The following is a 55,437-nucleotide window of genomic DNA, read 5'->3' on the forward strand; positions in this document are numbered from 1 at the left end:
GAACACCATTAGCTCAAACTTAGCAAGAGAGATCTTAAAGCATAACAAGCAGGGTCAACGCTTGTGTGGGTGGAAACATGGTTAGAAAAAAATCCAAAAAATACACAGAGCTTACAGAAGCAGAAAAAGAAATGCTTCAAGAAATGATCATCACCTATCAAAGCGTGAAAATGATGTCTCGCTTGATGAAGTGGATAGCATTTTTTCTTTTTTTGCTTATCCTTGATTTTGCATGCCTCATGGATGCGATAGACAACATCTTCGCTCATTTGAAGCAGTGGTTCTCAAAGAATTAGAAAAACTGTTATACAAGCAAAAACTTCGAAAAATTCTTTTTACTATGAATTGGAGATCCAATCATAAGCGTAGTTCAGAATGCAAACCAAGTCGTAAGAGCTCGAGTGTTTTGGTATTCGGCTTTCGATAGATCAAAACTAAATCTGGCTTGATATGACAATCACGACAATTGCGCCATTGACCTGTTAGCGCATGATCTCTCCAATGCGCTTTTAGCGGTTCATTCTCCGCTAACGCTTTGACCACAAGCAGCAAATCCTTCTCTAGTGTATTAGCATACCTACCTTTGCTTTCACGTTTAAGGTCAGACCGGAATGAACGCGTATAGACAATATAGCAAGCTTAGGTTTTCTTTTCAAATTTACGCATTTCAGTTCTATCTTCGCGTATCATGGTCCTTAAGCTGTCTAATGATGTACGTTCGACGCATCCCATTTCGACATCCTCGATAGCTCGTAATATTTCCGGATTTGGTTGAAAGGTTTAAGCGGTAATGTACGATCTCTAGCAATGCGGGTCATAAACATGCGTACTGCATCCGATACAGTTAAACCCGTAGACTTAATAACTGCACTTGCAATTTCTTGAACTTGATCAGGTATACGGGCTTGAATTTTTCCCATTGCTAAATCCCCTATTCAATTGTAGCACAATGTACTGTACGTTAAGTCTATGTCAAGAGTTTCAACAATAGCTTTTCACAAGAGAACTTAGCAAAATTCAAAAAATTATTAGAGAAAGTTAGCAGAATAAGATATGTTTTGTAGAAGAATATTGGAAAATCCTATTCCCTAACCTTTATTTATGAACCCCATACTTAAAAAAACATATAAATCAATGTGATATATGAATAAAAAAGAGCATAATATCACTAAAGAGTGTTATAGAAATGATGTGTCATGACGATTCTACCACTCGATAGTGCTTCGATAAGAGAGGCAATAGCGCTTCTTGAACAAGGGAAGTTAGTAGCATTACCAACGGAAACTGTTTATGGATTAGCGGGCGATGCAACCAATGGGAGAGCAATTTCTTCTATTTATTCTACAAAGGGTCGTCCGCAAATTAATCCTCTTATTGCGCATGTCAGCGGCATCGAAATGGCGGAACGTTATGTTAAAATTGACTTTCTTTCACGCCAATTAATGGAGGAATTTTGGCCAGGGCCTTTGACATTGGTTTTGCCTTTAAAGGAACAGCATAATATCCATCCTTTAACAACCTCTGGTTTGAATACCTTGGCTGTTCGTTTTCCAGACAGTCGTTTTGCGGAAGTGGTACAACATTTTGGCCGCCCACTTGCTGCTCCTAGTGCGAATCAATCGGGGCGTCTTAGCCCTACTTCAGCTGAGGCTGTTTTTGCATCTTTGGGGGAATCTGTTCCTTTGATATTGGACGGAGGACCTGCTAAAATAGGGTTGGAATCAACGATTATTAAAATTTGTGGTGAAAATATTTATCTTTTGCGTCCAGGGGGGCTTGCGGCTGATGAAATTGAAGAAGTTGTGGGGAAGCCTTTGAAACGGATAGATCAAAGGTCGGCGATTGAAGCTCCTGGGATGTTAAAGTCGCATTATGCTCCCAATGCCACGGTTCGTTTGAATGTAGAAAAGGTGGAAAATGGTGAAGCGCTTTTAGCATTTGGTTCAAAGCGTGTTATGGGGGCTGAAAATGCCGTTTCTATTTTAAACCTTAGCGAAGATGGAAAGTTAGAAGAGGCAGCCTCTCATTTATTTCAATATATGAAGGAATTAGATTCATTTAAAGTGAGATGTATCGCAGTAGAACCTATTCCATTATACGGGTTAGGGGAGGCTATCAATGATCGTCTTATACGGGCTGCGGCTCCAAAGGAGAAATGAACATGGAGCAGGAATTAATTGAAGGGTTTAGGGAAATTGTTGGTGCTAAGCATGCTATAACAGATCAAGCGTTGATTGCACCGTATTTGCTTGAAGAGCGAGGGCTTTTTCATGGAAAAACACCTTTACTTTTACGTCCATCTTCTTGCGCAGAAGTCTCATCGATTATGCAGTTAGCGAGCAAAACGCGCACACCGATTGTGCCACAGGGTGGAAATACAGGGCTTGTGGGGGGACAACAACCAGATGAAAGAGGAGGGAGCGTTCTTTTATCTATGGAGCGATTAAATAAGATTAGAGCTATAAATCTTGAGGGAAATTTTGTTGTTGTAGAGGCTGGTGTTATTTTACAGGATTTACAGAAAAAAGTGGATGAATCAGGTCGTTTTTTCCCTCTTTCTTTGGCATCTGAAGGTTCTTGCCAAGTAGGAGGAAATCTTTCGTCGAATGCTGGAGGGACAGCTGTTTTAGCCTATGGCAATATGCGTGATCTTTGTCTTGGTTTAGAAGTTGTTTTACCGGATGGGCGTATTTTAGATGATTTGCGTTTTGTTAAAAAAGACAATAGCGGTTACGATTTAAAAGATCTTTTTATTGGTGCAGAAGGTACATTGGGTGTTATAACCGCAGCCGTTTTGAAGATGTTTCCAAAAATAAAAGGAAAAGCTGTTGCTTTGGTGGGATTATATAGTCCGGCGAAGGCTTTAGAGTTTTTATCTCTGGCTCAAGAATATGGAGGAGGGATGTTGACAGGTTTTGAGCTCATGGGAAATCTCAGTTTGCAAATGGCTTTAGATTATAAGATGTGTGAGAAGCCTCCTCTTCAGCGGAAACATGAATGGTATGTATTAATGAACATTTCATCGTTGCAAGGCAATGATGAGGCGTTATCGGTATTGAGTATTATTTTAGAAGAAGCTTTAAAGAATGCGGTGATAGAAGATGCAGTTGTTGCGCAATCTTTAAAACAGCAAGATTTTTTTTGGCAATTACGAGAAAGTATATCATTAGCACAAAAGTTAGCAGGAGGGTCCATTAAGCATGATATTGCAATCCCACTTGCTTTTATTCCTGATTTTATTGCTGAGGCAGCGCTTATTGTTGAGGATATTGCTCCAGGAGCACGGGTGATTTGTTTTGGACACATGGGCGATGGAAATTTACATTATAATATTACACAACCTGTAGGAGCTGATACGACAGTGTTCTTGCAGTTATGGTCAACAATGAATCATCGCATTCATAGTTTAGTGGTGGACTATAGAGGTGCATTTTCTGCTGAGCATGGAATTGGTCAGCTTAAGCGCGAAGAACTTCGTTCTTTTAAATCGCCTGTCGCATTGGATATTATGCAAGGGATTAAAAAAACGTTCGATCCTTTAGGGATAATGAATCCTGGAAAAGTATTATAATTCAAGAATGGTGATCATGCATTTTTGTTTAGATTTTAATAACCAAAAAAGAAACCAGTTGTTTTTTATTCAAACTTTTAATAATCCAATGAGAAAAAGCTGCTAAAGGGTGTATGTTATTTAAGATAAATTGGGATAATGTATATGGCTAATCAATGCTTTAATCAGGCAAAAGCGGTGCTTGAATTTCGGTTAGATCCGTGCCATTTGCCACAAACGACGACATATTTTTCATCCAAAACGGGTAATCAGGTTATTTGTTCGTTAAATGAGCGTGGTGTTTCTTTTAAAACAGATATGCCTTCAAGCTTATCGCATTTAATACCCCCTTATCATTTTCGAGGAATTGCAGCACGTACTGTAAAAACGCGTTCAGGAGAAAGAGCTGTTGCATTAGAATTACTTCATGCTGATGAGGAAGCTTGTATACCGCTTTTGGTTTCCAGAGATTTGAATAATGTTCTTCTGGATTGGCGGTTATGGGCGGATACTTATGACCTTCCCATGCTTATGATCAATGAAGATAATCGCATTCTGGTTGTAAAAGATCGTTCTGATTTACATCGATTTTTTGGTACAACAGCACATTCTAAACAAAAGCATTTTTTACTTCGTTATAGCAATCCGTTAGGCTTGCGTTTGGTGATTGCGAATCGAATTGCACTCCAGTAAATTAATATGCATTTATTTTTGTACGACCGTCAGCATTTATCTTGTTGTGCTGTAAAACATTGTTGTTTGGGGAGGTAACATAAGGCATGTAAACTTCACACATGAAGTGTTTTTAGAAGATATGGCGAATATTCTTAAGTTTGCTTGTAGGTCTTTGTGTAAGTGCAGCATATGAGTGGGAAGCAAGAGAAACCCGCTTAATGAGAATTCAGACCTTTACAGACGGGATTTGGTGCGACTTTTGGTTCTTGAAAACAAAGAGAAAGTCAATGATTGTAAATGAGAGTTTTTTGACACATACATTGGCAGCAGGAATCGATGATGTAAAACGCTTTTTTCAGAGAGGTAAAAACGGTTTTCATAACAATAGAAACTGTTTTTTTGCGGTATAATTTTGGGTTTTTGCCACATTATTAAAAACACCAGAAGATTACTGGAAGTGTTTTTGAATTTTTTTATAAATCATTTCTCCATGTTGAATGAAAGCTTTGAATATTGCAGAATATTCTTATTTCATCTCTCTTTTATAATCAAAATCATTTAGATAGAAAGGGTTATCGTAATATTGAGAATTGGAAAATACAATGATGGTATAGGTTTTTATTTTTATTCCAGAAAGCTGGCGGAATGGATTTATACTATTTGCAGGTAGTGTCGTAAAATGGGAATGATAAGCATGAGAGATATTGTTTAAGAATTTGTATGTGAATAACATAACTATCTTTTTTGGGCATTTCATTTTTCGTAAAAGCGGAATTTCACTAAAAACGCGATAAATAAAAGAAATGATAGTATATACGTTTTTCCTCAGGATTTTATAAGAAAGAAAGTGTTTATAAAAATGATGAGAAAATGCGTTTAAAGTAAAGACAACAGTAAAATGATTATTTTATATTACATCTTCAGATTCAGAAAATTTTCCTATTTTATCATGAGTAGATATCCTATTTACAATATTTGATTGTTCAAAGGAAAGCACACTCATTTTTTCAAAATTATGGTCAACGTAAAACAGTGAGAAAATTTTTGTATCATGCTCTTATATAAAATAAGAAAATCGTAAAAAAAGAATATTCAAAGGATTTAATTTTCTCGCGCAACGGCTCTCCATCCGATATCTCGACGAACAAAACCTTCTGGCCAATCAATACAATCAACAGCTTCATAAGCACGTTTTTGTGCATGGGTAATCGTTTTTCCTGTTGCTGTTATATTGAGTACACGTCCACCATTTGCAATGAGTTCTCCATCACGCAACACTGTACCAGCTTGAAAAACTTTCACATCGGGAAGAGTGTTTACTTGATCAACGTTACGGATAACAGTACCTTTTTGGGGAGAGTCTGGATAACCATTAGCAGCCATAACAACGGTGAGAGCTGTTTTTTCAGACCACCGAAGAGGCTTATTTTCAAGTTTTCCTTGAGCTGCAGCAAGAAAAATTGGCAAAATATCATCTTTGAGGCGCATCATTAAAACTTGACATTCAGGATCACCGAATCGTATGTTAAATTCAATTAATTCGGGTCCTTTTTGCGTTATCATTAATCCGACGAAGAGAATACCTTTAAAGGGGGAACCCATTTCTTTCATGCTTTTTAAAGCTGGTTCAACAATTTCTTTGAGAGTACGATTCACTATTTCTTGGGTCATGATGGGCGCTGGTGAATAAGCACCCATACCACCGGTGTTTGCTCCAGTATCCCCATCACCTACACGTTTATGATCTTGAGCAGATCCAAAAGGAAGAACAACTTTACCATCACAAAGGCAGAAGAAGCTTGCTTCTTCACCTTCAAGAAAAGATTCTACAACAATTTTGTTTCCTGCATCTCCAAATGTACTTTTGAAGCAGGCATCAACTGCGTTAAACGCTTCTTCCATAGTTGTTGCAACCACGACACCTTTGCCAGCTGCTAAGCCATCAGCTTTAATAACAATGGGAACACCTTGTTGCTGAATGTAAGCTTTAGCTTTAGAGGCATCATTAAAGCATTGGTAACTTCCTGTAGGAATGTTATTCTTCCGACATAAATCTTTTGTAAAGGCTTTTGAACCTTCTAGTTGAGCAGCTTTTTGAGTAGGACCAAATACACAGATGTTAGCGCTATTAAGAGAGTCTGTTATACCCGCCACCAAGGGTGCTTCTGGTCCTACAATTACAAGATCAATAGAATGTGCCTTACAAAAATCAATAACAAGGGGATGGTCATCAATGTTCAAATTAATATTTTCACCAAATTCTGTTGTTGCAGGATTTCCAGGAGCACAATATAACTTTGTTAGCAGTGGTGATGCTGCTATTTTCCATGCTAAAGCATGTTCTCGTCCACCTGAGCCAATAAGAAGAATATTCATTGCTTGCTCCTCTCATAAAAGATAATTAATCTCATCCCCTTCTCATAAGAATGAAATGTCTCTATCGCAAGACCAAAGGTAAATCATTTGATGAAAAAAAATAAAAATATCGCGCATGTTCAGTCCTATGATAGCCAAGGACGGGTTATGGATGCATCTTCCAAACAATGGGTCTACAGCTTCCTTCCCCGTTCTTTATGGTTTTATGCGCAATTGGCGCGTTGGGATCGGCCTATCGGTTGGCAATTGTTGATGTGGCCTTGTTTTTGGTCAACAACAATGGCTTTTTTCTCTTATAACATGCATTACGATACTCTTTTATCAATGTTTCTTCATTGGGTTTGGTATCTTTTTCTTTTTTTTCTGGGATCTATTGCTATGCGAGGGGCAGGATGTACTTGGAATGATCTTATTGACCATAAAATTGATGCTCAGGTAGAAAGGACACGTTCTCGCCCATTGCCAACAGGTCATGTGAGTCGGTTTCAAGCGAGAGTTTTTATCCTTGTGCAATGTTTTGTTGGTTTAGTCGTTTTATCACAATTTAATAGGTTTAGTTTTTTTCTAGGTATTTCGTCATTGATAGCTGTTGCATTTTATCCTTTTATGAAACGCGTAACATATTGGCCGCAGTTTTTTTTAGGCGTTGCATTTAATTGGGGGGCATTAATGGGGTGGGCTGTTGTCTTTGGAAGTTTAAGCTGGGCACCAATCTTGCTTTATGTGGGATCAATTTTGTGGACCATAGGATACGACACAATCTACGCACATCAAGATAAAGAAGATGACGTTACTGTTGGTGTCCGTTCTACGGCTCTTCTTTTTGGTAAAGCAACCAAGCGTGCTTTAGTATTTTTGTATGGTGGTTTTGTGATGTTCGTTAGTCTAGCATTTTATTTAGCTGGAGTTCCTGTTCTTAGTTTTTTGGGGATTTTTGTGGCAAGCATCCATATGTTTATTCAAATTAAAGTCATTGATATAGATGATAGTTCACAATGCCTCAGGCTTTTCAAATCTAATTCGCTTATTGGTTTTGTGATTTTTGCTGGTTTAGTATGTGGGGGTATATGGATGATATTTTATCCTGCGGTCTAAAAATAAGTTAGCTAAAATCATAGTTTCTACTGAATACAGTATGTTTTTTTAATAAGCTTGTTGCTAATCTATTTTTAAGCAATACAGTAGAAAATATCACCAATTAACCTTTACAGTGAAAATAAAATTCTTCTATTTAAATAAAATAAATCATCTTCTTTTAGAATTTTTCGAATAAAAAATATTTGTTTAATTGTTGCGAAGAAAAAATCTTCATAACGATGAAGTTTGAAGGATTAGGGATAAAGTTTTTGTCTTTTCCAATCGCTGTGTTCAACACAATCCCGTGTAAAAAGCAAACGATCATGTAAACGAAATGGGCGATCGCACCAGAACTCTATAGAAAGGGGTTTAACACGAAACCCAGACCAATAAGGTGGTCGTGGAATATTGCCTAGAGCATAACGCGCAGTATATTGAGCAATTGCTTTTTCGAGCACAAAACGATTGTCTAAAGGTTGAGATTGTTTAGAGGCCCATGCACCAATTCGACTACCACGTGGTCGCGATTGGAAATAGGCATCGGCTTCCTGTTGACTTACTTTTTCAACGATTCCTCTAATTCTGACTTGACGACGGAGTGATTTCCAATGAAAACCTAAGGATGCTTTCATTGATTTTAAAATTTCTTGTCCTTTACAGCTTTCATAATTGGTATAGAAGACGAATCCTTGGGGACTGTAGTCTTTGAGGAGAACCATACGAACATTAGGGAGTCCTGTTTCGTCAACTGTTGCTAATGCCATAGCATTCGGATCATTTATTTCACTTATCGTTGCCTCTTCAAGCCACTTTGCGAAAAGTTCAAAAGGTTTTTGCATTTTCATAAAATGATCATCTGTTGGTATTTTTGTGCTCATAGTTTCTCCAAATATCAGTGAGCATGGGTGAGGCATTTTCTCATTTACTTTATCATCAAGAAGTTACAGTACTATTTTTTCTTATTTTCAAAAAGCCAATGATATCATGTATTTTTATGGTAGTTTAATTATTTTTACTTTAGCATAGACTACAAGGAGCTATATTAAATAAATGTCTCATTTTATCTGGTATTTTAGTTTATTGATAGACATATAAAGAGAAAAGAAGAAATTATTCTTTAGAATAGACTGATGAAGCTATAAGGGATATTGAACAACGTATCAGTTGATATTTTGAAAACGAAGAAATTGAAAAGAGGGCAATATGCGTGATCCCTACACGATTCTGGGTGTGGCACGTACCGCAAAATCGCAAGAGATTAAATCGGCATTTAGAAGATTAGCGAAGAAATATCATCCAGACCATAATAAAGATGATACAAAGGCTAAAGAGAAATTTGCTGAAATTAATCAAGCCTATGAAATTATAGGTGATAAAGATAAAAAAGCACAATTTGACCGCGGTGAAATTGATATGGAAGGAAAACCGCTTTATCAAGCCTATGGTGCTGGTGAAAATTTTAGCAATAAACAAAATCCCTTTTCAGGAAGAGCAAAGGGATTTGATTTTTCCTCTTCAGGTGGTGCAAGTTTTGATGCGGGTGATATTTTTCGGGATCTGTTTGGAGGAGGTGGTAGCTTTTCGAATTCCACACACTATAACCGTCCCCAACAAGGAGCACATGTTCGTGCTAATCTTGCCATAACATTAGAGCAGATGGTTGGCGCAGAAAAGGTGGAAGCTGTTTTTCCAAATGGAAAAAAGTTAAAAATTAAACTGCCAGATTATATTGAAGACGGACAGACTATTCGTTTAAAAGGTCAGGGAGAAGAGGTACCTCACGGGCAAGCAGGAGATGCGTTAATAACCATTCAGATTCAAAAACATCCTCGTTTTCGGGTTGAAGGAAGAGCACTCCATCTTGATTTACCAGTTTCTCTTAAACATGCTGTTTTGGGAGCAAAAGAAGAAGTTGAGACGTTGGAGGGGCGTGTGGTTTTAACGATTCCTGCGTGGTCAAGTTCTGATCGCGTTTTACGGTTGAAAGGGAAAGGGCTTCGTTTAAAAAATGGTACAAGAGATGATCTTTATGTGCATGTTCGCATTATGTTGCCGGGAGATGAAAATGCCGCCGCACTAGAACAGTTTTTGCAAATGCAACAAGATTAATTTTAAAAATTTTATATATAAAAGCGTAGTTTTTGTTTGATTTTAAACCAATTGCTTGAAGAAAAAGTTGACCTGTGTCATAGGCAGGTGAATAATACTAATTTTAAGTAACAATGGGGCAGTGCTGATGGCTAAGGGTAATGGTTTATTGTACGGTAAGCGTGGTTTAATTTTGGGGTTGGCCAATAATCGCTCCATCGCTTGGGGAATCGCTAAAGCGGCAAGTAGCGCAGGGGCAGAGCTTGCTTTTACCTATCAGGGTGAAGCAATGAAAAAGCGTGTCGAGCCTTTGGCTGAAGAATTAAAGGGATTTGTTTGTGGACATTGTGATGTTTCTGACAGTGTCTCTATTGATACGGTCTTTAGAGAAATAGAGAAGAAATGGGGAAAACTTGATTTTTTAGTTCATGCTATTGGTTTTTCTGATAAAGATGAATTAAGTGGTCGTTATATTGATATCAGCGAATCAAATTTTATGATGACCATGAATATTTCCGTTTATTCCCTAACAGCTCTAACAAAGCGTGCAGAAAAATTGATGCCAGATGGTGGTTCAATCTTGACACTAACCTATTATGGTGCAGAAAAGGTTGTTCCCAATTATAATGTAATGGGGGTTGCCAAAGCCGCTCTTGAAGCGAGCGTGAAATATTTAGCGGTAGATTTAGGTCCCCAAAATATTCGTGTTAATGCTATATCTGCTGGACCAATTAAAACGTTAGCGGCTTCTGGTATTGGTGATTTTCGTTATATTTTAAAATGGAATGAATATAATGCTCCATTACGTCGTACGGTAACAATTGAAGAGGTTGGTGATTCTGCACTTTATTTTCTTTCAGATTTGTCTCGTTCTGTTACCGGTGAAGTCCATCATGTCGATTCGGGTTATAATATCATAGGTATGAAAGCAGTTGATGCCCCAGACATTTCTGTCGTTAAAGAATAAAGTTTGGTTTATAAGATTTTATTAGACAGCAGTAATTTGACCAAATTTAAGGTGTCCAAGAGTATTTGGGAGAAAAGAGTTGTCTTGTGTATAGCACACAACATACGTTATCGTTGTATATATTTGACAGAGAAATGGATCTTTTTTCATGTCGCATAATACATTTGGCCATTTGTTTCGTGTAACAACATGGGGTGAAAGTCATGGTGCTGCTCTTGGTTGTGTCATTGATGGTTGTCCACCTGGAATTATTTTTACTCTTGCAGAAGTTCAAGCTTATCTTGATAAACGCAAGCCAGGACAATCAAAATATACAACGCAGCGCCGAGAACCAGATGAAGTAGAGGTCCTTTCAGGAGTTGTTGTTCAAGACGATGGAACGACATTGGTGACAACAGGTACACCAATTTCTCTGTTGATTCGAAACACAGATCAACGCTCTCAAGATTATGGAGCAATTGCTCATCAGTATCGTCCAGGACATGCGGATTATACTTATGATATTAAATATGGCATTCGTGATTTTCGAGGCGGGGGACGTGCTTCGGCACGGGAGACGGCAGCACGTGTTGCAGCAGGTGCATTTGCTCGTAAAATCGTTCCTGGTTTGATTGTACGAGGAGCAGTGATAGCAATTGGTCCTCATAATATTAATCGTGATCGTTGGGATTGGTCAGAGGTTGATAATAATCCTTTTTTTACAGCTGATGCAGAGATGGTTCACATTTTTAGTGACTATATCAGTAAACTCCGTAAAGAGGGGACATCTGTTGGTGCGGTTGTTGAGATCGTTGCAGAAAATGTTCCGGCAGGTTTAGGAGCCCCTATTTACGCAAAGCTTGATCAAGATATTGCCTCGTTACTTATGTCGATTAATGCGGTAAAAGGTGTGGAAATTGGTGATGGTTTTGCGGCAGCCCGCTTGAGGGGAGAAGAAAATGCCGATGAAATGCGAATGGGAAATGATGGAAAAACGCTTTTTTTATCCAATCATGCTGGTGGTATTTTAGGGGGAATATCGAGTGGACAGCCAATTGTTGCACGTTTTGCTGTAAAGCCTACTTCATCAATTTTAACACCTCGTCGTTCCATTGATGTTGATGGTCATGATATAGACGTTATAACAAAGGGACGTCATGATCCATGTGTTGGGATTCGTGCGGTTCCTGTTGGTGAAGCGATGGTTGCTTGTGCTATTGCTGACCATTATCTAAGACATCGCGGTCAAGTTGGGTGATTGAAAAGGTGAACAATGGCGTATGATGAAAAAAAAATTGTTTCTGCACTTAAAGCTTTTGAACGCGGTGAAATTGTTGTGGTGACAGATGATGATGACCGTGAAAATGAGGGTGATTTAACTGTTGCTGCAGCGCATTGTACAGAAGAAAAGATGGCGTTTATTCTTCGTCACACAACAGGTATTGTGTGCACACCTATGCCAAAAAAAGAAGCAAAACGGTTTAATCTTTCTCCTATGGTACCAGATAATAACTCTGCACATGGGACGCAATTTACGGTTACTGTTGATTTTAAACACGGCATAACAACAGGAATTTCAGCGCATGACCGTACATTAGCTGTACGTAATCTTGCGAATTCAAATGCAAGTGCGGATGATTTTGTTCGTCCAGGGCATGTTTTTCCTTTAATTGCGCATGAAGGGGGAGTGCTCATGCGTTCAGGTCACACGGAGGCCGCTGTTGATTTATGTAAATTAGCTAATTTGCCGCCGGTTGGTGTTATCGGTGAGTTAGTTAATGATGATGGAAGCGTTAAACATGGCGATCAGATTATGAAATTTGCGCAAGAACATCGGTTGCATATTATAACGGTTGCAGATTTAATTGCTTACCGCCAACGTAAGGAAATATTGATCAAGCATGTTGGAGAAATGCCTATTGAAACATCTGTAGGTCCCGCTATTGTTCAAAGTTATCAACTCCCTTGGGAAGTCGTTCAGCATATTGCAATTGTTTTTGGTGATGTCCGTGAGGGTGAGAATATTCCTGTGCATTTACATCATGAAAACATTATAAGTGACGTTTTTTGTCAAACTTCAGATATTATGGTGATGATGCGGCGTATGATGGAAAAAGAAAAACGTGGCGTATTTATTTATTTGCGTGAAGGATCTGTTATACAATCAACTGTTGGTATTCAAAACATGACAAGAAACAGTTCAGAAAACCATGTGCAGGCGATTGAACGCGAAGAAGAATGGCGCAAAATTGGTTTAGGATCACAAATTTTAAAATATTTAGGAATAGGCTCTGTTATTGTTTATGCTTCTAAAGAGCATCATTATGTAGGTTTGGAAGGTTTTGGAGTTCGTATATCCAGAACAGATATTTTTTGAGGTTCATATGAAAAAAGAGATACAAGAGGGGGATATTACGACCTTAAGCTTTGAGCAAGCGCTTAAGCAACTTGAAGTTATTGTCGAAAATTTGGAACGTGGCGATGTGCCTTTGGAACAATCCATTGATATTTATGAACGCGGTGAAGCGCTTAAAAAGCATTGTGAAAAACTCTTAAGAGTTGCTGAAGCTAAAGTTGAAAAAATCCAGCTTTCAGAAGAAGGTTCTCCAGAAGGAGTGGAACCACTTGATGCTAAATAATTTAAATCTTTTTGGATATTTATTGTGGGACTTAAGAGAAGCAATAACCTTAGTTTATAAATAGAAAGTTTTATTGATTTCTTTTTTATAAAATAAGTTAAAAATGAGGAAATTATAGCTCATCTCAAATAGAAAAGAGCATTTTTCAGTAAAAAAGATGCAAAACTGTAAATAAAAGAGTAGAGAAGATATATTTTTATCATTGTGTTTTCTTGAGTTAAGATAATAGAAAGGATTTTTTTTGTCTCAGGTCTTAACACCATTGCTTGACCGTGTTTGTTTTCCGCAAGATTTGCGGGCATTGCCTGAGTCTGATTTGGTACAGTTGGCTGATGAGTTGCGGACCGCAACAATTGATGCGGTTTCTGTAACAGGTGGTCATCTTGGGGCAGGACTTGGTGTTGTTGAGCTCACTGTTGCATTACATTATATTTTTAATACACCAGAGGATAGGATTATTTGGGATGTTGGTCATCAAACCTATCCACACAAGATTTTAACGGGGCGTAGAGAAAAAATTCGCACATTACGTCAAGAGGGCGGATTATCGGGTTTTACAAAACGTTCAGAAAGTGTGTATGATCCATTTGGAGCGGGGCATTCGTCTACTTCTATTTCAGCGGGGCTTGGTATGGCGGTGGCAAGTGCTTTGAAAGCAGAGACAAGACGCAATATCATAACTGTCATTGGTGATGGTGCAATGTCTGCGGGCATGGCTTATGAAGCAATGAACAACGCTGGTGCTTTGAATGCACGCTTGATTGTTGTTCTTAATGATAACGATATGTCTATAGCACCACCTACAGGTGCTATGAGTGCACATCTTGCACGATTAGTGTCTCGTCCTTCTTATCGTCATTTGCGTGAACGCGTAAAGATGTTGAGCGAAAAATTGCCAAAGTTTTTTTTGGATAAAGCCCGTCGTTCAGAGGAATTTGCGCGTGGACTTTTGGTTGGGGGAACTTTATTTGATGAGCTTGGCTTTTATTATGTTGGACCCATAGATGGGCACAATTTGGGGCATTTATTGCCTGTTTTTAAAAATGTTCGTGAATATCCTAATGGTCCTGTTTTGGTGCATGTTGTAACCCATAAGGGAAAGGGATATCCACCTGCAGAGGCCTCGTCTGATAAATATCATGGTGTTAATCGTTTTGATGTCACGACAGGAAAACAGGTAAAAGCATCAAGTAATATTCTACCCTATACCAAGGTATTTTCTAAAGCTTTAATAGAAGAAGCTCGCCATGATGATAAGATTGTTGGCATAACAGCAGCGATGCCAACAGGAACAGGCCTTGATTCTTTTGCGAAAAAATTTCCTGAAAAAATGTTTGATGTTGGTATCGCTGAGCAACATGCCGTAACTTTTGCGGCAGGACTTGCTTGTGAAGGGTATAAGCCTTTTGTTGCAATTTATTCTACTTTTTTACAGCGTGCTTATGATCAAATTATTCATGATGTATCAATTCAAAAATTACCGGTACGTTTTGCTATTGACCGAGCAGGTTTTGTGGGGGCAGATGGTGCAACACATGCTGGAAGTTTTGATATTGTTTTTTTGGCCACTCTTCCTGACTTTGTTGTTATGGCACCTTCTGATGAGCTTGAACTGATGCATATGGTGCGTACAGCTGCAGCTTATGATCAGGGACCAATTTCTTTTCGTTATCCGCGTGGTGAGGGGATTGGTATAGATTTACCGCAACGTGGTGAGTTATTAGAAATTGGAAAAGGGCGCGTTCTGCGTGAAGGAAATAGAATCGCTTTGGTTTGTTTTGGAACGCGGATGTCAGAAGTGTTGCAAGCTGCTGATGCGTTGGAGGCTGAAGGATTGTCTACAACGGTTGCAGATGCACGGTTTGCAAAACCTTTAGATAAGGATTTGATGCGTCGTTTGGCACGTGAGCATGAGGTATTGGTGATAATTGAAGAAGGGGCAATCGGTGGATTTGGAGCGCACATATTACAATTTTTAGCGCAAGAAGGGCTCTTAGAGCATGGTTTGAAAGTTCGTACACTAAAATTTCCTGATGAATATTTGAATCATGGTTCACCAGAAAAAGTTCTTTCACGTGTCGGACTTGACGCTATGGGTATTTTAAGCACGGTTTTTGCTGTTTTGGGACGCGAGATTCGAGCAGGATAGAAAATTCGAGTATGAGATGGCTTCCAGAAAAAGACTCGATATTTTTTTAGTTGAAAAAAACTTTTTTACGACACGTTCACGCGCACGTGATGCAATTATGCGCCAAACTGTTAAAGTTAACGGAGAAATCGTTTTTAAAGCTGGGCAAATCGTTTTTGATGATGCAGAGATTACCGTTTGTGATCCAGCGCAGAATTATGTTTCTCGGGCAGCGTTAAAATTGATTGCTGCACTTGATGCATTTCCAATTGTAACGGACAAAGTGACAGCCATTGATGTTGGTGCATCAACAGGTGGTTTTACGCAAGTTCTCTTAGAGCGTGGAGCAGATCATGTCATTGCCGTTGATGTTGGGCATCATCAATTTGATAAACGTTTATTGGGCAACAGTGCTATAACGTTATTAGAAGGCTTGAATGTCAGAGCTTTTAAACAGGAACATTTAGGTGGGCGAGAAATTGATCTTATCGTTTCAGATGTTAGCTTTATTTCTCTCAAACTTGCATTGCCTCCTGTTTTGTCTTTAGCCAAGAAGGGTGCTCAAGCTGTTTTACTGGTAAAGCCTCAGTTTGAGGTTGGTCATAAACACTTTAGTAAGGGAGGAATATTAAGTCCATCAAGTGCTAAAGAAACTGCTGAGGCGCTTTTTGTTTGGTTAAATACACAAACAGGGTGGAGTGCAAAAGATTTAATTTCTTCCCCTATTACAGGTGGTGATGGCAACATGGAATATTTACTATTTGGAGAAAAACAAGAGTGAATGACAATGTCATAATCGATCATATCGGAGCAAATGGTTATGGTGCTGCTAAGACGTCTCACGGCTTCGTTTATGTTCCTTTTACTTTACCAGGAGAGTGTGCTGAAATTACTGTTCATGGAAAATATGCAACATATATAACATTAAAAGAAAAATCATCAGAACGCATTGATACTCTTTGTCAGCATTTTGGAGAATGTGGAGGGTGTACTCTTCAGCATTGGCATATGGATGCTTATCGCGTATGGAAACAACAATTGGTTGTTGAGGCGCTTAAAAAGTATGGACTTAATAATGTTGTTGCGCCTTTAATAGAATGTAAACCTTATAGCCGACGGCGGATTACTCTAACAGCTTCCATGACCCCACAGGGGCAAAAAGTTGGTTTTAACCGTTATCTCTCTCATGAGATTGTAGCTCTTGAGGAATGTCCAGTAAGCCGTCCAGAGCTTATTTCTCAGTTGCATAATATCAGAGAGCTCTGTGCTTTTCTAAAGAGCTCTGCCAAACGGTTTCATGTTACGATAACATGTGTTGAAAATGGTTTAGATGTTGCTTTAAGCGGTTGCATTATACAGCATGAATCACTTCGTCAGAAAATGATCAGTGCTGCTCTTTCATATGGGATTATACGTTTATCTGTTGACGGTGAAGTTTTGGTTGAACGAGAAAAACCAGAGATTTACTTTGGAGATATCCGTGTTGAATTTCCTTCTGGTGGTTTTCTGCAAGCAACTTGTGAAGCTGAAAATATAATGGGCAATATTATTTTGACTCATTTAAAAAAAGCAAAGAATGCTGTTGATTTGTTTTCAGGGGTAGGAACATTTACCTTGCGTATGGCAAAAAAGATGAATGTTCATGCAGTAGAAAATAATGAAGATGCATTAAGAAATCTAAATACAGCAGCACGTTTTGCGACTGGTTTAAAAACGGTCACTTGTGAAAAACGTGATCTTTTCCGACATCCCCTTTCTGTAAAGGAACTTGAATGTTTTGAGAGTGTTGTTTTTGATCCTCCCCGTGCTGGTGCAGAGCAACAAGTACGTGAATTAGCGAAGACAACAGTATCACGTATTGTGGCAATTTCTTGTAATCCTACTACATTTGCTCGTGATTTATCTCTTCTTGTTTCAGGGGGGTATACAGTAGAAAAAATCATACCGATTGATCAATTTTTATGGTCACCACATGTCGAAATTGTTGCTGTTTTGAGCAAAAAGAAAAAAAAGAAAGGTTGGAAACTTTAGCCTAAAATTTTTTTAATGCTATGAAGATTTTTTAAAAGTTGACCTGTGTATTATTATAAAATCTCTCCAAAATTTATCTATAATAATAACCTTTTTCTCGTTGAATTAAGAGCACTGAATGTAGAAAGTGTTTTTTCTTTTAAGCTTTTTTATTATGAAATATAAAAGACAAGTGACCCCACACAAAAGACTAATGTATTACGAAGAAGATGTGTCTGAATAAGCCTGTGCCGTCGTTATATTTGCCATCCCCTAATGTTTCTTAAAACTCTTGGTACTTGAGACGGACCATAAGAGAAATCTTTAGTCCTTTCTTGTACAGTTTTTATCCATATAACTCTCCCCGCCTGTAACGTATAAACGAATGATTTTGATTGATCTAACAGACACAGATTAAAATGAGAAAATCTTACGGGAATCAAGGTTCTAATACAATATGAATAACGCTAGATTATCTTTATAAATCAATTCATTGTATCCTCTCCCTCACAAAGTGGTCGTAATAGACGAGAAGGAGGCAATACTGGGACGGAATGAGCAAGCTTATTCCTCTATAAGCGCAGTTCCACCGATTGTCATATTATTGATTCGAAGATGAGGTTGACCAACACCAACAGGGACATTTTGCCCTGCTTTTCCGCACATACCAATACCATTATCTAGTTTACTATCATTACCAATCATTGTGATACGTTTCATAGCATCCGGTCCATTTCCAATAAGAGTTGCACCTTTGATTGGTGCACAAATTTTACCATTTTCTACTCGGTATGCTTCAGTACATTCAAAGACGAATTTTCCGGAAGTAATATCAACTTGTCCTCCACCAAATGAAACAGCATAGATACCACTTTTAAGTGAAGAAAGGATTTCTTCAGGTGTTTTATCTCCTCCTAGCATGATTGTATTGGTCATTCGTGGCATTGGTGCATAAGCATAAGATTCACGCCGTCCATTTCCAGTTGATTTACCTCCCATAAGCCGTGCATTAAGCCTGTCTTGCATAAAACCAACGAGTTTTCCATCTTCAATGAGAACGTTATATCCTGAAGGGGTCCCCTCATCATCGACAGTGAGAGAGCCACGGCATTGTGGAATTGTTCCATCATCAACAACTGTAACACCTTTTGCTGCAACTTGTTGTCCTAAAAGTCCAGCAAAAGCGGATGTTTTTTTACGGTTAAAGTCACCTTCTAAACCATGACCTACGGCTTCATGGAGCATAACACCAGGCCATCCGTTCGCTAAGACAACATCAAAAGATCCAGCAGGTGCTGCTTCTGCTTCTAAATTTGTTAAAGCCATACGTAAGGCTTCATCCGCGGCTTTTTTCCAATTGTCTTCATGAATAAATTGGTTAAATGCTTGTCTCCCTCCACATCCATAAAAACCATTTTCACGACGATTGCCTTCAGCTGCGACCACAGATATAGAAAGTCGCACAAGGGGACGAATATCACGAACAAAATAACCATCTGCACGTAAAATTTCAACATGTTGTAGCGAGCCGGAAAGAGAAACAGTCACCTGATGCAATTTATCATTTTTAGCACGTAAATAGGCATCAATTTTTTGCAAAAGAGCACTTTTTTCTTCAAATGATGGAGCATCAAGGGGATTATGCGGTTGATAAAGCCTTTTGTTTGTTTGTTGAGGTGCTATGCTATAAGTCCCTGCATGATTATTATAGGTAACAGCTTTAGCAGCTTCACTGGCACGTTTGAGTGCAGCAGCTGATAACTCACTAGAGTGAGCATATCCAGTAGCCTCTCCAGCAACAACGCGTAGTCCAAATCCCATATCTTGATGAAATGAGCCGTTTTTAAGCTGTCCATTATCAAATAAAAGAGCTTCGCTTTCTATATACTCAAGGTAAAGCTCACCATCATCAGCATGATGAAGTGTTTCCTGTATAAGTGATTGCACTTTAGAGGAAGCAATATCAAAATGATCAATCAGCGATTTCATAAGAATTATCCTATTTTTATGGGTGCTTCGAAGATTTTTATCAATCTAATTTTAAGAATCTTTCAAAATATACGATGAGATTTTGATTGTTTAAAATGTATTGATTTCATTCATGTCGGTAAGGTTGCATAGGCGTCACCAAGACCATGAAGGTCAACAAAACCTCCAATCCCTTGTTCAGGAGTTGTAAAGATAAAATAGGTTGCCATTTTTCCTTTTAAAAAGAGCTGCAATATGTCTTCTTTAAGAAAGGCTTCAGCAACACAATTATCACCAAGACAACGACGATATTCCATTCTGCCCATATTTTTATCGTCAATTTTAATTCCAACGCCAGGACGTAATTCAACGCGAATCGGAACAAAAACACGCATCAAAGCACCTTGCTTTTGAGGAAGTTTATAAAATGTAACGCGCAAGGTAATATCTTGACGCCCTTGTGTGTGAACGTTTTGTACAACTTCACACTGCATGTTAGGTGTACCTGGTGGTAGAGAACACACTTTTGTCCATGCACCATAGGTTTGCGGAGCAGGGACATCTTGTGCATAGGGTGTTTGTGCAAATGCATGACTGATAAAACTACTATAAAGTGTGTAAAGAACAGCACCAATAAAAAAAGTTTTTTTGAGTAATTTATAAAGTATCACAGAAAATCCTATCCGACTCAATACCCACAACCATGCATAGATTTACATAAGAAAATGAATTCCCCATAAAAAACTATAACACAAAATCAGTATTTACCCAAATATATTAATTCATATGATATGTTTTTATGATACATTTGTAATGTGGATAGAACGTTGATTGAAAAAATGTATTTTTATTGCCAATATTTCCATTTACTTTTAGGGGAGACGTGCGAAAGAGATATTTCATATTTTCTCAAAAATACGATTGGTCTTAATTGGTCATTTCCATACGCTAGATAATATTTGTCAGGTAATATTGGGTTTGTGAATGACAAAAATGGAAAAGGGCTTTGAGTGGAATGTCAGTTTCAGAAGAGTTATTGGTTGTGAATGGTAAATCAACGCCACCAAAATCCGGTATTGGTGATTATATTACATTATTAAAGCCACGTGTTATGTCTCTTGTGGTCTTTACGGCTCTGGTTGGTTTGCTTGTATCGCCTGTTCCTATCAATCCGTGGTATGGTTTTTTAGCAATTTTATGTATTGCTGCTGGTGGCGGTGGTGCGGGAGCACTGAACATGTGGTATGATGCTGACATTGATGCTGTGATGGAACGGACTAAAAAGCGTCCTATTCCCATGGGTAAAATCAGCTCCCAAAAGGCTTTTATTTTTGGCATGGTTCTTTCTATGCTCTCGGTATTGGTTATGGGGAGCTTCATTAATTGGTTTGCGGCATTTTTTCTTGCGTTTACGATTTTCTTTTATGTCGTTATCTATACAATTTGGTTAAAGCGTATCACACCACAAAATATTGTTATTGGTGGTGCTTCTGGGGCTTTTCCACCAATGATTGGATGGGCCGTGACAACAGGGACAGTGAGTATTGATAGCTTTTTATTATTTTTAATCATTTTTATGTGGACCCCCCCTCACTTTTGGGCTCTTTCTTTATTTTCATCTCTTGATTATGAGGCAGCAGGTATCCCTATGATGCCTAATGTACGAGGTGAACATTCAACAAAAAAACAGATTTTATTTTATACTATTTTGATGACATTGTGTGCTGCTGCTCCTTGCTTTACTGGTCTTGGCGGAATTTTTTATGGTATTTTTTCAACAATTTTAAGCATTATCTTTATTTATTTTGCCTATCGTTTATGGAAAGCTGATACACATAATGAAACTATTTTGATGGCCAAAAAAACGTTTTTCTTTTCGTTACTTTATTTGGCAGCTATCTTTGGAATTCTTTTGATTGAATCTCTTGTTTGGTATTTTATTGCTCTTTAGTTGCGTAAAATGAAAGAACAAATTTTAAAAGAGCTTTTCTTCAAGAAAATGCTGTAAGAGAACACGATAGAGTGTGTTCTTATGCAAAAGATGATATTGCACGTTTTTTTACATTGTTTATTCATGTATAATAATAGGTTGTTTGAATATATAGCTAAAACTATAGAGATTAAGGATGATTTATGTCTGGACTTCCCCCTTTAACGATACGTCTTTGTGGTCCACGTGGATTTTGTGCAGGGGTTGATCGTGCTATCCAGATTGTTCTGCTTGCATTAAAAAAGTATGGTGTTCCAGTATATGTTCGTCATGAAATTGTACACAACCGCTACGTGGTTGAGGGATTACAGCAACGGGGTGCTGTTTTTGTCGAAGAACTTAATGAGATTCCAGAAGAACATCGCAATCAACCAGTTGTTTTTTCTGCTCATGGTGTACCAAAATCTGTTTCAGAAGAAGCACGATGCTATAATTTGTTTTATCTCGACGCAACATGTCCGTTGGTCTCGAAAGTTCATAAACAAGCGATACGACATCAACGTCATGGTCGTCATGTTATATTGATTGGTCATGCTGGTCATCCTGAGGTGATAGGGACAATGGGACAGCTTGAAGAAGGGGTTGTGACGCTTATTGAAACGATAGAAGATGCTTTGCATTATCAACCCAATGATCCAGATAAATTAGGATTTGTTACACAAACAACGCTTTCTGTTGAAGATACTGCAGGAATTATCGATATATTACAACAACGTTTTCCTACATTAGAAGCCCCAGCGGCTGAATCAATTTGCTATGCTACAACGAATCGACAAGATGCGGTTAAAGCTGCGGCAAAGGGGAGTGATTTGTTTTTGATTGTTGGAGCACCAAACTCTTCTAATTCACGACGTTTAGTAGAGGTTGCCGAAAAGTCTGGTGCGCGACAAGCTATTTTAGTTCAGCGCGCTGATGAAATTAATTTTGAAAACCTAAAATCTCTTTCTATTGTCAGTCTTTCAGCAGGGGCTTCGGCTCCTGAAATTATTATTGATGAAATTATTTCAGCATTTCGTGAGCGTTATGATGTCACAATAGAATTAGCTGAAACAGCGGTAGAAACGGAAAAATTTTTAGTGAGTCGCGAATTACGTGACGTCATTTTAACGTCTCAAGATATGGCTTTCGTCAATGGTCAAGCAAATAATGCAAAAAATGAAAATCAGAATACAGACGTGTCTACAACGAAAGCAGAATAATGGCCGTTTATACAGATATTCACCCAAATGATTTAAAAGTGTTTTTAACACGTTATGCAATAGGATCACTTTTGTCTTATCAAGGTATAGAAGAGGGGATTGAAAATTCTAATTTTATGTTAGAGACAACACAAGGGCGATTTATTTTAACACTTTATGAAAAGCGCATTTCAAAAGATGATTTACCTTTTTTTTGTCGCTTGATGCAGCATTTAGGACAACGTGGAATTCCTTGTCCTCAACCTGTTATTCAAAATGATGGAATGATGATCCGTGAATTAGCAGGACGTCCTGCTGCTATTATTACTTTTCTGGAAGGAGAGTGGATCCGCCAGCCCAACATAGATCATTGTGGCGAAGTGGGGACGGGGTTAGCACAATTGCATTTAGCAGGACAGGATTTTACACTCAGTCGTAAAAATACTCTTTCTGTTATGGATTGGCAGGTATTGTGGCAACGTTGTCAAACCAAAGAAGAGGCATTGTTAAAAGAATTTGGACAAAAAATTGAGTTGGAATTGGCTTTTTTACAGGAAAATTGGCCGTTCAATTTACCAATAGGCATTATTCATGCAGATTTATTTAATGATAACGTTTTTTTTGTGAATCATCGTCTTTCTGGGATGATAGATTTCTATTTTGCTTGTAATGACTTTTTTGCTTATGATTTAGCGATCTGTTTAAATGCTTGGTGCTTTGAGCCTGATCATTCCTATAATCTTACCAAAGCACGTAAGTTATTGGAAAATTATCAAAAAATAAGACCATTGATCCCTTTAGAATTGGACAAGATGGTTTTATTAGCTCGTGGTGCGTCTCTACGTTTCTTACTCACACGTCTATATGATTGGTTTAATACACCGCCTAATAGCTTTGTTATTAAGAAAGATCCATGGGAGTATTGGCACAAGCTTTGTTTTTTCAGTAATGTAAATTCGCTAAGTGAATTAGGTTTTTAAATTTTATGGCAACTCAACAAAAAGTCGTTGAAATTTATACAGATGGTGCTTGCTCAGGGAATCCTGGAATTGGAGGGTGGGGGGCAATTTTACGTTGGAATGGTCATGAACGGGAGCTTTATGGCGGTAAGGTCCATACGACAAACAATCAAATGGAACTCATGGCGGCAATTTGTGCATTAAAGGTGCTTAAAGAGCCCTGTTTGGTCGATCTTTATACAGACTCAATTTATGTACGTAACGGTATATCTAAGTGGATTGAAGATTGGAAAAAGAATAATTGGCGCACCGCATCAAAAAATCCTGTTAAAAATATGGAGCTATGGCAAGCTCTTGAGGATGCTAGTTCTTGTCATACAGTTAGATGGCACTGGGTAAAAGGGCATGCGGGACATCCAGAAAATGAACGCGCAGATGCCCTTGCTCGCAAAGCAATTACTCAATATCGTGAAAATGGACGTTTTCCAGCATAATTGCTGTTTGAGAGCTTTTTCTTTTATCACGGAGACGCAAGAGGGGTTGGCTGCGTATGGAATATGAATGTTCCACTTAAGGCGTGATCTTTAAAAGAAACTGTATAAAAAATTTTTTGGTTTATTTCTTCTGGTGCGAAATAGAGTGGAGCACTAAAGAGTGTATATTCTGCGTTATCACTGACTTTTCTTGCTGCTCCAATTTGCATTTCTCCTCCATCTAAAAAGAGAGAGGAAGGAGTGGTTTTGTTATTACTTTGTATTTTTATAAGAAGGGTACTGTTATTTTTTTCGGCACTTATTTTTAGTGCATTCTGCGCCATGCGTGGCAAAGAATCTTGCGCCTTTTTTAAGAAGGAAGCAGGAAGCTGTTTATTTTTAAGAGCAGATGGCGAAAAATCAAAGTTAACAGTAAATGGAAGACAGATTTTGTGACATAATCCAAGAGTGAAAGCACCACTTAAATTTTTGCTTGAACTAGAAAGATTGAAGGGCAATATTACTTTATCTTTATAACCTAATGACCAATCATTTTCTGTTTCAAAAAGCTGTGGAGTAGGATAAAAGATTTCATAAGAAATCTGTTGGTTGAAATTAAAAAATGGTGCCATGCCAGAATTACCTGGATTACGCCAGTAAGTTTTCCATCCTGGTTTAAGCTCAATTTCAATAATGCCTTCTCTTATTCCAGAAAAAGAAGGTTCAGTGATCGCTAATCGGATACGACCACCATCTGATTCATACCAAGATGTTGCGAAAAGCTGGAGTTTTTGTTCTGTTTGAGCATTTACAGGAATGTTAAGTAATTCTAAAACTATGAATGTTAAGCTTAAAGTAACTAAAAGCTTTTTATAAAAGAAAGTTGCGATATTTTGTAAATTTGTAAATATATAACTTTTTTTCATTGGAGTTTTATTTTCCTAGTGTGCTAAATGAACAAACTTTTATCATGTAAATTATGGAGAATAACAGATTAATGAAGCGGTGTAATGGCTTTTTAGGTGGACAATTACTCATAGCAATGCCTGGGATGAATGACAAACGCTTTATTCGTTCTGTTATTTATATTTGTGCGCATTCTGATGCCGGTGCGATGGGCATCATTCTCAATCAATTGCATCATATTGATTTTCCAGAGCTTTTGCTTCACTTAGGAATCATAGACAGTGGCCAAAAAAAAAGTCTTTCTGAACCAATAAAACAGTTTCCAGTTCGCTATGGTGGTCCTGTTGATACTTCGCGTGGTTTTGTTCTTCATTCAGATGATTATGCTTGTGAAGAAACTGTTTTTATTGCAGATAAGGTCTGTTTTACTGCGACAATTGATATATTAAAAGCGATCAGTTGCGAACAAGGTCCGCAACATGCACTGGTCGCATTAGGCTATGCTGGATGGAAAGCGGGGCAACTTGAGGCAGAAATTTCTACAAATGGGTGGCTAATCAGTTCTACATCACCTAGTTTTCTTTTTGAAAGCGATTTAAGCTGCAAATATGATAAAAGTTTAACACGCATGGGTATCGATCCAACTTATCTTGCTTCTGAAATGGGACACGCGTAGAGTTTTTTTTAAGCTTTTTAACTTTACACGTTATTTTATCCCTTATGTTTTTATTTTATAAGGGAAATGGCTCTGAACGAGCGTAATTAATTCTTCTATGGCAATCGGTTTTGTCACAAGTGTACTTTGAACATATTTACAGCCTTCTTGACGGAGGAAGATTGCTTCTTTTTCATTTTCAACACCTTCTGCGATAATTTGCAAATTAAGATCTGTTGCCATATTAATGATAGACTTTAGAACAATTTTTTTCTTAAGAGAGTCGATTGAGATAAGTGAACGATCAAGTTTAACCATATCAAATGGATAACGTACGAGATAGGTCAGAGACGAATAACCTGTTCCAAAATTATCGAGTGCGAGATTCATTCCAAGTGTTTTAATTTGTTCAAGAAAGTGCGCTGATTGTTCAGGATTATTTCTTAAGACAAATTCAGATATTTCAATCATCAGACGCCCTTTGTGGAGCGGATGGCGAAGCAAAGCGGCACGCAATTGACTGATAAAACGAGGATGAATCATTTCTGCGCTTGGTAAATTAATTGAAATAAAGAAAGATTGTTGGGAAAACTTTTCTTGTACATTTATAAGATCAATAATGGCATTATCGATGATAAATTGTGACAAATCCATAACAATTTGTTCATTTTCTACGATTTTTATGAAATCAGAGACATTTAAATTTCCATAAGTGGGATGATGCCATTCTACAATTGTTTCAAAACCAATAATATGTCCGTCTGATAAATTAAGAATAGGATGGTAGAGGATTTTCATCTCATTACGTTTTATGGCATAATGAACATCTTTCTCCAGAGTATTATGTTCGAGACCCAAAGTGCGAAAATTAGGACGAAAAGGTTCAATATGGTTCCCACCCATTTGCTTTGCGCGAATCATCGCTAACTCACTATCATTAAAAATATCTTTAGCCGTCGATCGGCTTTCACTCCATGTAACCAATCCGATAGAGGTTGAAAGGATTATTTTATTTTCTGAAAGTGAAATAGGTGCTGAAATTGTTTTGTGCAAATGATCTGCAAATGCTGCAATTTTTTGTGGTTCGGTTTCACTGAGTAAAATAATTGCAAAGCGGTCTGCTGAAAGACGCGATAAGGTGTCTTGAAAGTTAATGAGACGATTTAAACGACGTGCGATTATAAGCAGTACAGTATCCCCAACTGCTATGCCTAATTTGCGATTAATTTGGCGAAAATTGTCAAAATCAATCATAAAGACAGTCGGTCTAATTTTGATATTTGCTTTCGCTAAAGAGGTATAATTTTGTAGTCTATCAAAGAAAATTTGTTGGTTAGGAAGTCCAGTTAAGCTATCGTGGATTGCATCATGCAATAAGCGTTCTTCGGATTTTTTATGGTTAGTAATATTGACAATGGTTCCAATAACACGTGTGATTTTTCCATCTTTTTGCATAGCCGGACGTGCACGAAGAGAAAACCAATGATAATAACCACCACCGGAAGAAAGCCGAAAAATTTGATCAATGCGCCCTTTTTTATTTTTAAGAATGATATCCAATACGGCTTGAAAGCGTTCACGATCATCATGGTGCAAGGCTGAAATCCAGTTGCGCATAGGTCCATTGAGGTTATGAATTTCAGTACCAAAAAGGGTTGCCATGTTTGGATGTACAACAATACGGTCACGCTCAATATTCCAATCCCAAATAATATTTCCAGCTCCCTTTGCTGCGAGTACTTGTTGTTCAAGGTCGGAAAATATTCCTTCATGGAAAGCATCATTAGAAAAAGTTTGTTGCAGGACAGTAAAGCTTATGAGAAGAACAATGAGCACTAATCCCCCCGCTAATGCTGGCTGGATAATATCATTGTTTAAATGTCCAGCTATGCAGGCATAGGCTCCAACGCACCAAAAGCTAACGAGCAACCATGTTGGAATAAGCATAATGGCGCGGTCATAGCTTCTGATTGAGAAATAGATGATTAATATTATACCAAGCACAGCGGTAAGGCCAAAAGACAAACGCGCAATTCCAGCTGCTCTGATGGGATCATAAATAGCAAAGGCTCCTAGACTGCAAAACGCAATGGTCCAAGCGATAGCACCGTAACTAAAATGATAATGCCAGCGGTTAAGGCTGAGATAGGTAAAAAGAAAAATGAAGAGTGTAGCAGTAAGTGCTACTTCTGTACCAGCACGCCAGATTGGTTGGGTTGTGAGTGTAACTGCAAAGAATTTATTTAAAAAGTTGAAGTCAATACCAATATAAAAAAGCACTGCCCAAGCAACTGCCGCTGTTGCAGGAAACAGCCCTGTTCCACGGACGACGAAGAGAACAGTTAACAAAAGCGCTAAGAGACCTGATATCCCAAGAAGAATACCATGATAAAGCGTATAAGAATTAATTGCATCTTTATAAGCTTCAGGTTGCCATAAATAGATTTGTGGTAGATTTGCAGAGTTAAGTTCGGCCACAAATGTAATAACAGCACCAGGGTTAAGGGTAATACGAAAGATATCAGAGTTTGCACTAAGTTGACGATCGAGGGAAAAACCTTCGCTTGGCGTTATGGATTGAATCCTTGATGATCCAAGGTCTGGCCAAAAAAATCCAGAACGTGCCATGCGGTAATGGGGGGCAACGATGAGACGATCAACTTGTTCATCTGTTGGATTTGCAAGAGAAAAAACTGCCCAATTTCCGGAAAATTTTTCATTTTTTGCCTGCACTTCAATACGCCATACAATACCATCTGGTCCTGGTGCTGTACTTGTTTGAAAAATAGAGTTGTTTGTATGGTGAATTTCAATTGCTTTTGAGAGATCAAGAGCAGCATCTTGAGAAGAAATTTTAACTGGTTCAATTGCTTGTGCTGATGTAAGATGGACAAGAGAACTAACGACTACAATGAAAATGATGTCAATTATTTTACGCAAACTCTTCACAATGTCCCACTCTCAATATTTTAGGATGTTTAATTTTCATTTCGACTTTTGAGAAAAAACGTCCACCTTTTATAATTTATTTACATAATAAATTGTTATCACTTTTTCTTAAGTTATATGATTTTATATACAAATAGACCACACACCCATTTGCTTCAATGGAACCTGAAGCGAATGAAGTTTTATATTTTAAAAGGGCAAAGTTAAACCATGAATTTTCAGATTTCACGGATATACCTTCACTTATTAGAATCTTTATCACATGAAGTATGAATTGGGTAGTTTTGTACACCTCTTTGCCCAATATTTCCAAAACTTATTTAATGAGGAGAGCTTTTGTGGTAAATTTTATGATAAAATATGTGACGTTATTGTGATGCTGCTTTAAAAAGAAGTTTTTACTTTAGCTTGTATGAAAGAGTTGACGTTAAATCATCAAAATTTATGAGGGGGCCTACAGGTCCGACAGCAGTTAGTGTTGGAGTGGAGTTTGTAAAAAGACGATGTGCTAAATCAGTTAATCTTTTAGGAGTGATGAGATTGAGGCGTTCAATTGTTTCCGATATTGGAATTGGTCGACCATAAAGGAGTATTTGGCGAGCAATGAGATGTGCTTGACTAGAGGGATTTTCTTGTGACATTGTTAGATTTGCACGATATTGCGTTTGTGCTCGTTGCAGTTCGTTGGCGTGAATATTTTTGCTGACCTTGGAAAGTTCATCAAGAATCACAGGAATAAGTTCTTTGAGCCCTTCTTGTCCGGTAGCTGCGTGAACACCAAAAAGCCCAGTATCTGAAAATCCCCAATGAAAAGCATAAATAGAATAGCATAATCCACGTTTCTCTCTTACCTCTTGAAAAAGACGTGAAGACATACCACCACCAAGAATGATTGAAAGAATTTGGGCCGCATAAAAATCACGCGCGTGATAAGCACGCCCTTCAAACCCTAGAACAACTTGTGTATCCATTAAATCGCGATATTCACGAAAGTCGCCACCGACATAATTTGCAAGATTAGTAAGAGGTGCGGTTGAATGGGAGCGAAAAGTACCAAGACGACTTTCAACTTCTCGCAAGAAACTTTCGTGCTTTACAGCTCCTGCAGCAACGACAATCATACGATCTGCACTATATTGTTTATTGATGAAATCATGGAGATCAGTAGATGTAAATGATTGAATAGTTTTAGCTGTTCCTAAAATAGAGCGTCCAAGGGATTGATGACGAAAGGCTGTTTCTGTAAAGTGATCAAAAACAATATCATCAGGAGTGTCATGGGCAGCACCAATTTCCTGAAAGATTACTTGTTTTTCTCGTTCTAGTTCATCGTCGTCAAATTTTGAATGCATTAAAATATCGGCTAAAATGTCTATAGCAAGTGGGATATCGCTTTTAAGTACACGTGCAAAGTAAGCTGTTGTTTCAATATTGGTTGTAGCATTGATTTCACCGCCAACATCTTCAATATCGGTTGCAATTTGAAAAGCAGTACGGTTTTCGGTTCCTTTAAAAGCCATATGCTCAAGAAGATGAGCAATACCATGCTGTGTGGAGGTTTCATTGCGTGAGCCCACTTTAACCCATATTCCGAGGGCAACACTATCAATTTGTTGCATTGTATGTGTGGCGATAGTCAAACCATTATTTAGGCGACAGATATCTACATCCATGTATTTACAACTCCATTAAATAAGCTAAATACCTCATTGTAAGGGTATCAGAATCTTCTTGATTTAAATTAATGCAGCTAACTTTAATAAGATGCACGCGATTTTAAAGAAATATAATCTTTTACTATTTTTTCATCATTAGCAAGATTTATAAAATGTTCTTCGTGTTTCATTACATCATTGAGATGAGATGGCCATGGAGCATGAAGGCCACAAGCGCTTTTAATAGTATCAGGAAATTTAGCTGGATGAGCCGTGGCAAGAACGATCATTGGAATATGCGGTTTTTTGTTTTCACGCGCTACTTGAAGAGCGACCGCTGTATGTGGATCAACAAGATAGCCACTTTCCTTATAGACACTATCAATTTTTTGAGCTGTTGCAGCCATGTTGCTTTTCCCAGCGGAAAATAGGGAACGAATATTTTTGAGTTGCTTTTCATCAAGAGTAAAGAGACCCGTTTTTTTCAAGTTTTCCATTGCATTGCGAATCCACATTGGATCACGATTGCCACTTTCAAAGAGCAAACGTTCAAAATTAGAAGAGACCTGAATATCCATAGAAGGTGATGTTGTATGGACTATTGGTTTTGTTTTGTAAGTACCACTGGTCAATGTACGTACAAGGATGTCGTTATCATTCGTTGCGATGACCAGTTGAGCAATGGGTAATCCCATACGGGCTGCGACATAACCTGCAAAAATATCACCAAAATTTCCAGTAGGAACAGTAAATGAAACAGCTCTATCAGGTGCTCCTAAGGAAAGAGCTGATGAAAAATAGTAAACAATTTGCGCCATGATACGCGCCCAATTTATAGAATTAACACCTGAAAGCGCTGTTTTTTTACGAAAATTATGATCATTAAACATTGCTTTGACAAGAGCTTGGCAATCATCAAAATTTCCTTCAATGGCAATGGCATGAACATTGGAACATTGATTGGTTGTCATTTGCCGTTGTTGAACAGGCGATACACGTCCTTTAGGAAATAAAATAAAAATATCTGAGTGTTCTTTTCCAGCAAAAGCTTGTATCGCAGCTCCTCCTGTATCACCTGATGTTGCAGCAATAATCGTTGCACATCTATTTTTTTCAGTCAAAACATAATCCATCAGTCGAGAAAGAAACTGCATTGCTACATCTTTAAAAGCTAAAGTAGGACCATGAAAGAGTTCAAGGATAAATTCATCTGCTCCAGTTTGTCGTAACGGACAGATTGCTGGATGGTGAAAGGTTGCATAAGATTCAGCGATCATATTTTCAAAAGCTGTATATTCGATTTCGTTATTCACAAAGGGCCACAGAATAGTTTTAGCAATTGTTGTATAGGACTGACCACGAAGTGCTCGTAACGCATCAAATGATAATTGCGGAAATTTATCTGGAAGATAAAGCCCACCATCACTCGCCAACCCTGTCATGATTGTTTCCGTAAAGCTTAAAGCAGGAGCTTCACCTCTCGTGCTGATATATTCCATAAGTCTTATCCTTTTTTTATTTCTGGCAAATTGGTGAAGTTATTTATTTCACGTTTTTCATAATATTTAAATTATTAAATGGATAGAGCTTCTTTTCTTCTTTTTAACTCAATAATGAAAGGAAATAGCCTTAAGCATTTTTATTTTGAGATATAAACGCCAAATGTTCACAGAAAATCTTTTACAGTCGAAAATTTTCTCTCTATTATTCATTCACTTAAATTTTACAACGTATCTTCATTTGTACACCTTCTTAAATAATACAATTAAATAGATAGAATGGCATTTACTGAAGAACTTTTGTATAAAACTCAATCATTTATAGTTATTTTATGCTCTTAATACTCTGTAACAATTAAATCTGCTGAACTGAATGTTAAAATGATACATCTCAAAACTCACATTGGAAGATTTATAAGGTAATTTTATGGCATTTCGTGCGCAAATCTATACTTTGAATAATCTTTTTTAGTTTAATTTATCACTTTGTATAATAATAGATATTATATTTGTGCTATACAGTATGGTAACCTAAAGTTTATCCATAGAAAACATACAACAGCCTGCTAAATGATGTGAAGCAGGCTGTAAAGTATTTTCATTTTAAATAGAAAAAAATAACTAAGTATCTTTGAATTATTTGCCTTTAATTTTTCCTATTGCCCATCCGATTATCGCACTAAATATGGACATAACAGATCCGGTCAAAAATCCAAACCCCAAAGCTCCCATTGTAGAAAAAACTCCTAGCGTAATGGGTTCAAATACTTTCTCAAATTTTCCTTCAAAGGCAGATTCACTTTTTGCTCTATGAGTGAAACTTGGGACATAAAGAGCAGCTATATCGATAGTTTTTTTCTTTCCTTGTTCTATTAGAGAGACAGTTTCCCATTGAGTATCATTTTTCAAATGATTGGCATGAACATTTATAACTTGTGAAAGCAAAAAAGCAACTGCTATAAAAATATTTAATACGTAAGTTTTCAATACTTTAATCATCATTTACCTCCAATACTTTTACTGTTGTTTTAGGATAAATTGATACATTGACAGAATTAGTGCCCATTGAGAGAAACAGAAGCATTTAAAGATTTCTTCATTCTTAATATGATAATTCATTAGTTTTTTTATCATTAAAAATAGATAAAAACAGAATGTATCTACAGTTTATCTTTTATATGAGAAGATCTTATGCTTATGAAATTTCAATTTTAACGAGATTTAAAATAGGATATTATTTTGCTGATTATCCATCCTAAAAACATACCTACCGTACTTGATGCATAACCAAGAGCCATCCCAATACCGAAAGTCCCGAGTGTAAGAGGTTCAACGATTTTTTCAAATTTTCCTTCGATGGTAATTTCATTTTTCATACCACGATTTAGATTTTGTGTATAGAGAGAAACCGTACTGATTGCATCCTTTCTGTTCTGTTCTGTTAAAGAAATAAAACTATTCTCACGATGAATATTGTTTTGCAAGTAGTTGGCATGTACACTTACAGTCTGTGAAATGTAAAAAACAGATATCATAGAAATAATTAACATATGATTGTTAAAAAATTTAATCATCATTTACCTCAAATACTTTATAGTATTCAGTATATATATATATATATATATATATATGTGTGTGTGTGTTTAAAATTATATTTTAGATTTTTGTATGTAATTTACAGAACTTATAGTTATAATAAGAGAAATATAAGCTTCATTATGTAATAAATTTATAATAATTAATAATAAAATAATGAATCTATATATTCTATATTTCTACAATATATTGAATTACTTGAACATCAATACTATGTCCTTTATCCAACTTATTATCGATCCTATAAAACTTATTGCATATCCAGCGTACAATAGTCCCATTCCTATAGTCATAGGCCCAACGACCTTTTCAAATTTTCCTTTACCTATTGTTCCATGTTCTGTTTGATAATTTACAGACGGAGCATAGAAAGCAGTCGTAGAAACTACATCGGATTTCGCATATTTTACTTGTTCCATTGGGAAAACAGAAAGTTCCTCTTTTGGAGTATCGTTTTTCAAATAGTTTGCATTAACATTTACAGTTTGTGAAATAAAAAAAGTGCTCGCTATAAAAATGCTTAAGATATAATTTTTAAATACTTTTACCATAACTTTACCTCAAATATTTTTAAGTTATATATGTAAGAAATATACATAATGTTTATGTATATCACACTATATACAAGTCATATAGTTCAATATGTATTTTTAGTCAATAATAAAAATACATATAAAAATATACCTATAATTTTTTTATAAACATTATTGTAAAAAAGTAACAGTAATAATTACAAATTATATTTTTAAAAACTTTATACAATATTTTATTATGTGTTATATATAAAACAACATATGGTTATCGTATAATTTTTATAAAACGATATTAATATATTTTTTAAATACATTTATAGATAATAAAATTGATCAAAATTTTTACATATTAAATATATAAAAATTTATTTATTATCGATAGTATAATAGAAAACATGAAAATTATGATGTAGTTATAAAAATATTATTAACAATTAAAATATGAAAGGACACGATAAAATTTTATTATTTATAGTATTTATTATAGATAGTCATTATTGTATAATGTGTGTTATATAGATATTATTTAAGTTATTATTCAATGGTTATTTAATTGCATCGTGATAGCAGAATAATAATTCTTAATTTACTATTAAATATATACATTTATCTTATAGATAATAATATGTTATAGATACTAAAAAATGTACAATTTTCTCATAGTATAAAGTAGAGCTCGAATTGGATAGAGATAAATGATATTATCTTTTTCTCGCCAATGTGAGCAGCATATTACTATGATGGAAGGCGGTGTATAGAAGAATATAATTTAGACATATTTATGAGTGCCGAAAGATCAGCATTAGATAATATTTTCAACACTTTCTTTTTTCCAAACTGAAAAGCCGCTTTTATTTTTAGAAAGTGGATTACTTTTGAAAAGATCTGATTTCATTGCTTATTTAAAAAGGCTATTAAGTGCTTTCGGAAAATTTTAAGCAACTATTGGTATCTCTGTAGCTTGTTTAACATGATTATATGTTTCATATTTATGTGCTTTTTTAAAGAAACCGTTCTCAAGGTACTCAAGCCTATTTTGCAATGATAGATATGATGATAAAGCCCCCATAATATAAAATTCTTAGGGCATCAGAATTTTTGACGTTTATAAAGAAGAAAGATGGCATTGCCATACACTTTTCTCGCTCCTAATGTTGCTATAATTTTTGCCTTTTGAGATGATTCATTAAAAGGCATTTTTATTTCTCTATTTATTTAATTCAACATATCCAGATTTGAAATGAGAGAATCTTACAATACTCGGTTTTTTTGCTTAATTTGAATAATGATAAATTATGATTATAAATCAATATATTGTCTGTAAATTACTTGGTATGAAATGTTTTTTATAAAAGGCACATCTTCATAAGAGTGTATTCTTTTTGTTTTTTGTAATCTTAGGGAGGTTGTACCAATTGATGCTGTTAAAATACTATTTAAGCAGCAAAGTAAATAAGCCTTCAACAAGTTTATGAGATTTGGATTGAGTAAATATAAGCCTTTGTAACTCAACAAGGACGCATTTGTCATTTTCAATAAAGTCTTGTATTCTATAGAATCCGCGAATTTTAATATTGTTTTCCATGATCAATATGCGCATCCCCTACAATTTTACCATAGTGTGTGATTTTTTTGATCAGATGAAAGAGGTTATCAATTTTCACATCTTATCGAGCAAGGCATCGTAATATTCCTTTGTTTGACAAATATAATAATTTATCAGGATGAGCTGCTGTGGTTGGGAGTGGGATATCGGATTTGAGATAGATAAGCAGGGTTTAATTTTTATGAGTTTGCACCCCTGTTTTTTGCTTTTTTTTAAGTACGTGCAATGGTTAACTGACTTATGATCTCAATGAGGTGCTATATTTTTCCTTCACATTGAGATGCAATCCACCCGTGTCGTGAATTACGCATTTATTGAAGTTATTATAAAAGGAGCAGCGAGAAGAGAAGGACATTTGAATAAAAATGCTTCTTACAAGAGTTTACAAATTGATATATTCAAGAGATTTTTTATAATAGATCTCGCCATACTGCCATTGCTTCTAAGACTTCTCCTAAATGAGCATGTTTTGCAATAACTGTTTCTGCACCAGCTTCTGCAAGTGCATTAGAGTGGCCAAGATAGCTATGTGATCCTCCCGTAAAGCCGATGACACGCATCCCTGCTGCTATGGCTGCGTGTACACCATGAAGTGAATCTTCTATAACGATAGTGTTTTGAGGATCTGCCTGTAATTGTTGTGCGGCAAAAAGAAAAACATCAGGGGCCGGTTTCGTTCTTTTTGTTCCAATTTCAGGTGCTGAAAATATTTTACCTTCAAAAAGGTCATAGAGATCAACCGTGGTGAGCATCTCTTTTATATCTACGCTTTTTGCATTAGAGCAGATACAGTAGGGATAGCGTGTTTGAATAATTTCTACAGCTTCTCTTACATCATCAATAGCCCGTAATTTAGTTTTTATTTGTGTACGAAAAATATTAGTCATTTGATCTATGAGATGAGCAGAAATAGGTTTTTCTGTTTCCTGTTCAACGTGTTTAAGAATATCGCGAAAGATAAGCCCTGCAAAACGCTCACTCAATTCTTCGGGTGATATTTCATATCCTGTTTGTTTGAGCAATTGAGATCCAATTTTTGCTGCAAGATATTCAGAGTCGACGAGAACTCCGTCACAATCAAAAATAATAAGATCTATCTGAGGCATAAGATATTCCTTTACATGTTACGAGATGGACAACTTTCATGAAAACGATATTGAGAGGATCTTATTTCATAAAAATACGCTTTGAAAATGATTCTTAATTCTTTTACGAAATAAAAGATATGGGAACAGTACATTGAAAAAAAGAAAAATAAGGTTTCATTCATATGAAAGTTTTTTTACTAAAAAAAACAAAAACAATTATCAATTTTGTAGAACTTTAACGATACGTTTACGCTATTTTGTAAATATGGATTGGTAATGCGGGCCTATAAACTATTTTGGTTGATTATAGGGCAAATTCAGTTAATTTTGTTGGGTTTTTCATGACAGTTATTCAGCTTCAAAAAGATTTCCTTCGTACTCCCTCACAAATGCCATGGCGCAATAAAATTTTTAAAGGAGATTGTGTTTCCGTTTTAGAAAAACTTCCAAAACATTCTGTTGATATGATTTTTGCGGATCCACCCTATAATTTGCAATTGGATGGAGCTTTATACCGTCCAGATCATTCGCTTGTTGATGCGGTTGATGATGCATGGGATCAGTTTGAGAGTTTTGCTGCTTATGATGCTTTTACCCATGCATGGTTGCTTGCTTGTCGTCGTGTATTAAAACCCAACGGAACACTTTGGGTTATCGGATCTTACCATAATATTTTTCGGGTTGGGACGGCATTACAAGATTTAGGTTTTTGGATGCTTAATGATATTATTTGGCGCAAGAATAATCCGATGCCTAATTTTCGAGGGCGCCGTTTTCAAAATGCTCATGAGACGCTTATTTGGGCTGTGCGAGATCAAAAAGATAAAAAGTACACATTTAATTATGATGCCTTAAAAGCGGCAAATGAAGATCTACAAATGCGTTCAGATTGGCTTTTCCCTCTCTGCACTGGAGCTGAACGTTTAAAGGATGATTCAGGGCGTAAATTACATCCAACACAAAAACCGCAAGCGTTATTAGCGCGTATTATTATGGCTTCTAGTAAACCTGGAGATGTTATTCTCGATCCGTTTTTTGGTTCGGGAACAACAGGTGCTGTTGCCAAGCTTTTAGGGCGTGATTTTGTTGGGATTGAACGCGAGCAAGATTACATCGATGCAGCATGTGAGAGAATTGCAGCGGTTCAACCTTTAGCGCAACCAGAGCTAGCGATTTTGGATAGAAAAAAAGCAGAACCACGCGTAGCATTCAACAGTTTGCTTGAAGCAGGTTTACTCTATCCTGGAGAAGTTCTGTATGATCGTAAGAAGCAAGTATCTGCTATTGTAAGAGCTGATGGTACGATTATGCATGGTGGTGAAGCGGGCTCAATTCACGCAATGGGAAGAAAGGCTCAAGATTCACAGAGTTGTAATGGTTGGACCTTTTGGTATTATGAGGAAAATGGACGGTTGAAGTCCATAGATCATTTAAGAATGATCATACGTTCACAAATGTTAAAAACGGGTGTTTTATGAACTAAGCTGATCGCTTCATTCTATTGACCACCAATGTACCTGATCTTGATTGAGATGGACGTGAGGGTGTTTTTGCCTTTCTTAGATGTTTTTTATTGACACACTAATCTCGCTTGTAAGCGACAAGCGAGTATTTTTATGCTTCTTTTAGAAGAAATTAAAATGAGAAATTTTCACTCTATGTTCTAGTTTTAATTCCAAAACAGTAAAATTTCACTATAAGCTTATAAAAATGAAATATCAGAATTAAAAGGTTTATTCAGAAGTTCAAAATTAAGTGCGTTTTTGAATACGTACATCTGTAAAGTGCATATAATATATTGATTATAAAGATAATTTAGCGCAACTCATATTGAATTGCCCTCAGAATATCGTCAAGTTTTCTCATTTCAAACTTGTTCCATATTGAATCGATGAAAATTATTTGCTTGCATGTCATAAGCGGGGTTGGCGTGTGAATAAAAATTGTTAACGAAAGAACTAAAAGTACCTCTTATAATCCGTTTCACGTACCAAGGGATGTTGAGGGGGCTGGTAAATATAATGATGATGCTAACTTGCTCCGTCATAAGCGAAAAAAGGATAGATCCTGAAATTTAAATCTAAAGCTTCTAAGCGTTTCTATCCCTCCTTAATTTTTGTCTGTAGAAAAAATTGGTTATTTCATTTTTTTAAATTTTTCTTTTACAGATTAATAAATGATCGCTAGAGATACAAAAGTCTCCATTAGAAAACATTTTTATGAATAGGGAAGGTTATTTAAATCTGAAAGAATTGGGAAGTGCTACGGAAATTGCTTTTTTCATAACAGTAGGTAATGCTTCTTCGGCAAGATGTTGAATGTTACACCACCAACCATTTTTACAATTCATTTCATGAACATCTTCGGTATAGTAAACATCGAGTTTTAGAGAAAAGTGAGTAAAAACATGCGTAATTTGTCCTTTGAATTGCCAATTGGCAGTAAAGGGTGCGTTTTGGAGCCCATTTTCGTTGTTTATGCCAATATTGTTAGGAATTTGGGTCATTCCACCAAGGAGCTTTTGCGTCTGTCGTTTTTCCAAATAAATTTGTTTCTTTTTATTAAGGACCACAAAAGCAATACCTGTTTTTGAAGGGCGTTCTTTTTTAGGGGCTTTAACTGGAAAAGACTCCGGTTGTTGCATCTTTTCTGCTTTGCATAAACATTGAAGAGGGCAGGTATAACAAGATGGTTTGCGTGGAGTACAAATTGTTGCTCCCAAATCCATCATTGCTTGAGCAAAGTCACCAGGACGATTTAAAGCAGTAATTTTTTGTGTTTTTTCTTTAATTTCAACTTTTGCTTTTTGCAATATTGAAGTGATAGCAAAAAGTCGCGCTACCACACGTTCGACATTACCATCAACCACTGCTACAGGGTGGTTAAAAGCAATCGCAGCAATGGCTGCGGCAGTATAATCTCCAATACCGGCTAGAGTTCGCAATTCTTTTACAGATTGTGGAAATTGTCCCGCGTAGTTTTCAACAAGCTGTCGCGCACATTTTTTAAGATTACGTGCGCGTGAATAATAACCAAGTCCAGCCCATGCTTTCATGATATCATCTTGTGAGGCTTTTGCTAAAGAGGAAAGATTAGGCCATAGTTTTAGAAACTTTTTAAAATAAGGCTTAACTGTTTCAACGGTTGTTTGTTGAAGCATGATTTCAGAAAGCCAAACTTGATAAGGATCAGGACGGATACCTTGTTTTTGCTTTTCGGGGGTAATCCGCCATGGAAGATGTCTGTGATTTTGATCGTACCAAGCAAGGAGGTGCGAAGAAATTTCATACATGATTGCTTTCAAGCATAGGGAGATATAAAATGCAAAAGAAAAAATTATTTATTTTGTAATTCATGTTTTTTGCTCTTTTATTGTCAAGGCTCTGGTGAGAAAAGGCTTTTTATTTTGTTGATATTTCATAAATTGAGGAGGCAACAATTTTTAGATGAAACAAATGATTTTAATTTAGTAAGCGGTTGAACAATGATCTAAAAATGAGAAAACAACTTAAAAAACGTATCTTTTATTCTCTTTCTGAGACGGTATACAAAATACTTGATCCAGTTTTACGCAAACGGACAGGGCTTAATGTAGCGCTTATAGAATATTGGCCACAAATTGCGGGCTATGATATCAGCGAACATACAATGCCGCTTAAAATTATTTGGAAACGTCGTGCAGATCAAGATGAAGTTTTTCAGCCAGCAACACTTGTTGTCGCATGTGAAGGATTTGCTGCGTTAAAATTGATGCATGAAACAGAGGAATTACTTCATAAAATTAACGGATTTTTTGGCTATATTGCTATTGATCGCATCAAGATTGAGCAAAGGAGTATGTCGGTTTTTATGAATCACTTGCCTCTAAAACCGACTTTGAGTGAACAAGACAAAAAATGCCTGGAAAAAATGCTTGAAGGAATTGAGGATAAAAGTTTGCACCAAACACTTTATCAACTTGGCTGTTGCATTTTTTTGGAAAAAAATAATAAATAGAAAGATATTTTATATATTTTTCTTTAATATATGAGAAAGCATTGGATTCCTATTCGTTAATAACAACAGAAAAGTATTATTTATGGTAAAATATCGTTCTTTTTTATCTTTCGGGATAATTTTTCTCTTCATAACGATTGTACAAAGCAGTGTAACAGTTGCTTTAGCGCGTGATCCCAAATCAGTGGCAACTGTTGATATGGCAGAGCTTCTCCAATCGGGTAAAGTAAAGGATCGCTTTGAGGGAGAGGCGGATGCACCAGTCGTCATTGTTGAGTATGCTTCGTTGACATGTACCCATTGTGCGCATTTTTATAATGATATACTTCCCCAAATTCGTAAAAAATATATCAAAACAGGAAAAGTAAAACTTATTTTCCGAGAATATGCTTTTGATCCTCGGGCAACAGCAGGTTTTATGTTGGCACGGTGTGCACCGGAAGATCGCTATTTTCCTTTGATAGAAGTTTTATTTCAAAAACAAAATGAATGGGCTTTCGGAAAAAATGCTCTAACACCATTGAAGAAAATTGGCTTAATGGCTGGTTTTACAGATGAAAGTTTTACTGCGTGTTTGAAAAATCAGTCCATTTTAGATGAAGTAAATGCATCTTTTGAACGCGGTAAAGAGCTTGGTGTCACAGCAACACCTACTTTCTTTATTAATGGTAGTAAATATGAAGGTGCCATGAAAGTAGAAGAGTTTTTTTCGGTGATTGATAGTTTTCTAAAAAACTGAATCTTAATCTTCCAGAAGATGGATAGTGATACTTTTAGTCATTATCTCTTTTGGAAGGATTAATATTATGCATTTATGAAGCGATATCGTTGAGCCAATTTTGAATCAAATCATTGCTTTTAAGTGAGCCTGGGTTGAATGATGTTTTGAAGCTGATATGGGAGGATTTGTACAGTGAAAAAATGGGTTTATAGTTTTGGAGATGGAAAGGCAGAAGGAAGTGCAAGTGAGCGTAACCTTCTCGGAGGTAAAGGGGCTAATTTGGCAGAAATGAGTAATCTTGGTTTGCCCGTACCACCCGGATTTACGCTGACAACAGAAGTTTGTAATTTTTATTATGCCCATGACAAATCATATCCAGAAGAGCTACAGGAATCTGTTAAGCAAGCACTAAGATACGTTGCTGAACAAACAGGACGTGAATTTGGGAATGAACAAAGACCACTTTTGCTGTCTGTTCGTTCAGGGGCTAGGGCTTCTATGCCAGGGATGATGGATACAGTGCTGAACCTTGGCATGAATGATAAAACTGTAAAAGCAATTGCTTTACAAGCCAATAATGAACGTTTTGCTTATGATAGTTATCGGCGTTTTATCCAAATGTATTCTAACGTTGTTTTGGGGCTAGACCATTCGTATTTTGAAGAGATTCTTGATGAAGTAAAAGCATGCAATGGTTACACTATTGATACAGAAATGACAGCAGATGATTGGAAGAATGTTATTATTTCTTATAAAGCCTATGTTGAAGAAAAATTAGGAGCCCCTTTTCCACAAGATCCTGAACAACAGTTATGGGGGGCGATTGGAGCCGTTTTTTCAAGTTGGATGACAGCACGTGCAGTTACTTATCGCCGTTTACATAGTATTCCTGAAAGTTGGGGAACGGCAGTTAATGTGCAAGCTATGGTTTTTGGCAACATGGGTGAAGATTCGGCAACAGGTGTTGCTTTTACACGCAATCCATCGACAGGGAAAAAAGAACTTTATGGTGAATTTTTAGTTAATGCGCAAGGGGAAGATGTTGTGGCGGGCATTCGAACGCCTCAAAATATTACAGAAAATGCGCGTATTGTTGCTGGTTCAAATAGACCGTCGTTAGAAAAAATTATGCCTGAGGCTTTTTTGAAATTATGTCAGATTGCGCAGAATCTTGAGCAGCATTATCGGGATATGCAAGATCTCGAATTTACCATTGAAAAAGGTAAATTATGGATGCTTCAGACTCGTTCAGGAAAACGCACGGCTCGTGCGGCTCTCAAGATGGCAATTGAAATGGTTGAGGAGGGGTTAATAAACCGTGAAGAGGCTGTGATGCGTATTGATGCAAAGTCGCTTGACCAACTTTTGCATCCAACACTTGATCCCAAAGCAGAACGTTTTGTTATAGGACGTGGTTTACCTGCTTCTCCTGGAGCCGCAACTGGTGAAATTGTTTTTACTTCAGAAGAGGCAGAAACTGTGTCGGCGGAAGGTCGCAAAGTTATTTTGGTCCGTGTAGAAACAAGCCCAGAAGATATTCATGGTATGCATGCTGCAGAAGGAATTTTAACAACGCGTGGCGGTATGACAAGTCACGCTGCTGTTGTTGCGCGGGGGATGGGAAAACCATGTATTTCTGGTGCTGGCAGTGTGCGGATTGATTATAACACAAATACGTTGTTTGCCTCAGGAGAAAGCCTAAAAAAAGGTGATGTTATCACAATTGATGGTGGAAGTGGAGAAATTTTCAAAGGGAAAGTTGCAATGTTGCAGCCTCAGCTTTGCGGAGACTTTGCAAAATTAATGGAATGGGCTGATGGGATGCGACGTATAAGAGTTCGCGCTAATGCTGATACACCATCTGATGCCCGTATGGGGCGATCTTTTGGGGCTGAAGGTATAGGTCTTTGCCGTACGGAGCATATGTTTTTTTCTGATGAACGTATCGTTGCCATGCGTGAAATGATTTTAAGTCATGATGAAAGTGGTCGTCGTAAAGCACTAGATAAGCTTTTGCCAATGCAGCGTTCAGATTTTAGTGAATTATTTGAAATTATGTGTGGTTTACCTGTTACTATCCGCTTGCTAGATCCACCATTACATGAATTTTTGCCTAAAACGAAAGCAGAAATTCTTGATGTTGCAACAGCTATGGGTGTTTCTGCTGAAGTGCTTGCTGAACGCGCTCAGCAGTTGCACGAATTTAATCCTATGCTTGGATTACGAGGATGCCGTTTAGCTATTACTTATCCTGAAATTGCAGAAATGCAAGCGCGCGCGATTTTTGAAGCAGCAGCAGAAGCTGCCCAAAAATCTGGATCTCCTGTTATGCTTGAAATTATGGTGCCACTGGTTGCACTTAAATCTGAACTCGATTTTGTAAAAGCGCGTATTGATCAGGTTGCTGAGGAAGTGATGAAAGAAAAGGGAAGCACTATTCAATATATGGTTGGGACGATGATTGAACTTCCAAGAGCGGCGCTTAGAGCAGATGAAATTGCTGAAACTGCTGAATTTTTTTCATTTGGAACAAACGATTTGACACAAACTACTTTTGGGATTTCCCGTGATGATGCAGCTCCTTTTTTGGCAACCTATTTTCAAAAAGGTCTTTTAGAGCAAGATCCTTTTGTGTCTATTGACCGTGATGGAGTAGGGGAACTTATTACCATTGCTGCACAGCGTGGACGCTCAAAGCGTGCAAAAATAAAATTGGGAATTTGCGGTGAACATGGAGGCGATCCTGCCTCTATTGCTTTATGCGAAGAAAATAACCTAGATTATGTTTCGTGTTCTCCTTTTCGAGTGCCAATTGCTCGTTTAGCAGCAGCTCAGTCCGCAATAGCAAAAAGGATGTAATGGGTTAATATTTTTTGTTGTATCGTTATTACTGAAATAAATTTTTATATATTCTTTTATTTTCTTTAATAAAGGGAATAAAAATGCTTCTAAAATGCACGATAAGTTGTGTTACGCGATAAAGTGTTTTTTTTAGAGGTTTATGAGAGAAAATATAAAGCAGGATAGACAAAGATGTATTATTAATACGCTTTCTATTGGCGAACCTCTTGATAGAGAGAAACGTGTTATTATGCAGTCAATTTATGCGTTTGCTTTTTATAGGGGAATGAGCTCCTCACGCAAAATAGAATGCTCCAAACAAATGCATTTTTTTTGCACATCATGCTGTTTGAGATAGACATTTCTCAGTGGATGCCCCATTTCACATTGATATTCGTGGAATGGGGATTATGTAAAAATCCCCGTAAGTTTATAAAAATCTTCCCAAAATTTATAAACTCCATTATGCACTCCCATCTTTACATTTATAAAGGAATATCAAAGTTAACAATCTATTGATTTATAAAGATAATTTTTTATTTCTCATATTGAATGAAAGCTGTAAATATCATAAGATCTTCTTATTTCGACTTCTTTTATAATGAATCAATCAAAACCATGTTTTTTGTATGTTACAGGCGGGATGAGCGTCTGTGGATAAAAAAATAAAGCAAGGATATGCCTCTTATGAATCATCTCAAGTGAGAGCTATCACAAATTGAAGGTAGGTACAGTGTGTAATGGTGCCGGCTTGCTTCTTCACAAGCGTAAAGATGATGTGCGCTGTCGCGCAGTTGTTGTGGGGGATCCTGCTATTATTATTCACGGGCGTTGTTGCGAAGTGGTTTTGGGTGTTTTAGAGATGTTTTTTAAGAAAGCCCGTGAATGGCAATCCAAGTATATTACGTTTGGGACATTTTGTTTTAGGTGAGGGGGAGTGAGACCAAAAAGACATGCGATAAATAAGAGCATGAGGCAATAGGTAATCTCCGTTATTTTAAAGATATTGCTTTAGATGTCTTTGAAAGGCGTAAAGCTGAATTAAAAGGAAATGGCAAAGATGAAAACTGGTTTTTACCTTAAATTTTCATATTCTTCCCAAATTAGGCTGTTTTCCTGTTTTAAGAGATTATACAAACAGAGATGCGCAATATTCTTGCCTCCATTTGGCATACAAAAGCTATAACAGCTGAGAGAAGTACTAAACTGTCTTAACATTTGTTTCAAACATACTGCTGCGTTAGGTTTGGATGTTTATTTATAGGCAATACTAAACGCACACGCTCTCTTAAGAAGACAATGTCATAAAACACATAACTTTCCAGCAATAGATTGGAGAGAAGTGCCGGTTTTTTATCAGACACTTTGCAAAACAACAACCATAACACAACTAGCTTTATGTCTACTTATCCTTACAGGTGTTTGCACAAATTCTTTGCATCATATTTATAAAGATCAAATTGACGATAATATATGGACAATTCGTGGTTCGATAATATGAAAGGTTTACGTGATACTACAAAAATTTCGTGTCCTTTTATCATCAGAGGCAATAAAAATGCTAGAACAAGCGCGTTTGCTATTTTGCAATATTATTTTTTCTGCAATCGGTTGTGGTTTTTTTGAAGCAAATTATACGGCTCAATATGTAATGTGTAAGAAAACCATTCTGATTGATTGAATATAAGAGGGCTTGAGATGAAGGAATGTTTGAGGGAAGCATTAAACAAACGAAAGATGAATTATCATTATAAATTAAGAGATTATTATGATTAGCTTCAATTTAATAAACCAATTTCACGCATTTTCATTAAAATTGTGTGATTAATTTTACCTGTTACAGGAAGATCAAATATTTTTTGAAACTGTTTTAAGGCTTCTATCGTCTTTTGATCTTCTATTCCTGTGACAATAACCTCTTCATTCCCAAAAATATGTAAAGCTTTTTGCACTTGTATAATATCTTCAACAGAAGGCTCTAAAATAGCTTCTTTTAAGTGTGTCATATTTTTTGTATTATTTGTTTCTATTTCGCTTTGCTTAATTAATATCGCGATTTCATCTGCTGCGGGATTAGATAGAACATTCTTTTGCATTCTCTGAGCAGTTTGCTGTTTCCATAAAGTGATGGCTCGGCGTGTTTTAGGTCCTTCCAGCCCATCTAATGGACCATCATAAAGTCCTAATTTTGCTAGTTCTTTTTGCTTTTCTAGCATGCTTGGTGATTGAGAGGGTAAAGGTGAATTTGTGTGGTTATGACTTTGAGAATGTACAGAAGCTACACGGGAGAGTTCTTGAGATTTTTCTTCTTTTTCCGATAAAGTAGAGCTCTTACCTATACTTTGAACAGAGGAAAATTTCATTTGAGTTAAAATATTTTGATGCGTTGTCATTTGCGAAAATAAAGCATTAAATGAAATAAATAAAAAACTAATGCTAAAAAGAAGAGATCCAACAAAAAATAAAGTATTTTTTCGTGTATAGAAATAAAGAGTTTTTGCAATCCAAAAAATAAAATGAAAAGTTATAAGAAGAAGTGTTATAACAATACTACTGTAGTATTTACGGTGTTTTACAGTTTTTTTTCGGTATGTCTTTCGTTTTGTTGCCATTACTTTTATTTTCTAGTTGCGTTTATTTTTTACAAAGAAACAAATATAAATTAGGAAACGAATATGAATCAGTTCTTACTTCCAGCCAGAGAGAAGTGCATTGACATTATTGATTTTTCATTTCAAACTCCTAGAATGAGCAGCTTCATTATATCAATTTATAAGTTGATAAATCAACAAGAGTTCTTACCAACTTTTATTCATTTCATTTTTTTTACAAATCTTTAATGTGTATAAAGAGAGCACCAAATGATTAGCATTCAAGATCATTTTGGTGTTTGCAAACTGCATTATCACATATAATTATCTAAACAATAATGCCACGTTATTCTTCATTTTGGGGCATATGTTTGCCTATTATTTAAAATAAAATTGAAAATATTTGCCTATAACGCTAAAAAGATGACAATCATTATCTATTCTTTATAATTTACATATAGATGGTTACTTATCCATAAACGGTTTGGTAATAATAATTATCTCTTAATATTATTATATTTTGGTATAAATTCCTTCTATTAAATAATTTTCATAAGTATTAATTAAATTGATGTTTACAATGTTATAGAAAAAACTGGCTTGAGATGTAATCATAAGAGATGCAATTGTTTTTTGATGTTTTTATCGACAGGTTGACCATTTTCATAACATTTCAGTAAAAATTTTATAGATAATATAAATATTTTATCGACACTAGAGTCAGAATAACAGAGTTTACTCTTTTTAGCCTTTTCAACTAAGCTAAGATGGTGGACTATTATTTAAAATAATTATGTACACAACATGATTATCTCTCTCATTTTTTATCATAGTATGTTCATTAACATGACCAGCTTGTAAGTGTATAATTTTGATGTTAATTTTTTACTGAATAGACAATGTATCCCATTTTATACAGCGGAATTGTGCCATATTTATAAAAAAGCCAATGATATAGATCCAATACATGAATACTCAATTTTATAAAAAACACATTTTATAAATTGTTTATAAAGCAACAGTGTATAAAATGCTCCTTTTATTGTATTTACCACTGCGGTACATTGATTGTCCATGATACGTTTTTTAATCAAATTATCATTTTTTTTATTTTTTATTTTTGTCATTATTTCATTTTTTGTAGCAGATCCAAGCAGTAACCATTCTTCTAGCCCCCAAAATAATGAGACAACAACGAGCGATGTGATTATTGCTTTTAAAGAAGCCTTAAATGACTTAGGCGCATTTTGTGACCGTAATATAAAAACCTGCAAAGTAGGAAAATCCTTTTTAAGTTCACTTGGCGAGCGCGCATATTACGGTGCAAGAGCTGCTTATGAATATTTAGGGAACATATTAGGAAACAAAAATGATATCAGAGACTTTCCCTAATGTTTCTTACAAAATCGAAATACAAGAGTTCTTACAAAACCATGCAATGTTATCTTGAAATAAGGATTTTTAACGTTCTTCGTGTTATTTATGTTAGGAAGAATAAATATTTATTTTTTATAAGTGTATTCAAGAATGATTATTCAAACGAAACAGGACTAAAATAATGGTGGAAACAATCGGTAATATTATAGAGAACTTTTCGCTTTTGGATAATTGGGAAGATCGTTATCGTTATGTCATCGAGCTTGGCTATGAATTGCCACCTTTTCCAGAAAGCGCTCGAAATGATGCTCACAAAGTTCCTGGTTGTGTTAGCCAAGTGTGGCTTTTATCTTCACGTAATAACTCAAAAGATCCAATATTGACGTTTCAAGGTGATTCCGATGCTCATATTGTGCGTGGACTCATTTACATACTTCTTGCTTTTTATTCAGGCAAAAAAGCTTCTGAAATTCGCAATTCTGATGCTCAAGAGCTCTTTGAAAAACTTGGTTTAAATGAAAATCTTACACCACAACGATCAAATGGTTTGAAATCAATGATTAAACGGATTCGTAACGAAAGCTATATGTAATCCCCTTGGTAGAAATTGCTATATATACAAAAGCTTCACACAAAACATGTATACTAAAATCAACTTTATACACGAAACCATTTTTTCGCAAAATAAGATTATTTAGTTTTTTTCCGTTTGCTTTTGCGTCCAAGCCCCATTTCTTTGGCCAAAGCCGATCGTGTTTTTGCATAATTAGGCGCCACCATAGGATAAGAACTATCTAACTGCCATTTTTCACGATACTCTTCTGGCAACATTCCATAATGTGTCATGAGATGACGCTTTAGAGATTTAAACTTCTTTCCATCTTCAAGGCAAATAAGATAATCAGGAAATACTGAACGCTTCGGATTAACGGCAGGCCTTTGTTTTTCAACTTCGACTTCTGTTAAGTCTAGATTCCCTGCTTTACGAAAAGCAGCATGGACATCAGCAATTAAACTTGGCACTTCAGTCGGTCGAATAGAATTATTACTCACGTAGGCAGCAACAATATCAGCAACCAATGTAATAACTAAATTGCTTTCAGTCTCTAAGACTGCACGATGTTCCATTCTTGTTTCCTTTAATTTAAAATTGAGTAATTCAAAATCGAGATATAGTGCATATACTCATGATATAAAGATCTCATGCACATGAGTTTCATATTGTACAAAAATCTTTTTTGTCAATTCAATTATTCTATAAAATTGCCAAAACACAAAAAAATCAAATAAATACCCAGTTTTTGTCATAATATACAATAAGAAAAACGAAATTATTACATGCTAAAATATATTTTTATTCTATAACATATCATACATAATATATAATACATCACAAATATAAAAAAATATATGATAAAATTTATTTATTTTTTTTGAGAACGTAAAAATAAAATTACTAATTATAAAAATATAATATATAAATTATTATATTTTATTTTGAATACTTATATTTTAGTAAGTTTATGTTTAATAAGTTTTAAATTTGTTTTTATTGTTTATATTTATAAAATTTAATAATAAAAAACATGCTATATTATAAAAATGACATAATAGTATTATTTTTAATATAAAACTATTCATTAAAAGGAGATAGGATATTTTTATTTTTTATACAGTAATAATAATATTTTAGATATATTTATTCATCTCTGTAAAATTATGCGATTATACTGTTTCAAAAAAAATCAATTCTTTTTCTAATAGTTTAATTGTTTTACCAGTCACTTTCATTATAAAAGTGGTGTTATATCCCTAGAAAACAATAGCTGTGATATGTAATGAACAGAAAGGTATTAGTTTAAAAATTATCATGGTGCTATTTTTGCAAGTGAATAGAACTTATAGATTTTTACACTTGCATCAATCATTGTGATTCTAACATATAAACGAATCTATTAACATATTTTAATATAGGATTGTGTATGACTCGCACTTTTGCAATTCCTCCCAAAGCATCTAGAATCACTCATAAGGAAATATATCATGGTATTTTTCGTGATGATCCCTATCATTGGCTACGTGCGTCTAACTGGCAAGATGTTTTTAAAGATCCTAACTGTCTTGATCCCAATATTCGACATTATCTTGAAAAAGAAAATGCTTATCAATCAGCTCAAATGGCTGATACAAAACCATTACGAGATTTGCTTTTTACCGAAATGAAAAACAGGATCCAAGAGAATGATAGTTCTGTTCCTATAAAACATGGTCCTTTTGCTTACGGATTCTCTTATGTTACCGGAGGCCAACAACCACATTATTTTCGGACACCAAGGAATGGCGGAGAAAAAAACGAGTACCTTAATGGTGATGTCTTGGCAGAAGGCAAAGAATATTTCAAATTTGGTTCAGTTCAAGAATCTCCTGACCATACACATGTGGTATGGACCTATGATGACAAAGGATCAGAATTCTATACAGCTAAAATTCGTAATTTTGAGACATTGTCTGACTGTATGGACACAATTACTGATACATCTGGTCAAATTGTATGGGATGCTAGATCTGAAGGTTTTTTCTATACTAAGATGGATAAAAACCACCGACCTTCAGAGCTCTATTATCACCAATTAAACACAGATCAATCACAAGATAAGCTTATTTTTCGTGAAGACAATCCAGGTTTTTTCTTAGATGTAAGTGGTTCTAAGCTTAATGATGTTATTTATATTAATATTCATGATCATGAAACATCCGAGATCTGGTTAATTCCTGCTGAGGCGCCTTTTACTGTTCCCCAATGTGTACGGAAACGACAAAAAGGTATTGAATATTCACTTACAGAGGGTGGTGATGTCTTTTATATTCTGACCAATTTAGATAATGCAAAAGATTTCAAAATTATGGTAGCGCCATATACATCTCCACAATCAGAAAATTGGTCTGAGTTTGTCCCACATCAGCTTGGGTGCCTAATATTATCCCATGATGCTTATCAAGATTTTCTTGTCTGGATCGAACGTTTTGAGGGGCTTCCACGTATAAAAGTGATGGAACGTACCACTAAACAAGTGAATTCCATTGCTTTTACTGAAGAGGCTTATTCTTTAAGTTTGCAAGGAGTTACAGAATATAACAGTCCAACTATTCGTTTTTCCTATTCATCTATGACAACACCTGATCAAGTGTTTGATTATGAGATGAAAAGTTGTAAACGAATGTTTTTAAAAACGCAAATAATTCCCTCTGGGCATAATAAAGATGCATATGTAACACGACGGATTACAGCAATAGCAGACGATGGTGAGAAGATTCCTATTTCACTTTTTTACCACAAAAACACTCTCCTTGATGGTGGTGCGCCTTGTCTGCTTTACGGTTATGGTGCTTATGGGATCTCTATTCCTGCCAGTTTCAATAGTAATGTACTTTCTCTAGTAAACAGAGGTTTTATTTACGCGATTGCTCATATTCGCGGAGGAAAAGAAAAGGGAGTAGAGTGGTATGAGAAAGGAAAGCATCTCTTTAAGCACAATACATTTACAGATTTTATTGCTTGTGGGCGTTACCTTGTAAACAATAAATTCACTTCTCACGACCGGCTGATTGCTCATGGTGGTTCAGCAGGGGGAATGTTGATGGGAGCCATTGCCAATATAGCTCCCCAGGATTTTGCTGGGATCGTAGCGAATGTGCCTTTTGTTGATGTCTTAGCGACAATGTTAGATGCTTCATTGCCACTCACACCTCCAGAATGGGCCGAATGGGGGAATCCTCTTGAATCAGAAGAAGATTATAAGCTTATTGCTTCCTATTCCCCTTACGATAATGTCAAAGCTCAAAACTATCCCCCTATACTTGTGATGGCAGGATTAACAGATCCTCGTGTAACTTACTGGGAGCCTGCAAAATGGGTGGCAAAATTACGAGACCTAAAAACAGACGATAATGCAGTTTTATTACGTATTAATATGGATTCAGGGCACGCTGGTGCAGCTGGACGTTTTTCAAAGCTAGAAGAAGTTGCCTATATCTATACATATATTCTAAAGATAGCAGGAAAAGACTTTTGCTAATCCATAATACTTCTGTATGAAAGTCTCCGATAATTTATTGGATTATAGAGACTTTCATATACTAAAAAATTATCTAGATAGTTTAAAATTCACATTCTTCATAAAGTTCCAAAACATAGTCCCAATTAATTAAATGGTCTACAAAGGATTCGAGGTACTTCGGTCGAGCATTGCGATAATCAATGTAATAGGAATGTTCCCACACATCGACACCCAAAATAGAGCGAGCATTGTGCACTAAGGGATTTTCACCATTAGGCGTTTTCATAATTTCAAGCTTGCCATCTTTAACAGCAACCCACGTCCATCCAGAACCAAATTGGGCACTAGCAGCAGCAATAAAATCAGCGCGGAATTTGTCGTAACCACCTAGATCAGCGTCAATAGCTTTTGCTAACTTTTCAGGAAGTTTTTGGCCACCACCATTTTTTTTCATCCAAAGCCAAAAGTGGTTATGATTGTAATACTGCGCTGCATTATTAAACAAACCAATATTTTTTCCAAAACTTTTTTTAACAATATCTTCAAGGCTTTCATTTTCTAAGCCTAACTCTTTCACAAAATTATTGGTGTTGGTAAGATAAGCGAGGTGATGCTTATCATGATGATATTCAAGCGTTTCGCGTGACATATAAGGCGAAAGGGCATCGTAATCATAAGGCAACGGGGGCAATTCAAAAGCCATTTAAAAATCTCCTCGATTCTAATTGTTAAGCTTATTTCATAAGCCTAATTTGCCATTTACCGCATTTAAAAGCAAATGTTGAATACCTAGTTTGTATGAAATAGTTTTAATGTTTCTCTTTTTGTAAAAGAAGCTTTTAGGAAATGTATATTCATCAATCAAAAAGGATATTGGTCTACATAAAGATTGCTTCTGAAGATTTTTTTACATCTATGAGTGGGTAATAAATATCATTATCTTTTGAATAAAAAGTAAATGGAAATAGCTATTATTCCTTGTTTTTGTATCTCTATTTTTTCAAATACCATATAAAATGTTTTTAATTTTTGCAAAACTCCTCCAGTTTATTGGTGTATCATAATGTTTTCAACAGAATATTAAGTGTTATTTTTGAGGAAATATTTTTCAATGTGCTTGATTTTATTTTATGGTGCTACCCATGAATAATATAATGTAAAAATTAGTGGACATTACCATCTTTATGCTTAATGCAAGAGCACAGCAGCACTATCATACACTTACCGATTGCCAATGTGGTGACAGCTTTTTCTTAAATTGAGCAAGATGGAATTTTAATATATCAAGAAAAGTAAATCATATACAAATTTATTAGATACATGAGTAAACTGCAAGATTTTCATTTTCTGTTCCTAGAAAATCAATACAAAGAGCAAAATAATTGATGGATAAATGGTTTCTTCTTATGTTAAAATCACAACTGTATATCAGTTTCTGCTACGAATTTGTATCGATGGCAATGCCATACAAAACTCAGAAATTTTATGATAAAAAAGTAAAGTCTTTGATTTTCAGATATTGCGTCCAATCACAGGAATCGCTATAAGGTGCAAGAGTCGCTATAAAGCGTGTTTTTTTTGGGGTATAGCCAAGCGGTAAGGCACCGGTTTTTGGTACCGGCATTCCCTGGTTCGAATCCAGGTACCCCAGCCAATATTTAATTAAATCAATAGGTTATATAAAAGTTCGGGAATTTTGATTCCGTTGATTATTTTAACTTATTTTATGTCTATCCCGAACCTTTTTGTAGCTTTTTGATTGCTTCTATTGCAAGTCGTTTTCTATCGGCTGTTTTGGTATAGAGGGATGCCATGTTATCTTCTGTCCAGCCAAAAAGCGNGGCTGTTTTGGTATAGAGGGATGCCATGTTATCTTCTGTCCAGCCAAAAAGCGCTTTCATTTGCGAAACTGTCGCACCAGCATTTGCTGCACGTGTTGCTGCTAATTTTCGCAATCCATGCGCTGATTTTTTAATACCTGCTGCATTACAAGCTTTACGAAACAGATTACCAAAACTTTCTTTGGTCAGTTTTTTACCTTCTTTACCGCAAATAAATGTTTCATCTCCAATAGGTCCAATTTTAAGTGTTTCTGCGAGTTCTGGCAAAATCGGGAGAAAAACATCTGTTTTAAATTGGCTCTTTTCTGTTTTTAAATGAATAATATTATCTGTTGTGATATCTTTCTAGCCGATAGGAACGGCATCACCACGACGTAAACCTGTATACAAAAGGACGTCAATCCATACACGTTCATGCGTTCCTAGCATCCAGCGATGATAATATTTGTCAATATCTTCTTCTAACCATGGTATGAACCCTTCTGCGTTAAAGGATTTTGGCGGCTTTATATTAAAAGCAGGATTTCTATTCAAAAGATCATTATCAACCGCCCAATTAAAGAGACCGTTTAAAGAGGTCAAAAAATGTTTTGCAGCTGCGGGGGTCTCTCGCCTTCTGTCTACGGCTTCAAGCATGTGTTGTTTGTTTATGCTTTTATATGCACGATTACCGATATGTTTAGAAACATTATTCAGAATTCGATATTTAACTTTTTTAGTAGATTCTGATTGATTATGCCATTGCATGCTTTGTAAATACTGATGCAACAACCAATCGAAAGACCCTTCTGTGAGTCTGGTACGCCTCTTTGTTTTGGAGGAGCCATTTTGAGCTTGCTTAAGAGCAAGCGTATAATTATCGACAAACTCTTGCGTTCCATAGGTTCCTTCAATCCGAAACCGTGGTCCATGACCAATACGTACATACCATATGATTTTACCATGGCGTGTGCGTTCACGAACAAGATGCGGTGGACGGCGTTTTGGCATGGCTAAAACTTTATACCGTCAACAGAGGGACACGATTTGCTGGTCTCGTAGTCTTCTTGCTCGTTTTCAAGTGGTGGAAAATCGTCAATGCTATAAGTATTATCTGTCGTTGTTGGTGTTATGGTTTTATTGATATGAATTAATAATTCCCCTGTAGGTTTGATTTCTATGAGTTCACATCCTTGTTTTTTAGCTTCTCTTAAAGCACGAGCAATAGCTGGTTGCGTGATAGTAGGTGGGCGGTGTGGCATGTTTATTCCCCTTCATTGAGATGTAATTCCCCCGTGGCGTGAATCGCGCTTGTGTTTAAAAGTTGGTTTTTCGGTGTTAGAAACGGCTTATAGAGATACTATAAGATTAGTCGTTCGTATTTCTTTTCCATAATTGTTGCTTTTAATGCATGGTTTGTCTTTTAAGCTCTTGAGACAGCACACCAATTCCTTTTGCTGTGATTTTTGCGCAAGGAATGACTTTTTCT

The 55,437-nt window shown here is 36.2% G+C and carries 44 protein-coding genes, 1 tRNA gene and 3 pseudogenes; 28 read left to right on the forward strand and 20 right to left on the reverse strand.

Annotated features, from left to right (window positions below; genetic code table 11):
- The first annotated feature begins 77 nt into the window (after positions 1 to 77).
- Positions 78 to 296 (forward strand): hypothetical protein, encoded by a 219-nt coding sequence (locus ACFIMX_RS02020; RefSeq protein WP_375634205.1) that lies wholly within the window; start codon positions 78 to 80, stop codon positions 294 to 296.
- A 61-nt stretch (positions 297 to 357) separates the two neighbouring features.
- On the opposite strand, the gene ACFIMX_RS02025 is transcribed toward ACFIMX_RS02020, so the two are convergent.
- Together ACFIMX_RS02025 and ACFIMX_RS02030 are read right to left on the reverse strand one after the other, a co-directional pair.
- Positions 358 to 630 carry a type II toxin-antitoxin system YafQ family toxin gene (locus ACFIMX_RS02025; protein ID WP_375640660.1) on the reverse strand — a complete coding sequence of 91 codons (273 nt, stop codon included), beginning with the start codon at positions 628 to 630 and terminating at the stop codon, positions 358 to 360.
- A gap of 9 nt (positions 631 to 639) precedes the next feature.
- Positions 640 to 920: pseudogene (locus ACFIMX_RS02030) on the reverse strand (type II toxin-antitoxin system RelB/DinJ family antitoxin).
- Positions 921 to 1,196: 276 nt separating this feature from the next.
- On the opposite strand from ACFIMX_RS02030, the gene ACFIMX_RS02035 reads away from it, so the two are divergent.
- The 4 genes from ACFIMX_RS02035 to ACFIMX_RS02050 all read left to right on the forward strand — a co-directional run bounded on the left by ACFIMX_RS02035 (position 1,197) and on the right by ACFIMX_RS02050 (position 4,635).
- Positions 1,197 to 2,159: an L-threonylcarbamoyladenylate synthase gene (locus tag ACFIMX_RS02035; RefSeq protein WP_375640657.1), complete on the forward strand. Its 963-nt coding sequence runs from the start codon at positions 1,197 to 1,199 to the stop codon at positions 2,157 to 2,159.
- A 2-nt stretch (positions 2,160 to 2,161) separates the two neighbouring features.
- Positions 2,162 to 3,571 carry an FAD-binding oxidoreductase gene (locus tag ACFIMX_RS02040; protein ID WP_375693949.1) on the forward strand — a complete coding sequence of 470 codons (1,410 nt, stop codon included), beginning with the start codon at positions 2,162 to 2,164 and terminating at the stop codon, positions 3,569 to 3,571.
- 144 nt (positions 3,572 to 3,715) lie between these two features.
- On the forward strand, positions 3,716 to 4,243 hold the full coding sequence (locus tag ACFIMX_RS02045; RefSeq protein WP_375680216.1) for a DUF6101 family protein: 528 nt from the start codon (positions 3,716 to 3,718) through the stop codon (positions 4,241 to 4,243).
- 269 nt (positions 4,244 to 4,512) lie between these two features.
- Positions 4,513 to 4,635 carry a hypothetical protein gene (locus tag ACFIMX_RS02050; protein ID WP_375618419.1) on the forward strand — a complete coding sequence of 41 codons (123 nt, stop codon included), beginning with the start codon at positions 4,513 to 4,515 and terminating at the stop codon, positions 4,633 to 4,635.
- Positions 4,636 to 5,326: 691 nt separating this feature from the next.
- Here ACFIMX_RS02050 and purD read toward each other — a convergent pair.
- Positions 5,327 to 6,601 (reverse strand): phosphoribosylamine--glycine ligase, encoded by a 1,275-nt coding sequence (gene purD / locus ACFIMX_RS02055; RefSeq protein WP_375680217.1) that lies wholly within the window; start codon positions 6,599 to 6,601, stop codon positions 5,327 to 5,329.
- A gap of 90 nt (positions 6,602 to 6,691) precedes the next feature.
- On the opposite strand from purD, the gene ubiA reads away from it, so the two are divergent.
- Complete coding sequence (gene ubiA / locus ACFIMX_RS02060) at positions 6,692 to 7,696, forward strand: 4-hydroxybenzoate octaprenyltransferase (protein ID WP_375618417.1); 1,005 nt, start codon at positions 6,692 to 6,694, stop codon at positions 7,694 to 7,696.
- A gap of 236 nt (positions 7,697 to 7,932) precedes the next feature.
- Here ubiA and pdxH read toward each other — a convergent pair whose 3' ends face one another.
- Positions 7,933 to 8,556, reverse strand: a complete 624-nt coding sequence (gene pdxH, locus ACFIMX_RS02065; RefSeq protein WP_375611119.1) for a pyridoxamine 5'-phosphate oxidase — start codon at positions 8,554 to 8,556, stop codon at positions 7,933 to 7,935.
- 325 nt (positions 8,557 to 8,881) lie between these two features.
- On the opposite strand from pdxH, the gene ACFIMX_RS02070 reads away from it, so the two are divergent.
- The 8 genes from ACFIMX_RS02070 (at position 8,882) to ACFIMX_RS02105 (ending at position 17,510) form a co-directional block, all read left to right on the forward strand.
- Positions 8,882 to 9,787, forward strand: a complete 906-nt coding sequence (locus ACFIMX_RS02070) for a DnaJ C-terminal domain-containing protein (protein ID WP_375693950.1) — start codon at positions 8,882 to 8,884, stop codon at positions 9,785 to 9,787.
- 127 nt (positions 9,788 to 9,914) lie between these two features.
- Positions 9,915 to 10,733, forward strand: a complete 819-nt coding sequence (gene fabI / locus ACFIMX_RS02075) for an enoyl-ACP reductase FabI (protein WP_273787904.1) — start codon at positions 9,915 to 9,917, stop codon at positions 10,731 to 10,733.
- 148 nt (positions 10,734 to 10,881) lie between these two features.
- Entirely contained in the window at positions 10,882 to 11,970 is a 1,089-nt protein-coding gene (gene aroC / locus ACFIMX_RS02080) for a chorismate synthase (protein ID WP_375618415.1), read from the forward strand.
- Between the two features lie 15 nt (positions 11,971 to 11,985).
- Entirely contained in the window at positions 11,986 to 13,089 is a 1,104-nt protein-coding gene (ribB, locus tag ACFIMX_RS02085) for a 3,4-dihydroxy-2-butanone-4-phosphate synthase (protein ID WP_375693951.1), read from the forward strand.
- 7 nt (positions 13,090 to 13,096) lie between these two features.
- Complete coding sequence (locus ACFIMX_RS02090) at positions 13,097 to 13,351, forward strand: exodeoxyribonuclease VII small subunit (protein WP_375618413.1); 255 nt, start codon at positions 13,097 to 13,099, stop codon at positions 13,349 to 13,351.
- A gap of 241 nt (positions 13,352 to 13,592) precedes the next feature.
- A complete protein-coding gene (gene dxs / locus ACFIMX_RS02095; protein WP_375640653.1) occupies positions 13,593 to 15,500 on the forward strand; it encodes a 1-deoxy-D-xylulose-5-phosphate synthase in 1,908 nt (635 codons plus the stop codon).
- Positions 15,501 to 15,516: 16 nt separating this feature from the next.
- The gene (locus ACFIMX_RS02100; RefSeq protein ID WP_375640651.1) at positions 15,517 to 16,260 is read left to right on the forward strand and encodes a TlyA family RNA methyltransferase; all 744 of its coding nucleotides are present in this window, start codon (positions 15,517 to 15,519) and stop codon (positions 16,258 to 16,260) included.
- Positions 16,257 to 17,510: a class I SAM-dependent RNA methyltransferase gene (locus ACFIMX_RS02105; RefSeq protein ID WP_375693952.1), complete on the forward strand. Its 1,254-nt coding sequence runs from the start codon at positions 16,257 to 16,259 to the stop codon at positions 17,508 to 17,510. Before ACFIMX_RS02100 ends, ACFIMX_RS02105 begins: the two co-directional genes overlap by 4 nt.
- Before the next feature lie 543 nt (positions 17,511 to 18,053).
- On the opposite strand, the gene tldD is transcribed toward ACFIMX_RS02105, so the two are convergent.
- Positions 18,054 to 19,478: a metalloprotease TldD gene (gene tldD / locus ACFIMX_RS02110; RefSeq protein WP_375618410.1), complete on the reverse strand. Its 1,425-nt coding sequence runs from the start codon at positions 19,476 to 19,478 to the stop codon at positions 18,054 to 18,056.
- A gap of 110 nt (positions 19,479 to 19,588) precedes the next feature.
- Positions 19,589 to 20,128 (reverse strand): invasion associated locus B family protein, encoded by a 540-nt coding sequence (locus ACFIMX_RS02115; protein ID WP_375611128.1) that lies wholly within the window; start codon positions 20,126 to 20,128, stop codon positions 19,589 to 19,591.
- A gap of 344 nt (positions 20,129 to 20,472) precedes the next feature.
- On the opposite strand from ACFIMX_RS02115, the gene cyoE reads away from it, so the two are divergent.
- The 4 genes from cyoE (at position 20,473) to rnhA (ending at position 24,078) form a co-directional block, all read left to right on the forward strand.
- Positions 20,473 to 21,408, forward strand: a complete 936-nt coding sequence (gene cyoE, locus ACFIMX_RS02120) for a heme o synthase (protein WP_375618409.1) — start codon at positions 20,473 to 20,475, stop codon at positions 21,406 to 21,408.
- A 182-nt stretch (positions 21,409 to 21,590) separates the two neighbouring features.
- Entirely contained in the window at positions 21,591 to 22,646 is a 1,056-nt protein-coding gene (ispH, locus tag ACFIMX_RS02125; RefSeq protein ID WP_375640649.1) for a 4-hydroxy-3-methylbut-2-enyl diphosphate reductase, read from the forward strand.
- Positions 22,646 to 23,605, forward strand: a complete 960-nt coding sequence (locus ACFIMX_RS02130; RefSeq protein ID WP_375640647.1) for a homoserine kinase — start codon at positions 22,646 to 22,648, stop codon at positions 23,603 to 23,605. The genes ispH and ACFIMX_RS02130 overlap by 1 nt, the downstream gene beginning before the upstream one ends.
- 5 nt (positions 23,606 to 23,610) lie before the next feature.
- Positions 23,611 to 24,078: a ribonuclease HI gene (gene rnhA, locus ACFIMX_RS02135; RefSeq protein ID WP_375618406.1), complete on the forward strand. Its 468-nt coding sequence runs from the start codon at positions 23,611 to 23,613 to the stop codon at positions 24,076 to 24,078.
- A gap of 26 nt (positions 24,079 to 24,104) precedes the next feature.
- Here the strand turns inward: rnhA and ACFIMX_RS02140 are convergent, their stop codons facing one another.
- On the reverse strand, positions 24,105 to 24,983 hold the full coding sequence (locus tag ACFIMX_RS02140) for a protein-disulfide reductase DsbD domain-containing protein (RefSeq protein WP_375618405.1): 879 nt from the start codon (positions 24,981 to 24,983) through the stop codon (positions 24,105 to 24,107).
- Between the two features lie 71 nt (positions 24,984 to 25,054).
- Here ACFIMX_RS02140 and ACFIMX_RS02145 point away from each other — a divergent pair, with 71 nt between their 5' ends.
- On the forward strand, positions 25,055 to 25,639 hold the full coding sequence (locus tag ACFIMX_RS02145) for a YqgE/AlgH family protein (RefSeq protein WP_375640646.1): 585 nt from the start codon (positions 25,055 to 25,057) through the stop codon (positions 25,637 to 25,639).
- Between the two features lie 42 nt (positions 25,640 to 25,681).
- Here ACFIMX_RS02145 and ACFIMX_RS02150 read toward each other — a convergent pair whose 3' ends face one another.
- The 7 genes from ACFIMX_RS02150 to ACFIMX_RS02180 form a co-directional block, all read right to left on the reverse strand.
- On the reverse strand, positions 25,682 to 28,567 hold the full coding sequence (locus ACFIMX_RS02150) for an EAL domain-containing protein (protein WP_375618403.1): 2,886 nt from the start codon (positions 28,565 to 28,567) through the stop codon (positions 25,682 to 25,684).
- Between the two features lie 398 nt (positions 28,568 to 28,965).
- Complete coding sequence (locus ACFIMX_RS02155) at positions 28,966 to 30,240, reverse strand: M16 family metallopeptidase (RefSeq protein WP_375640644.1); 1,275 nt, start codon at positions 30,238 to 30,240, stop codon at positions 28,966 to 28,968.
- Positions 30,241 to 30,323: 83 nt separating this feature from the next.
- Positions 30,324 to 31,721 carry a threonine synthase gene (thrC, locus tag ACFIMX_RS02160; RefSeq protein ID WP_375640643.1) on the reverse strand — a complete coding sequence of 466 codons (1,398 nt, stop codon included), beginning with the start codon at positions 31,719 to 31,721 and terminating at the stop codon, positions 30,324 to 30,326.
- A gap of 636 nt (positions 31,722 to 32,357) precedes the next feature.
- Positions 32,358 to 32,720: a hypothetical protein gene (locus tag ACFIMX_RS02165; RefSeq protein WP_375640659.1), complete on the reverse strand. Its 363-nt coding sequence runs from the start codon at positions 32,718 to 32,720 to the stop codon at positions 32,358 to 32,360.
- A gap of 212 nt (positions 32,721 to 32,932) precedes the next feature.
- Positions 32,933 to 33,205: a hypothetical protein gene (locus tag ACFIMX_RS02170; protein WP_375640642.1), complete on the reverse strand. Its 273-nt coding sequence runs from the start codon at positions 33,203 to 33,205 to the stop codon at positions 32,933 to 32,935.
- 306 nt (positions 33,206 to 33,511) lie between these two features.
- A complete protein-coding gene (locus ACFIMX_RS02175) occupies positions 33,512 to 33,868 on the reverse strand; it encodes a hypothetical protein (RefSeq protein ID WP_375693953.1) in 357 nt (118 codons plus the stop codon).
- A gap of 1,998 nt (positions 33,869 to 35,866) precedes the next feature.
- Positions 35,867 to 36,562: an HAD family hydrolase gene (locus tag ACFIMX_RS02180; protein WP_375693954.1), complete on the reverse strand. Its 696-nt coding sequence runs from the start codon at positions 36,560 to 36,562 to the stop codon at positions 35,867 to 35,869.
- 371 nt (positions 36,563 to 36,933) lie between these two features.
- Here ACFIMX_RS02180 and ACFIMX_RS02185 point away from each other — a divergent pair, with 371 nt between their 5' ends.
- The gene (locus ACFIMX_RS02185) at positions 36,934 to 38,022 is read left to right on the forward strand and encodes a site-specific DNA-methyltransferase (RefSeq protein WP_375693957.1); all 1,089 of its coding nucleotides are present in this window, start codon (positions 36,934 to 36,936) and stop codon (positions 38,020 to 38,022) included.
- A gap of 755 nt (positions 38,023 to 38,777) precedes the next feature.
- Here the strand turns inward: ACFIMX_RS02185 and mutY are convergent.
- The gene (mutY, locus tag ACFIMX_RS02190) at positions 38,778 to 39,836 is read right to left on the reverse strand and encodes an A/G-specific adenine glycosylase (RefSeq protein ID WP_375693955.1); all 1,059 of its coding nucleotides are present in this window, start codon (positions 39,834 to 39,836) and stop codon (positions 38,778 to 38,780) included.
- Positions 39,837 to 40,039: 203 nt separating this feature from the next.
- On the opposite strand from mutY, the gene ACFIMX_RS02195 reads away from it, so the two are divergent.
- The 4 genes from ACFIMX_RS02195 (at position 40,040) to ACFIMX_RS02210 (ending at position 45,033) form a co-directional block, all read left to right on the forward strand.
- Positions 40,040 to 40,540 carry a DUF721 domain-containing protein gene (locus ACFIMX_RS02195; RefSeq protein ID WP_375693956.1) on the forward strand — a complete coding sequence of 167 codons (501 nt, stop codon included), beginning with the start codon at positions 40,040 to 40,042 and terminating at the stop codon, positions 40,538 to 40,540.
- Positions 40,541 to 40,622: 82 nt separating this feature from the next.
- Entirely contained in the window at positions 40,623 to 41,279 is a 657-nt protein-coding gene (locus tag ACFIMX_RS02200; protein ID WP_375618395.1) for a DsbA family protein, read from the forward strand.
- 174 nt (positions 41,280 to 41,453) lie between these two features.
- Positions 41,454 to 44,120, forward strand: coding sequence for a pyruvate, phosphate dikinase (gene ppdK, locus ACFIMX_RS02205; protein WP_375640637.1), 2,667 nt, complete (start codon positions 41,454 to 41,456; stop codon positions 44,118 to 44,120).
- A 715-nt stretch (positions 44,121 to 44,835) separates the two neighbouring features.
- Entirely contained in the window at positions 44,836 to 45,033 is a 198-nt protein-coding gene (locus tag ACFIMX_RS02210) for a hypothetical protein (RefSeq protein ID WP_375640635.1), read from the forward strand.
- Between the two features lie 847 nt (positions 45,034 to 45,880).
- Here ACFIMX_RS02210 and ACFIMX_RS02215 read toward each other — a convergent pair.
- Complete coding sequence (locus ACFIMX_RS02215) at positions 45,881 to 46,714, reverse strand: peptidoglycan-binding domain-containing protein (RefSeq protein WP_375640634.1); 834 nt, start codon at positions 46,712 to 46,714, stop codon at positions 45,881 to 45,883.
- 1,053 nt (positions 46,715 to 47,767) lie between these two features.
- Between ACFIMX_RS02215 and ACFIMX_RS02220 the strand changes: the two are divergent.
- Together ACFIMX_RS02220 and ACFIMX_RS02225 are read left to right on the forward strand one after the other, a co-directional pair.
- Positions 47,768 to 48,143, forward strand: a pseudogene (locus ACFIMX_RS02220) (DUF5330 domain-containing protein).
- 108 nt (positions 48,144 to 48,251) lie between these two features.
- Complete coding sequence (locus ACFIMX_RS02225; RefSeq protein ID WP_375640632.1) at positions 48,252 to 48,662, forward strand: SufE family protein; 411 nt, start codon at positions 48,252 to 48,254, stop codon at positions 48,660 to 48,662.
- Positions 48,663 to 48,760: 98 nt separating this feature from the next.
- Here ACFIMX_RS02225 and ACFIMX_RS02230 read toward each other — a convergent pair whose 3' ends face one another.
- A complete protein-coding gene (locus tag ACFIMX_RS02230; RefSeq protein WP_375618391.1) occupies positions 48,761 to 49,198 on the reverse strand; it encodes a MucR family transcriptional regulator in 438 nt (145 codons plus the stop codon).
- Positions 49,199 to 50,052: 854 nt separating this feature from the next.
- On the opposite strand from ACFIMX_RS02230, the gene ACFIMX_RS02235 reads away from it, so the two are divergent.
- Positions 50,053 to 52,146 (forward strand): S9 family peptidase, encoded by a 2,094-nt coding sequence (locus ACFIMX_RS02235; RefSeq protein ID WP_375640630.1) that lies wholly within the window; start codon positions 50,053 to 50,055, stop codon positions 52,144 to 52,146.
- A gap of 82 nt (positions 52,147 to 52,228) precedes the next feature.
- Here the strand turns inward: ACFIMX_RS02235 and ACFIMX_RS02240 are convergent, their stop codons facing one another.
- The gene (locus tag ACFIMX_RS02240) at positions 52,229 to 52,831 is read right to left on the reverse strand and encodes a superoxide dismutase (protein WP_375640629.1); all 603 of its coding nucleotides are present in this window, start codon (positions 52,829 to 52,831) and stop codon (positions 52,229 to 52,231) included.
- Positions 52,832 to 53,707: 876 nt separating this feature from the next.
- Between ACFIMX_RS02240 and ACFIMX_RS02245 the strand changes: the two genes are divergently transcribed.
- Positions 53,708 to 53,782 (forward strand) — tRNA-Gln (locus ACFIMX_RS02245).
- A 76-nt stretch (positions 53,783 to 53,858) separates the two neighbouring features.
- On the opposite strand, the pseudogene ACFIMX_RS02250 reads toward ACFIMX_RS02245, so the two are convergent.
- Positions 53,859 to 54,959 (reverse strand): annotated as a pseudogene (locus ACFIMX_RS02250) (tyrosine-type recombinase/integrase).
- Positions 54,960 to 54,961: 2 nt separating this feature from the next.
- Entirely contained in the window at positions 54,962 to 55,210 is a 249-nt protein-coding gene (locus ACFIMX_RS02255) for a hypothetical protein (RefSeq protein ID WP_015857131.1), read from the reverse strand.
- Positions 55,211 to 55,437: the final 227 nt, after the last annotated feature.

Source organism: Bartonella sp. AD24XZML, assembly GCF_042196485.1.
Classification (GTDB): Bacteria; Pseudomonadota; Alphaproteobacteria; order Rhizobiales; family Rhizobiaceae; genus Bartonella.

Bases quoted from the DNA above. Each gene is read 5' to 3' on its own strand.
- ACFIMX_RS02130 (WP_375640647.1), top strand. From the start codon at position 22,646: ATGGCCGTTTATACAGATATTCACCCAAATGATTTAAAAGTGTTTTTA.
- cyoE (WP_375618409.1), top strand. From the start codon at position 20,473: ATGTCAGTTTCAGAAGAGTTATTGGTTGTGAATGGTAAATCAACGCCA.
- ACFIMX_RS02175 (WP_375693953.1), bottom strand. From the start codon at position 33,868: ATGGTAAAAGTATTTAAAAATTATATCTTAAGCATTTTTATAGCGAGC.
- pdxH (WP_375611119.1), bottom strand. From the start codon at position 8,556: ATGAGCACAAAAATACCAACAGATGATCATTTTATGAAAATGCAAAAA.
- ACFIMX_RS02070 (WP_375693950.1), top strand. From the start codon at position 8,882: ATGCGTGATCCCTACACGATTCTGGGTGTGGCACGTACCGCAAAATCG.
- mutY (WP_375693955.1), bottom strand. From the start codon at position 39,836: ATGTATGAAATTTCTTCGCACCTCCTTGCTTGGTACGATCAAAATCAC.
- purD (WP_375680217.1), bottom strand. From the start codon at position 6,601: ATGAATATTCTTCTTATTGGCTCAGGTGGACGAGAACATGCTTTAGCA.
- tldD (WP_375618410.1), bottom strand. From the start codon at position 19,478: ATGAAATCGCTGATTGATCATTTTGATATTGCTTCCTCTAAAGTGCAA.
- ACFIMX_RS02040 (WP_375693949.1), top strand. From the start codon at position 2,162: ATGGAGCAGGAATTAATTGAAGGGTTTAGGGAAATTGTTGGTGCTAAG.
- aroC (WP_375618415.1), top strand. From the start codon at position 10,882: ATGTCGCATAATACATTTGGCCATTTGTTTCGTGTAACAACATGGGGT.
- ACFIMX_RS02255 (WP_015857131.1), bottom strand. From the start codon at position 55,210: ATGCCACACCGCCCACCTACTATCACGCAACCAGCTATTGCTCGTGCT.
- ACFIMX_RS02020 (WP_375634205.1), top strand. From the start codon at position 78: ATGGTTAGAAAAAAATCCAAAAAATACACAGAGCTTACAGAAGCAGAA.
- ACFIMX_RS02195 (WP_375693956.1), top strand. From the start codon at position 40,040: ATGAGAAAACAACTTAAAAAACGTATCTTTTATTCTCTTTCTGAGACG.
- ubiA (WP_375618417.1), top strand. From the start codon at position 6,692: ATGAAAAAAAATAAAAATATCGCGCATGTTCAGTCCTATGATAGCCAA.
- ACFIMX_RS02035 (WP_375640657.1), top strand. From the start codon at position 1,197: ATGACGATTCTACCACTCGATAGTGCTTCGATAAGAGAGGCAATAGCG.
- ACFIMX_RS02090 (WP_375618413.1), top strand. From the start codon at position 13,097: ATGAAAAAAGAGATACAAGAGGGGGATATTACGACCTTAAGCTTTGAG.
- ACFIMX_RS02180 (WP_375693954.1), bottom strand. From the start codon at position 36,562: ATGCCTCAGATAGATCTTATTATTTTTGATTGTGACGGAGTTCTCGTC.
- ACFIMX_RS02185 (WP_375693957.1), top strand. From the start codon at position 36,934: ATGCCATGGCGCAATAAAATTTTTAAAGGAGATTGTGTTTCCGTTTTA.
- ribB (WP_375693951.1), top strand. From the start codon at position 11,986: ATGGCGTATGATGAAAAAAAAATTGTTTCTGCACTTAAAGCTTTTGAA.
- ACFIMX_RS02155 (WP_375640644.1), bottom strand. From the start codon at position 30,240: ATGGATGTAGATATCTGTCGCCTAAATAATGGTTTGACTATCGCCACA.
- ACFIMX_RS02045 (WP_375680216.1), top strand. From the start codon at position 3,716: ATGGCTAATCAATGCTTTAATCAGGCAAAAGCGGTGCTTGAATTTCGG.
- ACFIMX_RS02225 (WP_375640632.1), top strand. From the start codon at position 48,252: ATGGTGGAAACAATCGGTAATATTATAGAGAACTTTTCGCTTTTGGAT.
- ispH (WP_375640649.1), top strand. From the start codon at position 21,591: ATGTCTGGACTTCCCCCTTTAACGATACGTCTTTGTGGTCCACGTGGA.
- ACFIMX_RS02240 (WP_375640629.1), bottom strand. From the start codon at position 52,831: ATGGCTTTTGAATTGCCCCCGTTGCCTTATGATTACGATGCCCTTTCG.
- ACFIMX_RS02050 (WP_375618419.1), top strand. From the start codon at position 4,513: ATGATTGTAAATGAGAGTTTTTTGACACATACATTGGCAGCAGGAATC.
- ACFIMX_RS02200 (WP_375618395.1), top strand. From the start codon at position 40,623: ATGGTAAAATATCGTTCTTTTTTATCTTTCGGGATAATTTTTCTCTTC.
- thrC (WP_375640643.1), bottom strand. From the start codon at position 31,721: ATGGAATATATCAGCACGAGAGGTGAAGCTCCTGCTTTAAGCTTTACG.
- rnhA (WP_375618406.1), top strand. From the start codon at position 23,611: ATGGCAACTCAACAAAAAGTCGTTGAAATTTATACAGATGGTGCTTGC.
- ACFIMX_RS02165 (WP_375640659.1), bottom strand. From the start codon at position 32,720: ATGATTAAAGTATTGAAAACTTACGTATTAAATATTTTTATAGCAGTT.
- ACFIMX_RS02235 (WP_375640630.1), top strand. From the start codon at position 50,053: ATGACTCGCACTTTTGCAATTCCTCCCAAAGCATCTAGAATCACTCAT.
- ACFIMX_RS02140 (WP_375618405.1), bottom strand. From the start codon at position 24,983: ATGAAAAAAAGTTATATATTTACAAATTTACAAAATATCGCAACTTTC.
- ACFIMX_RS02100 (WP_375640651.1), top strand. From the start codon at position 15,517: ATGGCTTCCAGAAAAAGACTCGATATTTTTTTAGTTGAAAAAAACTTT.
- ACFIMX_RS02145 (WP_375640646.1), top strand. From the start codon at position 25,055: ATGAAGCGGTGTAATGGCTTTTTAGGTGGACAATTACTCATAGCAATG.
- ACFIMX_RS02230 (WP_375618391.1), bottom strand. From the start codon at position 49,198: ATGGAACATCGTGCAGTCTTAGAGACTGAAAGCAATTTAGTTATTACA.
- fabI (WP_273787904.1), top strand. From the start codon at position 9,915: ATGGCTAAGGGTAATGGTTTATTGTACGGTAAGCGTGGTTTAATTTTG.
- ACFIMX_RS02215 (WP_375640634.1), bottom strand. From the start codon at position 46,714: ATGGCAACAAAACGAAAGACATACCGAAAAAAAACTGTAAAACACCGT.